The organism is Rhizobium sp. P1_E1 (genome assembly GCF_056406015.1).
Window position 1 is genome coordinate 1 of record NZ_JBFUAY010000017.1, and the last position, 55,624, is coordinate 55,624.

55 protein-coding genes and 2 pseudogenes (1 of these 57 cut by a window edge) are annotated in these 55,624 nt (G+C 61.9%); 24 read left to right on the forward strand and 33 right to left on the reverse strand.

Annotated features, from left to right (window positions below):
• Positions 1-34 precede the first annotated feature (34 nt).
• The 4 genes from AC1D1Z_RS09255 (at position 35) to AC1D1Z_RS09270 (ending at position 4,518) form a co-directional block, all read left to right on the forward strand.
• The gene (locus AC1D1Z_RS09255; RefSeq protein ID WP_168277709.1) at positions 35-1,312 is read left to right on the forward strand and encodes an alpha/beta hydrolase; all 1,278 of its coding nucleotides are present in this window, start codon (positions 35-37) and stop codon (positions 1,310-1,312) included.
• A gap of 182 nt (positions 1,313-1,494) precedes the next feature.
• Complete coding sequence (locus tag AC1D1Z_RS09260) at positions 1,495-2,745, forward strand: NAD(P)/FAD-dependent oxidoreductase (RefSeq protein WP_130715513.1); 1,251 nt, start codon at positions 1,495-1,497, stop codon at positions 2,743-2,745.
• Positions 2,746-2,754: 9 nt separating this feature from the next.
• Complete coding sequence (locus tag AC1D1Z_RS09265) at positions 2,755-3,465, forward strand: SDR family oxidoreductase (RefSeq protein ID WP_447011049.1); 711 nt, start codon at positions 2,755-2,757, stop codon at positions 3,463-3,465.
• Between the two features lie 15 nt (positions 3,466-3,480).
• Positions 3,481-4,518: a 4-hydroxyproline epimerase gene (locus tag AC1D1Z_RS09270; protein ID WP_447011050.1), complete on the forward strand. Its 1,038-nt coding sequence runs from the start codon at positions 3,481-3,483 to the stop codon at positions 4,516-4,518.
• Positions 4,519-4,768: 250 nt separating this feature from the next.
• Here the strand turns inward: AC1D1Z_RS09270 and AC1D1Z_RS09275 are convergent, their stop codons facing one another.
• The gene (locus AC1D1Z_RS09275) at positions 4,769-5,452 is read right to left on the reverse strand and encodes a TetR/AcrR family transcriptional regulator (RefSeq protein ID WP_028731614.1); all 684 of its coding nucleotides are present in this window, start codon (positions 5,450-5,452) and stop codon (positions 4,769-4,771) included.
• Between the two features lie 81 nt (positions 5,453-5,533).
• On the opposite strand from AC1D1Z_RS09275, the gene AC1D1Z_RS09280 reads away from it, so the two are divergent.
• The gene (locus AC1D1Z_RS09280; protein WP_210066808.1) at positions 5,534-6,274 is read left to right on the forward strand and encodes an SDR family NAD(P)-dependent oxidoreductase; all 741 of its coding nucleotides are present in this window, start codon (positions 5,534-5,536) and stop codon (positions 6,272-6,274) included.
• 75 nt (positions 6,275-6,349) lie between these two features.
• On the opposite strand, the gene AC1D1Z_RS09285 is transcribed toward AC1D1Z_RS09280, so the two are convergent.
• From AC1D1Z_RS09285 to AC1D1Z_RS09320, 8 genes and pseudogenes are all read right to left on the reverse strand, one after another.
• Positions 6,350-6,730 (reverse strand): TfoX/Sxy family protein, encoded by a 381-nt coding sequence (locus AC1D1Z_RS09285; protein ID WP_168331391.1) that lies wholly within the window; start codon positions 6,728-6,730, stop codon positions 6,350-6,352.
• Positions 6,723-7,085 (reverse strand): nuclear transport factor 2 family protein, encoded by a 363-nt coding sequence (locus tag AC1D1Z_RS09290; RefSeq protein ID WP_112905850.1) that lies wholly within the window; start codon positions 7,083-7,085, stop codon positions 6,723-6,725. The genes AC1D1Z_RS09285 and AC1D1Z_RS09290 overlap by 8 nt, the downstream gene beginning before the upstream one ends.
• Positions 7,082-7,663: a TetR/AcrR family transcriptional regulator gene (locus tag AC1D1Z_RS09295; protein WP_168331392.1), complete on the reverse strand. Its 582-nt coding sequence runs from the start codon at positions 7,661-7,663 to the stop codon at positions 7,082-7,084. Before AC1D1Z_RS09295 ends, AC1D1Z_RS09290 begins: the two co-directional genes overlap by 4 nt.
• A gap of 242 nt (positions 7,664-7,905) precedes the next feature.
• Complete coding sequence (locus tag AC1D1Z_RS09300; RefSeq protein ID WP_477850321.1) at positions 7,906-8,751, reverse strand: putative bifunctional diguanylate cyclase/phosphodiesterase; 846 nt, start codon at positions 8,749-8,751, stop codon at positions 7,906-7,908.
• A gap of 21 nt (positions 8,752-8,772) precedes the next feature.
• Positions 8,773-9,453 (reverse strand): annotated as a pseudogene (locus AC1D1Z_RS09305) (diguanylate cyclase domain-containing protein); the annotation flags it as partial.
• A gap of 338 nt (positions 9,454-9,791) precedes the next feature.
• Complete coding sequence (locus tag AC1D1Z_RS09310) at positions 9,792-10,466, reverse strand: hypothetical protein (RefSeq protein WP_130715521.1); 675 nt, start codon at positions 10,464-10,466, stop codon at positions 9,792-9,794.
• A 220-nt stretch (positions 10,467-10,686) separates the two neighbouring features.
• Positions 10,687-11,163: an RbsD/FucU family protein gene (locus tag AC1D1Z_RS09315; RefSeq protein WP_018485575.1), complete on the reverse strand. Its 477-nt coding sequence runs from the start codon at positions 11,161-11,163 to the stop codon at positions 10,687-10,689.
• Positions 11,147-12,394 (reverse strand): ROK family transcriptional regulator, encoded by a 1,248-nt coding sequence (locus tag AC1D1Z_RS09320; RefSeq protein WP_018447702.1) that lies wholly within the window; start codon positions 12,392-12,394, stop codon positions 11,147-11,149. Before AC1D1Z_RS09320 ends, AC1D1Z_RS09315 begins: the two co-directional genes overlap by 17 nt.
• 227 nt (positions 12,395-12,621) lie before the next feature.
• Between AC1D1Z_RS09320 and AC1D1Z_RS09325 the strand changes: the two genes are divergently transcribed.
• From AC1D1Z_RS09325 to AC1D1Z_RS09360, 8 genes and pseudogenes are all read left to right on the forward strand, one after another.
• A complete protein-coding gene (locus AC1D1Z_RS09325) occupies positions 12,622-13,641 on the forward strand; it encodes a sugar ABC transporter substrate-binding protein (protein WP_003556143.1) in 1,020 nt (339 codons plus the stop codon).
• A 155-nt stretch (positions 13,642-13,796) separates the two neighbouring features.
• Positions 13,797-14,861 (forward strand): ABC transporter permease, encoded by a 1,065-nt coding sequence (locus tag AC1D1Z_RS09330; RefSeq protein ID WP_065275864.1) that lies wholly within the window; start codon positions 13,797-13,799, stop codon positions 14,859-14,861.
• A 2-nt stretch (positions 14,862-14,863) separates the two neighbouring features.
• Complete coding sequence (locus AC1D1Z_RS09335) at positions 14,864-15,646, forward strand: ATP-binding cassette domain-containing protein (RefSeq protein WP_018244589.1); 783 nt, start codon at positions 14,864-14,866, stop codon at positions 15,644-15,646.
• A complete protein-coding gene (locus AC1D1Z_RS09340) occupies positions 15,643-16,275 on the forward strand; it encodes a nucleoside triphosphate hydrolase (RefSeq protein WP_447011051.1) in 633 nt (210 codons plus the stop codon). Before AC1D1Z_RS09335 ends, AC1D1Z_RS09340 begins: the two co-directional genes overlap by 4 nt.
• Before the next feature lie 112 nt (positions 16,276-16,387).
• The gene (gene pyrC, locus AC1D1Z_RS09345; RefSeq protein ID WP_447011052.1) at positions 16,388-17,434 is read left to right on the forward strand and encodes a dihydroorotase; all 1,047 of its coding nucleotides are present in this window, start codon (positions 16,388-16,390) and stop codon (positions 17,432-17,434) included.
• A gap of 177 nt (positions 17,435-17,611) precedes the next feature.
• Complete coding sequence (locus AC1D1Z_RS09350) at positions 17,612-18,790, forward strand: GGDEF domain-containing protein (RefSeq protein ID WP_026188602.1); 1,179 nt, start codon at positions 17,612-17,614, stop codon at positions 18,788-18,790.
• Between the two features lie 202 nt (positions 18,791-18,992).
• On the forward strand, positions 18,993-19,529 hold the full coding sequence (locus tag AC1D1Z_RS09355) for a glyoxalase superfamily protein (RefSeq protein ID WP_477850276.1): 537 nt from the start codon (positions 18,993-18,995) through the stop codon (positions 19,527-19,529).
• Between the two features lie 28 nt (positions 19,530-19,557).
• A pseudogene (locus AC1D1Z_RS09360) lies at positions 19,558-19,746 on the forward strand (diguanylate cyclase domain-containing protein); the annotation flags it as partial.
• A 7-nt stretch (positions 19,747-19,753) separates the two neighbouring features.
• Here the strand turns inward: AC1D1Z_RS09360 and AC1D1Z_RS09365 are convergent.
• The 3 genes from AC1D1Z_RS09365 to AC1D1Z_RS09375 form a co-directional block, all read right to left on the reverse strand.
• The gene (locus tag AC1D1Z_RS09365; RefSeq protein WP_477850278.1) at positions 19,754-20,314 is read right to left on the reverse strand and encodes a hypothetical protein; all 561 of its coding nucleotides are present in this window, start codon (positions 20,312-20,314) and stop codon (positions 19,754-19,756) included.
• A gap of 736 nt (positions 20,315-21,050) precedes the next feature.
• On the reverse strand, positions 21,051-21,548 hold the full coding sequence (locus AC1D1Z_RS09370) for an anthrone oxygenase family protein (RefSeq protein ID WP_196251380.1): 498 nt from the start codon (positions 21,546-21,548) through the stop codon (positions 21,051-21,053).
• Positions 21,536-22,360, reverse strand: a complete 825-nt coding sequence (locus AC1D1Z_RS09375) for an NmrA family NAD(P)-binding protein (RefSeq protein ID WP_447011055.1) — start codon at positions 22,358-22,360, stop codon at positions 21,536-21,538. The genes AC1D1Z_RS09370 and AC1D1Z_RS09375 overlap by 13 nt, the downstream gene beginning before the upstream one ends.
• Before the next feature lie 101 nt (positions 22,361-22,461).
• Between AC1D1Z_RS09375 and AC1D1Z_RS09380 the strand changes: the two genes are divergently transcribed.
• From AC1D1Z_RS09380 to AC1D1Z_RS09390, 3 genes are all read left to right on the forward strand, one after another.
• Positions 22,462-23,118 carry a TetR/AcrR family transcriptional regulator gene (locus AC1D1Z_RS09380; RefSeq protein WP_477850281.1) on the forward strand — a complete coding sequence of 219 codons (657 nt, stop codon included), beginning with the start codon at positions 22,462-22,464 and terminating at the stop codon, positions 23,116-23,118.
• Positions 23,119-23,190: 72 nt separating this feature from the next.
• Positions 23,191-23,880: an orotate phosphoribosyltransferase gene (locus tag AC1D1Z_RS09385; RefSeq protein WP_028731601.1), complete on the forward strand. Its 690-nt coding sequence runs from the start codon at positions 23,191-23,193 to the stop codon at positions 23,878-23,880.
• A 62-nt stretch (positions 23,881-23,942) separates the two neighbouring features.
• Positions 23,943-24,869: a carbohydrate kinase family protein gene (locus tag AC1D1Z_RS09390; protein ID WP_027681918.1), complete on the forward strand. Its 927-nt coding sequence runs from the start codon at positions 23,943-23,945 to the stop codon at positions 24,867-24,869.
• A gap of 202 nt (positions 24,870-25,071) precedes the next feature.
• On the opposite strand, the gene pgi is transcribed toward AC1D1Z_RS09390, so the two are convergent.
• Positions 25,072-26,697: a glucose-6-phosphate isomerase gene (gene pgi, locus AC1D1Z_RS09395; protein ID WP_477850284.1), complete on the reverse strand. Its 1,626-nt coding sequence runs from the start codon at positions 26,695-26,697 to the stop codon at positions 25,072-25,074.
• A 185-nt stretch (positions 26,698-26,882) separates the two neighbouring features.
• Positions 26,883-28,583 (reverse strand): long-chain fatty acid--CoA ligase, encoded by a 1,701-nt coding sequence (locus AC1D1Z_RS09400; RefSeq protein WP_131647375.1) that lies wholly within the window; start codon positions 28,581-28,583, stop codon positions 26,883-26,885.
• 247 nt (positions 28,584-28,830) lie between these two features.
• On the opposite strand from AC1D1Z_RS09400, the gene AC1D1Z_RS09405 reads away from it, so the two are divergent.
• Positions 28,831-29,223 (forward strand): PRC-barrel domain-containing protein, encoded by a 393-nt coding sequence (locus tag AC1D1Z_RS09405; protein ID WP_018244602.1) that lies wholly within the window; start codon positions 28,831-28,833, stop codon positions 29,221-29,223.
• 49 nt (positions 29,224-29,272) lie between these two features.
• Here AC1D1Z_RS09405 and AC1D1Z_RS09410 read toward each other — a convergent pair whose 3' ends face one another.
• The 7 genes from AC1D1Z_RS09410 to AC1D1Z_RS09440 form a co-directional block, all read right to left on the reverse strand.
• Positions 29,273-31,726 carry a glycoside hydrolase family 2 protein gene (locus AC1D1Z_RS09410; RefSeq protein ID WP_477850286.1) on the reverse strand — a complete coding sequence of 818 codons (2,454 nt, stop codon included), beginning with the start codon at positions 31,724-31,726 and terminating at the stop codon, positions 29,273-29,275.
• An 88-nt stretch (positions 31,727-31,814) separates the two neighbouring features.
• Positions 31,815-32,210: a VOC family protein gene (locus AC1D1Z_RS09415; RefSeq protein WP_018244604.1), complete on the reverse strand. Its 396-nt coding sequence runs from the start codon at positions 32,208-32,210 to the stop codon at positions 31,815-31,817.
• Between the two features lie 146 nt (positions 32,211-32,356).
• The gene (locus tag AC1D1Z_RS09420) at positions 32,357-33,106 is read right to left on the reverse strand and encodes an ABC transporter permease (RefSeq protein ID WP_047617124.1); all 750 of its coding nucleotides are present in this window, start codon (positions 33,104-33,106) and stop codon (positions 32,357-32,359) included.
• Positions 33,103-34,047: an ABC transporter ATP-binding protein gene (locus tag AC1D1Z_RS09425; RefSeq protein WP_018244606.1), complete on the reverse strand. Its 945-nt coding sequence runs from the start codon at positions 34,045-34,047 to the stop codon at positions 33,103-33,105. The genes AC1D1Z_RS09420 and AC1D1Z_RS09425 overlap by 4 nt, the downstream gene beginning before the upstream one ends.
• Positions 34,044-35,210: an ABC transporter permease gene (locus tag AC1D1Z_RS09430; protein ID WP_131647373.1), complete on the reverse strand. Its 1,167-nt coding sequence runs from the start codon at positions 35,208-35,210 to the stop codon at positions 34,044-34,046. Before AC1D1Z_RS09430 ends, AC1D1Z_RS09425 begins: the two co-directional genes overlap by 4 nt.
• A gap of 82 nt (positions 35,211-35,292) precedes the next feature.
• Positions 35,293-36,201, reverse strand: a complete 909-nt coding sequence (gene osmF / locus AC1D1Z_RS09435; protein WP_003545119.1) for a glycine betaine ABC transporter substrate-binding protein OsmF — start codon at positions 36,199-36,201, stop codon at positions 35,293-35,295.
• A 186-nt stretch (positions 36,202-36,387) separates the two neighbouring features.
• Positions 36,388-36,573: an acetyltransferase gene (locus tag AC1D1Z_RS09440; protein WP_245515900.1), complete on the reverse strand. Its 186-nt coding sequence runs from the start codon at positions 36,571-36,573 to the stop codon at positions 36,388-36,390.
• Between the two features lie 49 nt (positions 36,574-36,622).
• Between AC1D1Z_RS09440 and AC1D1Z_RS09445 the strand changes: the two genes are divergently transcribed.
• Together AC1D1Z_RS09445 and AC1D1Z_RS09450 are read left to right on the forward strand one after the other, a co-directional pair.
• Entirely contained in the window at positions 36,623-37,870 is a 1,248-nt protein-coding gene (locus AC1D1Z_RS09445) for a LysR family transcriptional regulator (RefSeq protein WP_131647388.1), read from the forward strand.
• On the forward strand, positions 37,867-38,595 hold the full coding sequence (locus tag AC1D1Z_RS09450) for a copper homeostasis protein CutC (protein ID WP_131647371.1): 729 nt from the start codon (positions 37,867-37,869) through the stop codon (positions 38,593-38,595). The genes AC1D1Z_RS09445 and AC1D1Z_RS09450 overlap by 4 nt, the downstream gene beginning before the upstream one ends.
• Before the next feature lie 261 nt (positions 38,596-38,856).
• On the opposite strand, the gene AC1D1Z_RS09455 is transcribed toward AC1D1Z_RS09450, so the two are convergent.
• The 8 genes from AC1D1Z_RS09455 to AC1D1Z_RS09490 form a co-directional block, all read right to left on the reverse strand.
• A complete protein-coding gene (locus AC1D1Z_RS09455) occupies positions 38,857-39,234 on the reverse strand; it encodes a hypothetical protein (RefSeq protein WP_018447681.1) in 378 nt (125 codons plus the stop codon).
• Between the two features lie 267 nt (positions 39,235-39,501).
• Positions 39,502-40,521, reverse strand: coding sequence for a zinc-binding alcohol dehydrogenase family protein (locus AC1D1Z_RS09460; protein WP_131647370.1), 1,020 nt, complete (start codon positions 40,519-40,521; stop codon positions 39,502-39,504).
• 67 nt (positions 40,522-40,588) lie between these two features.
• Positions 40,589-41,563: an ABC transporter permease gene (locus tag AC1D1Z_RS09465; RefSeq protein WP_018244613.1), complete on the reverse strand. Its 975-nt coding sequence runs from the start codon at positions 41,561-41,563 to the stop codon at positions 40,589-40,591.
• A 27-nt stretch (positions 41,564-41,590) separates the two neighbouring features.
• On the reverse strand, positions 41,591-43,144 hold the full coding sequence (locus AC1D1Z_RS09470) for a sugar ABC transporter ATP-binding protein (RefSeq protein WP_047617113.1): 1,554 nt from the start codon (positions 43,142-43,144) through the stop codon (positions 41,591-41,593).
• 107 nt (positions 43,145-43,251) lie between these two features.
• Complete coding sequence (locus AC1D1Z_RS09475) at positions 43,252-44,241, reverse strand: ABC transporter substrate-binding protein (protein WP_028731590.1); 990 nt, start codon at positions 44,239-44,241, stop codon at positions 43,252-43,254.
• A 208-nt stretch (positions 44,242-44,449) separates the two neighbouring features.
• Positions 44,450-44,896: an RbsD/FucU family protein gene (locus AC1D1Z_RS09480; RefSeq protein WP_018244616.1), complete on the reverse strand. Its 447-nt coding sequence runs from the start codon at positions 44,894-44,896 to the stop codon at positions 44,450-44,452.
• A gap of 9 nt (positions 44,897-44,905) precedes the next feature.
• Positions 44,906-45,925: an aldo/keto reductase gene (locus AC1D1Z_RS09485; RefSeq protein WP_130728783.1), complete on the reverse strand. Its 1,020-nt coding sequence runs from the start codon at positions 45,923-45,925 to the stop codon at positions 44,906-44,908.
• Between the two features lie 146 nt (positions 45,926-46,071).
• Positions 46,072-47,574, reverse strand: a complete 1,503-nt coding sequence (locus tag AC1D1Z_RS09490; protein ID WP_477850294.1) for a UxaA family hydrolase — start codon at positions 47,572-47,574, stop codon at positions 46,072-46,074.
• A gap of 227 nt (positions 47,575-47,801) precedes the next feature.
• On the opposite strand from AC1D1Z_RS09490, the gene AC1D1Z_RS09495 reads away from it, so the two are divergent.
• From AC1D1Z_RS09495 to AC1D1Z_RS09505, 3 genes are all read left to right on the forward strand, one after another.
• Complete coding sequence (locus tag AC1D1Z_RS09495; RefSeq protein ID WP_130651651.1) at positions 47,802-48,701, forward strand: GntR family transcriptional regulator; 900 nt, start codon at positions 47,802-47,804, stop codon at positions 48,699-48,701.
• Between the two features lie 229 nt (positions 48,702-48,930).
• Positions 48,931-50,055 carry an MFS transporter gene (locus AC1D1Z_RS09500; protein WP_131647369.1) on the forward strand — a complete coding sequence of 375 codons (1,125 nt, stop codon included), beginning with the start codon at positions 48,931-48,933 and terminating at the stop codon, positions 50,053-50,055.
• Between the two features lie 117 nt (positions 50,056-50,172).
• Entirely contained in the window at positions 50,173-52,170 is a 1,998-nt protein-coding gene (locus tag AC1D1Z_RS09505; RefSeq protein ID WP_131647368.1) for an ABC transporter ATP-binding protein/permease, read from the forward strand.
• A 126-nt stretch (positions 52,171-52,296) separates the two neighbouring features.
• On the opposite strand, the gene AC1D1Z_RS09510 is transcribed toward AC1D1Z_RS09505, so the two are convergent.
• Both AC1D1Z_RS09510 and AC1D1Z_RS09515 read right to left on the reverse strand, forming a co-directional pair.
• Positions 52,297-52,677 carry a GFA family protein gene (locus AC1D1Z_RS09510; protein WP_131647367.1) on the reverse strand — a complete coding sequence of 127 codons (381 nt, stop codon included), beginning with the start codon at positions 52,675-52,677 and terminating at the stop codon, positions 52,297-52,299.
• Positions 52,678-52,765: 88 nt separating this feature from the next.
• Positions 52,766-53,224, reverse strand: a complete 459-nt coding sequence (locus tag AC1D1Z_RS09515) for a MarR family winged helix-turn-helix transcriptional regulator (protein ID WP_131647366.1) — start codon at positions 53,222-53,224, stop codon at positions 52,766-52,768.
• 126 nt (positions 53,225-53,350) lie between these two features.
• Here AC1D1Z_RS09515 and AC1D1Z_RS09520 point away from each other — a divergent pair, with 126 nt between their 5' ends.
• Positions 53,351-53,728: a nuclear transport factor 2 family protein gene (locus tag AC1D1Z_RS09520; RefSeq protein ID WP_477850298.1), complete on the forward strand. Its 378-nt coding sequence runs from the start codon at positions 53,351-53,353 to the stop codon at positions 53,726-53,728.
• A gap of 139 nt (positions 53,729-53,867) precedes the next feature.
• On the opposite strand, the gene AC1D1Z_RS09525 is transcribed toward AC1D1Z_RS09520, so the two are convergent.
• On the reverse strand, positions 53,868-54,119 hold the full coding sequence (locus tag AC1D1Z_RS09525; RefSeq protein WP_196251379.1) for a hypothetical protein: 252 nt from the start codon (positions 54,117-54,119) through the stop codon (positions 53,868-53,870).
• A 277-nt stretch (positions 54,120-54,396) separates the two neighbouring features.
• Here AC1D1Z_RS09525 and AC1D1Z_RS09530 point away from each other — a divergent pair, with 277 nt between their 5' ends.
• Positions 54,397-55,242, forward strand: coding sequence for a class I SAM-dependent methyltransferase (locus tag AC1D1Z_RS09530; RefSeq protein ID WP_047617099.1), 846 nt, complete (start codon positions 54,397-54,399; stop codon positions 55,240-55,242).
• A 98-nt stretch (positions 55,243-55,340) separates the two neighbouring features.
• On the opposite strand, the gene AC1D1Z_RS09535 is transcribed toward AC1D1Z_RS09530, so the two are convergent.
• Positions 55,341-55,624: the final stretch of an AAA family ATPase gene (locus tag AC1D1Z_RS09535; RefSeq protein ID WP_130715540.1), read on the reverse strand. 292 nt of this gene lie beyond the right edge of the window; 284 of the gene's 576 nt are visible here — the last part of the coding sequence; the start codon falls outside the window, past its right edge; the stop codon is at positions 55,341-55,343.

Sequence of the window (55,624 nt, forward strand, 5' to 3'; positions counted from 1 at the left end):
CCTGTCCGGTGCGTGAACCGATTGGAGTTTGGTCATGATCGGCAAAAGGCGCGCCCCGCGCGCGGCTCTGACAGGTCTTCTGGTTGCAACGATGGTGCTCGCCGGCTGCGGCGGCAGGCCGGTCGGTGTCATGCAGGCGGCCGGCACCGTCGCTCCGGGCACCTCGAAGGTCGATCTTCTCGTCGCCACGACACGCGCTGCCGACGACAATCCCGCCGTGCTTTTCTCCGGTGAGCGCGGCACTGGCCTCGCCGTCAATGCCGTCGATGTCTCCATTCCGCCGGAAGCCAATCGCAAGGTCGGCCAGGTGCAATGGCCAAGCCGCCTGCCGGCCGATCCGTTGCGCGACTTCGTCACCATTTCCGTCGATCCGCTGGACGGCGAGCGGGCCGGCGAGACCTGGCTGAAGACCCATATGCCGAAGAGCCGCCGGGTGCTGGTCTTCGTCCACGGCTTCAACAATCGCTATGAGGATGCCGTCTACCGCTTCGCGCAGATCGTCCATGATTCGCATGCCGACGTCGCACCCGTCGTCTTCACCTGGCCGTCGCGCGGCAGCATCTTCGATTATAATTACGACAAGGAAAGCACCAACTATTCCCGCGACGCGCTGGAGGAGCTGCTCACCCGTACCGCCGCCAATCCCGCCGTCAGCGACGTCACCATCATGGCCCATTCGATGGGCACCTGGCTCACCGTCGAAGCGCTGCGGCAGATGGCGATCCGCAATGGTCATGTCGCCGCCAAGATCAACAATGTCATCCTCGCTTCGCCGGACCTCGATGTCGACGTCTTCGGCCGCCAGTTCGCGAGCCTCGGCAAGGAAAGGCCGCACTTCACCATCTTCGTCTCGCAGGACGACCGGGCTCTGGCGCTGTCGCGGCGCATCTCCGGCAATGTCGACCGGCTCGGCCAGATCGATCCCTCGGTCGAACCCTATCGCAGCAAGCTCGAGGCGGCCGGCATCACCGTGCTTGACCTCACCAAGCTCAAGGGCGGCGACCGGCTGAACCACGGCAAGTTCGCCGAAAGCCCCGAGGTGGTGAAGCTGATCGGCGACCGGCTGATTGCCGGCCAGGCGATCACCGATTCCAATGTCGGGCTCGGCGAGGCCGTCGGCGCGGTGGCGATGGGCGCTGCCCAGACTGCAGGAAGTGCCGTCAGCGTCGCCGTCAGCACGCCGATTGCGATCTTCGATCCGCGCACCCGGCGCAACTACGACGCCCAGCTGAAGCGTCTCGGCCAGTCGATGAACAACACCGTCGGTTCGGTCGGCGACAGCGTCGGTGCCAGCCTGCCGGAAAGCCAGTAAAAATTCCACAGAGCAATTCCAGCAAAAGTGCACAGCGGTTTTGCGTTTCGGAATTGCGAAAACCAAAGAGATAGGGAATTTCCCGTAATTCGGAGAAAACGGAAATTCTCTAGGCATCGCATCTTGATGTGATATATCAGGCTACGACGGCAATTCTGTCTGCCGTGCGATGGGTTGATGGCATGGCGGATGAGATGAAGAAGAAGGTAGCGGTCGTCGGCGCGGGCGTGATCGGCGCCTCGATCGCTTTCGAACTGCAGCGGCGCGGCCTTGAGGTGACGCTGATCGACAAGGGCGAGCCGGGACGCGGCACCTCGTTCGGCAATATGGCGAGCATCGCGCTGGATTTTGCCGCCGGCTCCGGCCCTTCGACCTGGAAGAAGATCCCCGGCTGGCTGCTCGATCCGGAAGGCCCGGTCTGGCTGCGGCCCTCCTATGCCGCCAGGATGCTGCCCTGGTTCCTGCGCTTCCTCGCCGCCGGCCGGCCCTCGCGTCTCCGAGAGATCGAGGATGCCGGCATGAGCCTGTCCAACCGCGCGCTCGGCGATTTCAGGCAGATGCTCCAGGCGATCGGCGCACCCGAATTGATGACCGAGGAAGGTTGCCTGGCGATCTACGAGACGGAGGCGGAATTTGCCGCCGATCGCGGCCATCTCGCCATGATGCAGCGCTACGGCCTCGAATTCGAGGTTTTGAGCAACGGCGCCATCCAATATTACGAACCCACCCTGTCACCGGCGATCGCCAAAGCCGTGCTGCTTCCCGACAACAAGTCGATCCGCGACCCCTACAAGCTGGTGGTGAAACTCGCCGACGCCGCCAAGGCTGCGGGCACGACCTTCGTCTCCGGCACTGTGCGGAATATCGAGCGCAGGGGCGATGGCACGGCCGTCGTTCTCCTCGAGGATGGCAGGCGGATCGAGGCCGGTTCGGTGGTGCTTGCCGCCGGCGTCCACACCCGTTTCCTTGCCGAAAAGCTCGGCGAGCCGATCCCGCTCGAAACCGAGCGCGGCTATCACACGCAGATCATGAAGCCCGGCATCTCCATGCGTTATTCGGTGATCTGGCCGCATCGCGCCTTCATGGTGACGCCGACGGCGGGCGGCATCCGTGTCGGCGGCAATGTCGAGCTCGCCGGTCTCGATGCCGCGCCGGATTTCCGCCGTCCGCGGGTGCTGGTGCGCCATGCCCAGCGCGCGCTGCCCGGCCTGAAGGTCGAGGAGACGACGGAATGGATGGGTCATCGTCCGGCGCTGCCCGATACGATCCCGATCATTTCGCCGTCGTCGAAACTGCCGGGCGTCTTTTATGCGACCGGCCACGGCCATCTCGGCCTGACCTTTTCGGCAACGACAGCGCTCGTGATCGCCGATATGGTGACCGGGCTCAAACCATCCCTCGATATGACCCCGTTCCGCATAGACCGCTATTAGGAGGCCCCGATGTCCGATACCAGCAAACCCGTAGCGCTGATCACCGGCGGCGGCCGCGGCATGGGCGAGGCGATCGCCCGGGAGCTCTCCGCCCAGGGCTATCAGCTGGCGTTGATGTCGCCGTCGGAAAGCTGTGAGAAGCTGGCGGCCGAACTCGGCGGCGTCGCCTCGCGCGGCGTTGCCGAAAAGGCCGAGGATCTCGAGGCGATCTTCGATCTGACGATGAAGACCTATGGCCGCATCGACGCCGTCGTCAACCTGAGCGGTCATCCGCCGAAGGGCGACCTGCTCGATATTTCAGACGAGAACTGGACGCTCGGTTCCGACATGATGATCCTGTCGCTGGTGCGCATGGCCCGCCTGGTGACGCCGGTCATGCTGAAACAGGGCAAGGGCGCCTTCGTCAACATCACCACCTTCGCGGCCTACGAGCCGTCGCTGGTCTTCCCGGTTTCCTGCACCTATCGTGCCGCTGCAGGCGCCTTTACCAAGCTTTATTCCGATCGTTATGCGGCCGACAATATCCGCATGAACTGCATACTGCCGGGCTATATCGACAGCCTGAACCACAAGCCCGAGACCGCCGAGAAGGTTCCGATGAAGCGCATCGGCCATGTGGAGGAGATCGCCAAGACCGCGGCCTTCCTGCTCTCCGATGGCGCCGGATATATCACCGGCCAGAATATCCGCGTCGATGGCGGCGTCACCCGTCACGTCTGATCTGGAGTTTTCGATATGAGATGGAAGCGCACAATCCAGTTGCTGGATGTCCACGCCGAAGGTGAGATCGGCCGCGTCGCGATCGGCGGCGTGCCGAAAATCCCGGGCGATACCATCGCCGCCCAGCTGCACTGGCTGAACACCGATCCGAAGGGTGACGAATTGCGCCGCTTCCTTTGCCTGGAGCCGCGCGGCGCGCCCATCGGCTCGGTCAACCTGCTGCTGCCGGCACGGCACCCGGAGGCCGACGCCGCCTTCATCATCCTGCAGCCCGACCAGGCGCATGCGAGTTCCGGCTCGAACTCGATCTGCGTCACCACGGCCTTGCTCGAATCCGGCATCGTCGACATGAAAGAGCCGGAGACGATCGTCACCCTCGAAACCGCCGCCGGCCTGGTCAAGGCGACGGCGACCTGCCGCGACGGGCGCTGCGAAAAGGTCAGGCTGACCATGGTGCCCTCCTTCGTGCATGAGCTCGATGTCAGGATCGACACGCCGCATTGGGGAAAGATCAAGGCCGACATCAGCTACGGCGGCATCTTCTATGCGCTGGTCGATGTCGGCCAGATCGGTCTGACGATCGAGAAGGCCAATGCCGCCGGCCTCGTCCAGGCCGGCATGATGCTCAAGGAGCTGATCAACCGCGGCATCAAGGTCGTCCATCCCGAGATCCCGGCGATCTCGGGCGTCGCCTATGTCATGTTCCGCGATACCGAAGCCGACGGCACGGTGCGCACCTGCACCACCATGTGGCCGGGCCGCGCCGACCGCTCGCCCTGCGGCACCGGCAACTCCGCCAATCTCGCCACCCTTTATGCGCGCGGCAAGGCCAAGATCGGCGACGTCTTCACCTCGAAATCGATCATCGGTTCCGAATTCGAGGTCGGCCTCCAGGCAGTGACCGAGGTGGCCGGCCGCCCCGCCGTCATCCCCACCATCACCGGCCGCGGCTTCACCTTCGGCCTGACCCAGGTAGCGCTCGACCCCTTTGACCCGCATCCGAACGGTTTTGCACTGACGGATGTCTGGGGACCGTCGGCGGGAGAGATTTGAGCGTTCAGGGCGGGATGCCGGAACTGTGAGGCGGGTTCCTGACGGTTCGCGCCGATGGCTGCCCCTCACCCTAACCCTCTCCCCGTAAACGGGGCGAGGGGACGTACCCTGCGACAGGCCAGTGGGGAACGGAGAGGTCGCGACATGTCCCCTTCGCCCCGTTTACGGGGAGAAGGTGGCGGCAGCCGGATGAGGGGCAGCGGTGCGCTCCAACGATCCTGCGAAGCCTCCGCGACCGACTGCCTAGAGGTTATGCATGATCGGCGTAAGTCTGCCTGCGCGCAGCATCCCCGGTTCGAGTGTCCCAACCCAGCATGGCCAGCTCGGCCACGGCCTCCAGTTCGCCACGCGTCGCGCCGTCGCGGGCCAGGATCGACATGCCATTCTGAACGGTCTGCACGAAGCGGGCAAGCGCGTGGACGTCGGTCGAGACCGGAATTTCGCCTGCTGATATCGCCTGGTTCAGGCGCTGCTTCAGGCGGTCGAGCGTGACGGCGCGGGCGGCTCGCACGAGTTCGCCGAGTTCCACATGGCCCTCGCTGCCGACCGAAGAGAGCGCCACCATGCAGCCGCGGGGAATATCCACGACACAGCCGGTCAGGGCAGCGGCCGAATCCATCAGGAGCGACATCACCGCTTCACGGGCCGTGCCCGCGGAGAGGAAGCCTGCCCAGACGAGCGCCTCGTTGTTGTCGCGATAGTGGCGCAACGCCTCGGCATAGAGCGCCTCCTTCGAGCCGAATGCCGCGTAGAGACTCGGCGATCCGATCCCCATCGCCTCGGTGAGATCGGCGATCGAGGTCGCCTCGAAGCCCTTGATCCAGAACAGGCGGGTTGCCCGCGCCAAGGCTGTTTCCCGATCGAACGCCCGCGGCCGCCCGCGACTGCGGGCAGGGGTTTTATCGACTTCCGAGATCTCATCCGATTTTTGCATCGATCATTATATAAACCCATTGACACCCCATCGCAACGTGCCTAGCTATTTATGTGTCGATCACTACAGAAAGAGAAGATCATGACAGAACTGGCTGGAAAGCGTGCCCTGGTAACAGGCGGCTCGCGCGGCATTGGCGCCGCCATCGCATTGGCGCTTGCCGACAAAGGCGCTGATGTCGCCATCACTTATGAGCGTTCGGCCGATCGCGCCGCCGAAGTCGTCCGGGCGATCGAGCGCAAGGGCCGCAGAGCGCTTGCCATCCAGGCCGACAGCGCCGATCCGGCAGCCGTGAAGCGCTCGGTCGACGAGGCGGCCCAGGCACTTGGCGGTCTCGACATTCTCGTCAACAATGCTGCAATCGCGCTTTACGGTGCGATCGCCGACGTCAGCGTCGAGCAGATCGATGCGCTGCTGGATGTCAACGTGCGGTCGCCCTTGCTCGCTTCGCAGGCCGCGATCCCCTATCTGCAGGCGGGCGGCCGCGTCATCACGATCGGCTCGGTCGGCGCCGAACGCATCGTCGGTGACACCGGTACGGTCTATTTCATGACAAAATCCGCGCTCCACTCGTTTACCCGCGGCCTCGCGCGGGAACTCGGATCTCGCGATATCACCGTAAACCTCGTCCAGCCGGGTTCGACCGACACCGATATGAATCCCGCCGACGGCGACTTCGCCGACTTCCAGCGTGCCCTCATCCCACTTGGCCGTTATGGCGAACCGGAAGATGTGGCGGCCGCTGTGGCGTTCCTCGCAAGCCCTGCTGCAAGGCACATCACCGGAACCATTCTCACAGTGGATGGCGGCCTGAACACCTGAATCGGGAGGTGTTGCTTCCGGCCCTCAAAAGACAGGGGGACCGACAGATGTCGGCCCTTCTTTCTCACTTATGCGTTAGCCAAACGAGGTGACGGCCAGCATCGTGTCGGAGAGCCTGTGGCCGGGCGTGGGGGTCGCGTGCAATGCGCGCTCCGCGTAGCTGTACAGCAGCGCGGGATCGTCGATCACATGTGCCGGAACGGCGTAGTAGCGGCGAACCGTCACCTCCCTGCCGGCGGCGCAGTAGCTGAACGGTTCGGAGCCATCTGCCTCGAACTCCGCGCGCATCGCTTCGTCGACGCGGAGATACAGCGTGCCCTTCATGACGAACCCGAACTGCGCGCCGTTTCGGACCAGGGCGGATCCGCCGAAGAAGCGCCTGATATCGATGCAGCCGGCTGGGGCGATCTGGCCGGCAAAGTCGAGCGCCAGCCCGCGTGTCGCCTCGCTAGTCATGCTGCTGCTCCGCCAGAAGATCGAAGAAGCCGGTGATCGCGCCGAACCGGCCATCGGAAATCACCCCGAAACTCGTGCCGGTCTGCAAGACCCTCTCGTCTTCGTGGCGCAGTGCCCAGCGCGCCAGAGAACGGTCATTATGGTGGAGAACGCTCAATATCTTGAACCGGCCTCCCGGCATGCTCTCCTTGAAGCCGGCCATATAAGCCGAGAGACCGGCGCGCCCCGCGATCGCTCCATTCGGGTCGCAATAGGTCACCTCGTCAGCGAGGCAAGCCAGCATTTCCGGCTCACGAGCGTCAGCGTCCAGCGACCAGATGGCTGCATATCGATTCCACAGGGCCTCAGGTGTCATGACATCGTCTCCAGTTGATTGAATTCATCTTCTATTGCCTGCCGCAGGCCGGCCTTGTCATCACCGCCGCGAATGAGCACGAGGAGTCCCTGATAGAAGGCCAGAAGGCGGGTGGCTGTCCTGTTCGCCTTGGCTCCGTCACCGTCTCGAACGATGGTCGGCACTTCGGTCAGCCTCGCGCGGAATGTGGTACGAAGGAGGCCGAGCGCCGCTTCGACACGGGGATGCGGATTGACGCCGCCGCCGAATTCCACCGCCATATTGGTGATCAGGCAGCCAAGGGAGCCATCGTCGGGCTCATGCAGGAGCGTGAGGAACAATTCGCGCAACCCTTGAAGCCCGCTTCCTGGCGGCGCAAACCGCGCGATGCGTCCCTCCAGCACCGTTCGGTGGTAATGTTCGAACGCTGCGTCGAAGAGGCCGGCCTTGTCGCCGAAGGCGTGATAGATGCTTCCACCCTTGAGCCCCGTCGCCTCCTCGAGGTCTCGGATTGATGCAGCTTGATAGCCCTGCTTGCGAAAGATGTGCATCGCCCCCGTCAGCACCGCCTCCTCATCGAATTCCCGCGTTCGGCCCATTGTCGCCCCGATTCTTTATCAATTGTTCTAGAATGACTGATAAAGAATCCAAACGCAACGGCCTCAGTGACTTTCGGCGAAATTCTCGCCGGCCGACCTCGGTCATCCCAAGCGCGTGGGTATCCATCGCTTAAGGTTTAGGATGATGTTTCGGTGGAATGGCCGGTCGGCCAGGTGGACGGCGCTTGTTCGACGACAGACTCCAGCATCTCCAGGCTGAACCCGACATACCGCGGCCCCCATCAACCGCGCTGCAAAACTCTGGCGCTGACCTGACCTGTGGCAAGATTCTCGGCCGGCGCTGGCCTGCCAAGCAGATACCCTTGGCCGATGTCGCAACCCAGATCCTGAAGCCGCTGAAGCTGGCTCTCCTCTTCGATACCCTCGGCCGTTATCGTCACGCCAAGTCCCACACCGAGAGCGATGATTGCCTTGATGACCTTGTCTTGCTTGTCATTGGTCTCGAATGAAGAGACGAAACTCCTGTCGATCTTGATCTTGTCGAACCGGTAGTTGGATAGTTGTGAGAGGCTGGAATATCCTGTTCCAAAGTCGTCGAGAGCAATCCTGACCCCCGCATTCACCAGATCGTCGAGGACGATTCGTGCCGTGACAGCGTCCTGGATGATGGCGCTCTCCGTCACCTCCAGCTCGACCCTGTGCGCGGGCAGACCGACATCGCCCAATATCTTGAGAATTCGCAGGCCCAGCAACCGATCGCTCAGTTGGATCGGAGAAAGGTTGAATGACAGGACGAGCTCATTTGGCCAGGAAAGCGCATCGGTGCAGGCGTGGCGAAGCAGTTGGTCTGTCAATTCGACGATCAGACCGGCTTCCTCTGCCACAGGAATGAATTCGTTCGGTGGGATGAATTCGCCGGAGGCCGTCTTCCAGCGCGCCAGCGCCTCGAAGCCGATAATCCYATTCGTCTTCAGGTCTACGAGAGGTTGATAGTAGGGAACGATCTCAGCCTTCTTGATGGCTGCTCTCAGATCCGCTTCCACTCGAATCCGTTTCGCCAACTCGTCCTGCATCGAAGCCACGAAGGGCTTCACCAGATTGCGCCCCTGCTTTTTCGCCACATACATCGCACAGTCGGAATGTCGAATGACTTGACTGAGGTCATCGCCGTTCTCCGGAAAAAGCGCGAAGCCGACACTGGCGCCGAGGTCGACGGCGACACCATTGAATGTGAACGGCTTGCCGATCACGGTCACTATGCGGTTCCCCAACGCGACAAGATCGGGATTTCCAGTGCGCCGCGCCAGAACAACGAACTCGTCTCCGCCAAGGCGGAAAACGTGCTCGCGGGGAAAGAGGGAAGAGAGCCGCTGGGCAACAGTCTTCAGCACCGCATCCCCGTGATCGTGCCCGAGGAGATCATTGATCTTCTTGAAGCCGTCGAGATCGATGCTGAACACGGCGTAGGTTTCTTGTGCCCTTTGATCGGTCATCGCCTGTGCGCATACGGAATCCAGAAACCTGCGGTTAGGCAGTTCGGTCAGCGTGTCGTGACAGGCGATCCAGTCAACGTTCTTTTCGGCCTGCAGCCTGCGATTGACCTCCCTCGAAAGATCCCGGATCCTCAGCGCGGAATAAATCAACCCGAGAAACCCGGAGATATTGAGGGCGAGGAGCGCATGGTCCAGCGGATAGTCATGATGCTTTTCGATGAATCCATCCAGCCCTTCATGCCATTGGAAGAGCCAAGACAGGCAGAAGAGAAGCAGGAAGATCGCGAGCCAGGCGACGATCTCCATCTGCGGTCTGGTTGGTTGGATGCGAGGCATATGAACAGGCTCCTGTTGTGTGAAGAGCCGTCATGGCCAGTTTGCTACGCTCGTATCAGCGAATGCCGACGACGGATGGCGCAACTTCACGGCATCGGCGATCCTACGCCGTGATCGAAGACCGCCTCAATTCATTCGGGCGGAATTAAGAGGGCCGGTATCGCAATGGCTGATGAAGCCGCGCAGCACCGACAAATCCCAAAGATCGTGCGCTTGGTAGGTTAATGGTGGGTTGCCTTTACGAAGGCACGGGAGTTTCGCTGCGCACAATGGATATCTTTGCCGTAAATCGGATGAGGATTCGGTTCCTGTCCATCGGTCGCGCATCCCGGAGCCGATCAACCTGCCAGCATCGTATCCGCCAGGCTGTAGCAGTGGCTCGCCTGATAGGCGTTCCGGCCCCGGTTCATGTGCGTCACATTGAAAGTCCGAATGGCGCGCAAGATGCGGCGCTCCGCGAGGAATTTGCGGATCGAGGCCGAGCCCCGCACGTTGATGCCGAAAATGTCCTCGCCGCGCGGAAAAAAGTAACCGACGTCTTCGGGCGTCGTGACGCAGTGCTCGAGAAAAGCCTCGTCCACATCGCCCTGCGCGGGTGAATGGTCGGTGGTGAAATGCGAAAGATGCACCAGGAATCGTGCACGCAGCCCTTCGCCATCGGCGTAGAGCGTGAAAAGCTCCATCCAGCTCGCATTAACGCGGACGAGCGGCTTGTCGGAAGTCGAGGGCAGACAGGAAACTGACCAGTAGTGACGCTCGGTCTTGCGCGGGATGGGGATGCAGGTCTGCCCGTATACCCCGAGAATTTCCAGAACGTCTTGCGCCTGCGGGCGACGAAGCAGCTTCTGGAACCGCGCGACGTACTTGAACCGCTGTTCCAGGGACTCCAGACGCTCTTCGGCGTCGATCAAGTCTGCCTCGCCTTCTATCCACGCCTGCTGCTGCTCAGGATCCAGAAACTTGCGCAGACCGGTGGTGCTGCGACGAGGGGTCGTGCTCATGTCAGGTGCCATGCGAGATCCGTCTTCTCATCGCTTCACCGGCCTGATCCCGCGACGTCGGCTCCTGGTGGTGAGGCGCCGTTCGCAGCCGAGCGGTTTGCCGGCGCGGTGGACCAACGCACCGGCCGCACAATAACATCCATCGAACGAATGGCGAAGACTGCCCTTCAGCCGGCCCGAAAGCCAAAGTCTGCCAACGACCAAACCGCTGCGCACTTTTGCCGGAATTGTTCTAGTAAACGAACGGATCGACCCCGGCCGCAGCATGGGTGCCCGGCTCTTTCGGATAAATCACACCCTTGCGCAGGATGATGTTGGCATAGAGCCTGGGCTCGCCGGTCTGGATCACCGCATGGGCGGTCTTCACCCTTCCGTAGAAATCCTGGCCGATCAGCGGCACCACCTGCCGGTGCGGCTCGTGGCGGGCGCAGCAGTCGATCATCTCCTCATGCACGGGATCGAGCTTGTCGCGCTCGGCCTTGACGGTCGAGCGGAAGATCGCCTCCGCCACGAAATCGTCGATCGGCAGCACGCTGAGCACGGCATTGAGGACCGGGATGAGGTGGTGGCCGTCGAGCCGGATCAGCCGGCGGGCATGTTCGACGCCCGGATAATTGCCGTCGACGATGGCGATCTCGTCGCCGTGGCCCATGGCGCGAAGCGTAAAAAGCAGCTCCGGGCTCAACAGCGGATCAAGTCCTTTCAGCATGGTCTACCTCCTTGAAGAGTACGTTCTGGTCGGTGAGGTAACGCGCGAAGATCGGCAGGCTGGCGCCGCCGATGGCGCGCGCCTGGGCGCCGACCGCGCCCTCGATGATTTCGGGCATGACGACGCCCTGCAGGTCGAGCTTGGCGGCTTCGTCGATGGTCGCCTGCACGACGCGGCTGCGCACCCAATCGGGAAAGCCGCCGTCGATGACAGCCGCGCTGAAATCGACGATCGAGGCGGCGGCAACGATCGCCTGCGCCAGCGCCTTGGCGCTATCCTGGATCCAGGCTTCCATCGGCTCGCCGAAATCCACCCAGCCGTCGGCGGAATACCACAGCGGCTCGGGATCGATGCCCCGCTCGCGCAGCATGTTCTCGAGCACGAAAATCGAGGCGATTTCAAGCAGCTGCATCGTCTCGCCGTTCTTGCCGCGCACAGGCAGCGGCCCGATCGCGCCTGCCGTGCCGGTGCGGCCGGAAAAGATCGCCGAATTCAGGACGATGCCGCCGCCGATGAAGGAGCCGATGAAGAAATAGACGAAATCCGGATAGGACGGTCCGACGCCGAAGACGAGCTCGGCGCCGCAGGCGCTGGTCGCATCGTTCTGCATGAAGACCGGATGGGAGACGCGCGCGGCGATGTCGGCCTGCAGGTCGACGTCGCGCCAGACCTCCATGGCGCCTGGCGGCGCACCCACCTCTTCAGCCCAGTTCCAGAGCTCGAAGGGGGCGGCGATGCCGAGGCCGGCGATGCGGCCGCGCTGCTTGTCGTCGAGCCGGTCTTCGAGCTCCCGGATGCCCGAGGTGACGAAGGCGAGGATTTCATCCGGCAGCGGATAGGCATAGGTTCGGTGCAGCTGCATACGGATGCGGCCGACGAAATCCATCAGCACCAGATCGGCGCTGCGCCGGCCCATCTTCAAGCCGAAGGAATAGACGGCATCCGGATTGATATGCATCGGGATCGACGGCTGGCCGACACGGCCGCGCACCGGTTCCCCGCGCGACAGCAGCCCTTCCTTCTCCAGCACCCGCATGATGACGGAGACGGTCTGCGCCGACAGCCCGCTGCGGCGCGCGATATCGGCCTTCGACAGCGCGCCGTAGAGACGCACCAGCGACAGCACGAGCCGTTCGTTATAGGCGCGCACCCTGACCTGGTTCGCACCTCCGGCCGGATTCAGAATTGGTGGCGGGACCGGTGTGTGTTCCGGTCCTTCCAAGGACGACATGGCCGCTCCTCCCGATTGTTGGCCTATGCCCTAATTCGATTGAGCATGCCACATCGAATTAATAATTCAATTGGATTTATTTATTGACAAGCCGATTTCTTTTCGCTCTTAATTGCCGTCGTCAAGGGCACGGGACCGCTGGGAGGCGTTAGCGATCCACGGCGAAGTGCTATATCTTAAATTCCGGCCCCGCAGGGGCGGCGCCGGCAAACTCTGGGAGGAGTTCCATGAAGAAATCTGTTCTCGCTTTCGGCGCGCTCGCGCTTGGTGTCACCTTTTCCGCTCCGGTCATGGCGGCTGATGTTGCTGCCTGCCTCATCACCAAGACCGACACCAACCCCTTCTTCGTCAAGATGAAGGAAGGTGCGACCGCCAAGGCCAAGGAACTCGGCGTCTCGCTGAAGTCCTATGCCGGCAAGGTCGACGGTGACAGCGAAAGCCAGGTGGCCGCGATCGAAAGCTGCATTGCCGACGGCGCAAAGGGCATCCTGATTGCTGCTTCCGACACCAAGGGCATCGTGTCTTCGGTCAAGAAGGCCCGTGATGCCGGCCTGCTGGTCATCGCTCTCGACACACCGCTCGAGCCGGCCGATGCCGCCGACGCCACCTTCGCCACCGACAACCTGCTCGCCGGCAAGCTGATCGGCCAGTGGGCCAAGGAAACGATGGGCGACAAGGCCAAGGATGCCAAGGTCGGCTTCCTCGACCTGACCCCGTCGCAGCCGACGGTCGACGTTCTGCGCGACCAGGGCTTCATGATGGGCTTCGGCATCGATCCGAAGGATCCGAACAAGATCGGCGACGAGGACGATGCTCGTATCGTCGGTCATGACGTGACCAACGGCAATGAAGAAGGCGGCCGCAAGGCCATGGAAAACCTTCTGCAGAAGGATCCGAGCATCAACGTCATCCACACGATCAATGAGCCGGCCGCTGTCGGCGCCTATCAGGCGCTGAAGGCCGTCGGCATGGAAAAGAACGTGCTGATCGTCTCGGTCGACGGCGGTTGCCCGGGCGTGAAGTCGGTCAAGGAAGGCGTCATCGGCGCCACCTCGCAGCAATATCCGCTGATGATGGCAGCCCTTGGCGTCGAAGCGATCAAGAAGTTCGCCGACAGCGGTGAAAAGCCGAAGCCGACCGAAGGCAAGTCCTTCTACGACACCGGCGTCTCGCTCGTCACCGACAAGCCGGTCTCCGGCGTCAAGTCGATCGACACCAAGGAAGGCACGGACAAGTGCTGGGGCTGAGCCCCGATTGCTGAAAGCAGAGCGGCCGGGGCTTGATCCCCGGCCGTTTTCGACGGACGATGTGCCGTCGCCTCACGAACCGGCTAATCAAAGACCGGATGGATATCGGTGACGGCCCCCGCGCGAGTTCGGCGCGCGGATGCGGAGGAGGAACCATGACCGGAACACAGGAATTCGAACGTGTCCTCGACGGCAGCGACAAGAGCGTTGCCTCCTTCGAGCACGAGAAAGTCTCGCTGATCAAGCGCGCGCAGCATTTTCTGCACTCGACGCCGGCCGCCGTGCCGCTGATCGTGCTGGTGCTGGCGATCATCATCTTCGGGATCACCATCGGCGGACGGTTCTTCTCGTCCTATACGCTGACGCTGATCCTGCAGCAGATCGCCATCGTCGGTATTCTCGGCGCCGCCCAGACGCTGGTCATCCTGACCGCCGGCATCGATCTTTCGATCGGCGTCATCATGGTGATCTCGGCGGTCATCATGGGCAATGTCGCGATCACCTACGGCATACCGACGCCGATCGCGGTCGCAGCCGGCATGCTTGTCGGCGGCCTTTGCGGATTGCTGAACGGCTTCCTCGTCGCCTACATGAAACTGCCGCCCTTCATCGTCACGCTCGGCACCTGGAATATCGTCATGGCGACGAATTTCATCTATTCCGCCAATGAGACGATCCGCGATACCGACGTCGACGAAAAGGCGCCGCTGCTGCATCTTTTCGCCGTGAGCTTCAAGCTCGGCAGCGCCGTGCTCACCCTCGGCGTCATCGCCATGGTGCTGCTCGTCTTGGTGCTCTGGTATGTCCTCAATCACACCGCCTGGGGCCGGCATGTCTATGCCGTCGGCGACGATCCGGAGGCAGCCAAGCTCTCGGGCATTCAGACCAAGAAGGTGCTGCTGACCGTTTATGCCATATCAGGCGTCATTGCCGGCTTGGCCGCCTGGGTCTCGATCGGACGCAACGGCTCGATCTCTCCGTCTTCGGCCGTCACCGATTTTAACCTCCAGGCGATCACCGCGACTGTGATCGGCGGCATCTCGCTGTTCGGCGGCCGCGGCTCCATTCTCGGCACGCTCTTCGGTGCCATGATCGTCGGCGTCGTCTCGATGGGCCTCAACATGCTCGGCGCCGACCCGCAATGGAAAGTCCTTTTGACAGGCGTGCTGATCATCGCCGCCGTCGCCATCGATCAGTGGATCAGAAAGGTTTCGGTGTAATCATGGCTCGCGAACCCCTTCTCACCGCCCGCGGTCTCGTCAAGCGTTATGGCCGCGTGACCGCGCTCGACAATGCCGATTTCGACCTCTATCCGGGTGAAATTCTCGCCGTGATCGGCGATAACGGCGCCGGCAAGTCCTCGCTGATCAAGGCGATATCGGGAGCCGTCACCCCGGACGAGGGGGTGATTACCCTCGAAGGCCGGCAGGTGCAGTTCCGCTCGCCGATGGAAGCGCGCGAGGCCGGCATCGAGACTGTCTATCAGAACCTCGCTTTGTCGCCGGCGCTGTCGATCGCCGACAACATGTTCCTCGGCCGCGAGATCCGCAAACCGGGCGTGCTCGGCTCCATGTTCCGCATGCTCGACCGGCCGGCCATGGAAAAGCTGGCGCGCAACAAGCTGTCCGAACTCGGCCTGATGACCATCCAGAACATCAACCAGGCGGTGGAAACGCTCTCCGGCGGTCAGCGCCAGGGTGTCGCGGTTGCCCGCGCCGCCGCCTTCGGCTCGAAGGTCATCATCATGGACGAACCGACGGCAGCCCTTGGCGTCAAGGAAAGCCGCCGCGTGCTGGAACTGATCCTCGATGTCAGGGCCCGCGGCCTGCCGATCGTGCTGATCTCCCACAACATGCCGCATGTCTTCGAAGTGGCCGACCGGATCCATATCCACCGTCTCGGCCGGCGGCTGACGGTGATCGATCCCAAGGAATACACCATGTCCGACGCCGTCGCCTTCATGACCGGCGCCAAGGCGGTGCCGACGGAGCCCGTCGCGGCATGACGGCACGCATCGACGAAATCGCCGGCGCAGTTCTTGACCGCGCCGGCCATTCCAAACGTTTCCTGGTCGCCATCGCCGGACCGCCGGGTGCCGGCAAATCGACCATGGCCGACAACCTGGCGGAAGCGCTGAAAGCCAAGGGCGAAAGTGCCGAAGTCCTGCCGATGGATGGCTTCCACATGGACAACGCCATCCTGATCGAACGCGGCCTGCTGGCGCGCAAGGGTATCCCGGAGACCTTCGACGTTCGTGGTTTCCTCGATATCATCCGCGCCGTCAGGTTGGCCGATCAGGAGGTTCTGGTGCCGGTCTTCGACCGCTCGCGTGAACTCGCCATTGCGTCGGCCCGCCCTGTTTCCCCCGATCACCGCTTCATCATCGTCGAGGGCAATTACCTGCTCTTTTCGCTCGGCAAATGGGCCGAACTCGAAGGCGTCTTCGACTTTTCGATCATGCTGGCGCCGCCCATCGAGGTGCTCGAGGAGAGACTCTGGGCGCGCTGGCGCGGTTATAAGCTCACCGAAGAGGCCGCCAGCGCCAAGGTCTACGGCAACGACCTGCCGAACGGCCGGCTGATCCTCGAAAACCGCCGCCCGGCCGATGTGACGCTGGAGATCGCGCTGGCGTGATGCCGCGCGACATTCACGAAAAAAAGAGCTAAAGCGCGTCGCATGATTCAATTTCAATGCGACGCGCTTTAGTGTTATCGAGGCCGCAGACGCATCGCTTCGGAGGCCTGCCATGCAATCGATCACCATCCGCCGTCCTGATGACTGGCACCTGCATCTGCGCGATGGCGCCATGCTGGAGGGCGTGATCGCCGATACGAGCCGCACCTTCGCCCGCGCCATCATCATGCCCAATCTCGTGCCGCCCGTCGTCACCACCACCGACGCCAAGGCCTATCGCGAGCGTATCCTCAAGGCCTTGCCGGACGGCCATCGCTTCCAGCCGCTGATGACGCTTTATCTCACCGAACATACCAGCCCCGATGACGTGGAGGAGGGTAAGAACAGCGGCCTCATCACCGCCGTGAAGCTTTATCCCGCCGGCGCCACGACCAATTCGCATGGCGGCGTGCGCGACATGGAAAAGGCGATGCCGGTGCTGGAGCGCATGGCAAAGATCGGCCTGCCGCTCTGCGTTCATGGCGAGGTGACGACGCCTGATGTCGATATCTTCGACCGCGAGGCCGTCTTCATCGACACCGTGCTCGATCCGCTGCGCCAGCGTCTGCCGGAGCTGAAGGTGACGATGGAGCACGTGACGACATCAGATGGCGTCGATTACATCAAGGCGGCCAAGGGCAATCTCGCCGGCTCGATCACCACCCACCATCTGATCATCAACCGCAACGCCATCCTCGTCGGCGGCATCCGCCCGCATTATTACTGCCTGCCGGTCGCCAAGCGCGAAAACCACCGGCTGGCTCTGCGTGCGGCCGCCGTCAGCGGTGACGCCCGCTTCTTCCTCGGCACGGATTCCGCCCCGCATGTCGATCCGCTGAAGGAATGCGCCTGCGGCTGCGCCGGCATCTATACCTCGGTCAATACGATGAGCTGCCTCGCCCATGTCTTCGAACAGGAGGGCGCCCTGGAGCGGCTCGAAGCCTTCGTGTCGCTGAACGGGCCGGCCTGGTACGGGCTCCAGCCGAACGAGGAGCGCATCACCCTGTCAAAGCAGGCCCATCCGGTCGTCTTTCCCGCGAGGATTGAAACCGGAGCCGGTCCGGTGACGGTGTTCGATCCGATGTTTCCCCTGCATTGGCAGGTGGTGCAGCAGGCGTAAGCTTTCGGAATTCAATTTTAAATAGAATATTCATCTTAAACTTCGGCGCGACGTTAAACGCGTAACATTTGCATTGTGCAGTGCATCATTTGTTAACGGATGCATAAGACATTCCTCGTCGCGGAGCCCATAAGCTGCCAACATCTGGCGCGGCAACAGCTGCGGAGACTGAAAAGCATGACGCTTGACTATAACTCTCTCTTGCTGGCGCTCGGCGTCTCCGCGGCATGCCTTGCCGTCACGCTGATGGGCAGTTGGATTGTCCGCCGGGCGGAAACGGTGCTGCTCACCGCCACCATCGGCCTGGTCCTCGTCGTCAGCGGCATTTTCGTCTACAGCGCCTACGTCAATACGCCGGAGACATGGCTGGGCGTTGCCAATTTCGTGCTGTTTCATGCCGGCTTTGCCACCATATGGGGGGCAGGCAGACAGTTCCTCACCGGCCGCCTGTCTATCCCGGCCATCGCGATCCGCGCGCTTGCCGCGATGGTCTTTTCCATCGTGCCGATGCTATCAGGGTATGACGGCCTGGCCTTCATCGCCGACAATCTCGCTATCGCCCTTTTGCTCTTTGCCACCGCCCGGCAATATTGGCTCGCCCGTGCCGAAGCACCCGCGCCGCTCCTCGGCATTACCGCGCTCTATACGCTGACGGCGATCTCCTTCGTTCTCTGCGCCGCCGTGCTGATCTCCGACGGCAAGCTGGTGCTCGGCAAGGCCCCCAGCAACTGGGCGGAAGATCTCAGCCTCGCTGTCTGCATTGCCGGCATGACCGGGATCGGCGCGCTGTCGTTGGCGCTGCATCAATGGCGGCTCGCTGCCCGCCACCGTCTCGATGCGATCACCGATCCGCTGACCGGCCTGCTCAACCGCCGCGCCCTGTTCGACGAGTACGGCACGCGCCCGATGGGCACGACCACCGCCGTCATCGTCTTCGACATCGACCATTTCAAATCCGTCAACGACCGCTTCGGCCATGCTGCCGGCGATCGCGTGCTCAAGGTCTTCGCCGGCGAACTCGCGGCCAGCTGCCGCACCGGCGACACCGCCGCCCGGCTCGGCGGCGAGGAATTTGCGCTGGTGCTGAAGGAGATCATGCCCGGCCGGGCGGAACTGACGGCCGAGCGCATCCGCCGGGCTTTCGAGGCGCGCGAGATCCATATCGATGACGAAGTGCTGACATGCACGGTCAGCGTCGGCGTCGCGCCCGGCCGCTCGAAGCCGCAGGATTTCGACGCCATGCTGAGCGCCGCCGACAAGGCGCTCTACGTCGCCAAGCGCGCCGGCCGCAACCGGGTCGAGCTTGCCGGCCATCTGCAGGCCGTTCCCGTCGAGGCAGCGCGCACCGCGTCTTGATCGCCGATCGATCCTCTCATACTATCGCCATCGGCCGGATGCGGCCAGCCGCCCCGCGACGCTCGAGTTTGATGCTCTGGCGTTATGGTGAATGCATCCAGACAACATCCTTCACATCCTTGCCGTTTGGCGATCGATGGCGAACGGGTCAGCAGACGCGGGCACTGATCTTCCTGTTTGCCGTCAACGGAAGGATGACTTCATGCGCGATTTTCGCGATGCCAAGCTCATGGCAAAAACATTGCGGCAGGCCCTGGCCGACCGCGACATTTCGCTCACCCACAGCGAAACGCTCGAAATCGTTGCCCGGCAGTTCGGGCTCGATCAATGGAATATTCTCTCGGCCAAGATAGAGGAGGCGGGCGCCTCCCGCTCGATCATCGGCATCGAGCCGCCAATGCCGATCTTCCGCATCTTCTCGGTCGAAAAAGCCATGGAATTCTATTGCGGCTTCCTGGGCTTCCGTCTCGATTGGGAGCACCGTTTCGGCGAAAATTTTCCGCTCTATTGCCAGGTCTCGCGTGACGGCATGGMGTTGCACCTGAGCGAACATTCCGGCGACGCCAGCCCCGGCGCCAAGGCCTTCGTCCGCGTCGCCAATGTCCGGGCCTATCACGCCGAACTCTCAGGCAAGGACTACCGCTACATGAAGCCCGGTGTCGAGGAAGAGCCGTGGGGGCTGGAGATGACCGTCATCGACCCCTTCAGCAACCGCATCGTCTTTTGCGAGCAGACGTAGTCGTCAGCGCAGCTTGGCTTTAGGTGACAAATCGGTCCACGACCGCTATGGCCGGCCGCCGGCGACCGCGTGCTTCAGGTCTTCGCCGATGAACTGACGGCCCGGCGATACCGCGGCCCGGCTCGGCGGCGAAGAGTTTGCGCTGGTGCTGACGGAGATCATGCCCCGCCGGGCCGAGCTCGCCGCCGAGCTCATCCGGAAAGCCTTCGAGGCGCGGCGCTTCTTCAATCTACCCGGCRCAGACTTTCCACAAAGACACCCCGACTGGTGCCTCGGCCCGAAACGGCGATCCGCTGTCCCGGTCCAAGTTCTCGCCTGATGTTCTCAGGGACACGGCAAATTTCGTCGAATAGCATCGGAACCCCTTCGACCTGAACCGGTGACCGGCATTTTTTGCTACCCCATTCATGCGCGTCGACGACGGTGAAAGAAAGCTCCACCCGATGGCCAGCGATAAAGGCGAATAGCATCGGCACTGCGATGATGACGAGATGCTTTCCGAAGAAATAACCAGCGATCGGAGCGATTATCAGGCCGAAACCTTTCCTCACGCCGACGATCTCGGGACTGCTCTTCAAAATGAGCCAAAACGACAATGCCGCCGAGACCACGCTGACAGCGAGAGTAGGAAGGGCCGCCTTGGAGATCCACTCGTTTGACGGCAGAAAATTACAGCCGGGTATCTGGACGAAAATGGCAAGTACACCCGGCAAAAGCAACATGGTCAGAAGAATCCCGCCCGGTTTACCGAGCGGCCATTTGACACTCTCTTCCTTCCACCCCATGGACAACGCACCGCTCTTTACATCGCAACCTGTCAATCACTCTGTGACACATTTCGGCTGGCGGCTTCAAGGGGGCACGATCAGGGCAGCAGAAACGATTTTGGCTGCGTCTAAGAGGTCGCGGAACCCCTTTATACACCAACGACAAACTCCAAGGATGGCGCTCCCTTGGATGTCGGCGCTTGCATCTCCGTCCTTGGAATCTACAGTCACACCATCGACGTTGTTTCAATGGAAATGACTCCTGGTCGGCAGGGTGGGAACCAGATGAAATGTGTTTCGGTCCTGATTTTAGCGCTTCTGTCGATTTTTTTCGGATGGTTATTTTATGAAAGGTACTGGAAGTTCCGAGATTGCATATCGCAGGCCCTGTCCAGTTGCCTCACTCCCGACGGTGACAATCTAACGCAAGGCGGCTCTCTGTGGGCTGGTTTGGCAGGGCTGTTCTTGTTGGTCGCTGTGATCTCAGCCCGGCGCGTTTTCCGAAGCCGGGATGCTGGCAAATAGCTGGGTAGGCTGCTCCTCCGCTCGCGGATGAAGGCAAACCGGAGCCGGAAGCAAAGCCGCGGCACTCTCCAGCGTTCCTCATCGTGAGGCGGGTAGCCCGCAGGGCGAAGCCTCGAAGGACACGCTGCAACGCTGCTTCTTGCATGCATCTGATGTCAGCGCACCCGCCTCGTCCTTCGAGGCTCCTGGGACCTCAGGATGAGGCTCTCTTGAAGGCCCCGCTCGCTTCTCAGACGATCATCAGCGCCCGCACGAAGGCGACCGAGGCGAGCAGCGAGGCGATGGTCCGCACATGGTTCCACCATGTCCAGTCCCTGACATAGCTGGTCCAGAGCTGAACCGCTTCCGGCCCATTGCCGCCGACCTTCGCCAGTGCATCGTTCATCGGCACGTTGAAGACGATGGTCGAGACGAAAGAGGCAAAGACATAGAGGGCCGCTCCGGCCAGCATCAGAAAAGATGCCCCGCCGCGCCAGTCGATCAGGGCGAGCACGGCGATGACGATGCAGAGGATCGCCGTCGGCACGAAGAGGCCCATGAAGGGCGAGCGGACGATCGTCACGTTGATCGAGTTCATCGCCGCGATGCCTTGCTCTGCCGGAATCCGCGAGAAGGCGGTCATGATGAAGGTCGAGAAGGCGAAGAAGATGCCGGCGACAAGGCCGCTGCCGATCGCCGCCGCCACGAGGGAGAGGATGAGAATGATCTGCATGGTCAGGCGCTCCATATTCCGGTTGCCGCAGTCCGGCGGACATATTCGCTGAAATCGGTGGCGGGGCGGCCAAGAATTTCGGCGACACCGCCCATCACATTGGAGTTGCGCCCATCGAGCACCTGGCCGAAGAGCTCCTCCAGAAGATCGATCAGGCCCTGCGGCAGGCCGGCAGCCGCAAGCCCGCCGGTGAAATCCGCCATCGAGACCTGCTGATATTCGATCGGCCGCCCAGTGGCTGCGGCGATTTCGCCGACCGCCTGCCGGAAGGTCAGCGCTCGAGGGCCGGTCAACTCGTAGGTCTGGTTGCGGTGGCGCGGGTCGGTCAAGACGGCGACGGCGGCATCGGCGATGTCGTCGGCATCGATGAAAGGTTCACCGATCTCGCCCGTCGGCAATTGCAGCCTGCCGCCAATGATTTGCTCGACAAAGGCGCCCTCGCTGAAGTTCTGGCAGAACCAGGAGGCGCGCAGGATGGTGGTATCGATGCCGGAAGCGGTCAGCGCCGCTTCGCTGCGCTGCGCGCTCTCTTCGCCCCGGCCGGAGAGCAGCACGATATGCTCAAGGCCGCATTCCACGGCGACCTTGGCGAGCGCTTCGATCGCCTCCGCCGCCCAGGCGACGGCAAGGTCCGGCTGGAAGGCGACATAGGCGCTCGATGCGCCCTGAAGTGCGCCGCGCCAGGTCGACCTGTCCTCCCAGTCGAAGGGACGGGCGCTGGAGCGTGATGCCGCGCGGACGGTCAGGCCGCGCGCTTCCAGACGCCTGATGATGCGGCCGCCGGTCTTTCCCGATCCACCGACGAGGACGATTTCGGAAGTCTGCATGTCAAAACTCCTTCCAAATGTTGCAAACAAGAGAAACTCTCTCATTTGCAAAATGAGATAATCTCTCTTATTTTGTTTGTCAACGTGGAAAAGGAGAGATCATGTCGGAACAGCCGGTCGCAACGCGCAGGCGCCAGCAGGAGTCTACCGGCCAGCCGCGCCGCATCCCCAGCCAGCAGCGCGGCCGCGAGCGCTTCGAAAAGATCCTCGCGGTTGCCTCGCAGCTGATCGAAAGCCATGGCAGCGACGGTTTGAAGATGAGCGAGATCGTCGAAAAGGCCRGTCTTTCCTTCGGCGCCCTCTACCAATATTTCCCCGACAAGACCTCGATCATCCGCACATTGGCCGAGCGCTTCAACGAGCAGGGCAGGCGGTGCGTCGAAGAGGAACTGGCGAAGGTGACCGACGCTGCGGCCCTGGAGCGCGCGCTCGCCAATATCGCTGATGAATATTATGCCTTCTTCCGCCGTGAGCCCGTCATGCGCGACATCTGGCATGCGACCCATACCGACAAGCTGCTGCAGCAGGTCGATGCCCAGGACATGGAATTTCATGCCCAGGCATTTCTCGCCGTGCTGATCCGTCTATGGCCGGATCGCGACCGCAAGGAGCTGTTGGCGATCGCGCGTCTGACGATGCAGCTGCTTGCCGCCGGCGTACGTTATGCCGTTTCGCTGGATGCGGAGGAGGGCGCTCAGGCGATTGCCCTGTTCAAGAAGATGCAGATCGCCGATATCGGCCGTCTGCTGCTGTCATGAGCGCGCCTTTCGTCTGGAAACGTCGGGCTCTTGCTGCTATTCCCGCAAGGATCCAAGCCGAAGGAGAGCCGCATGATCCAGACCACATTTCCCGACCGCGCCGTGATGGCCGAATTGTTGGCCAAGATGCTCTGGGAGATCAAGGCGGTGCATTTCAATGCCGCTCAGCCCTATAAACTCTCCTCCGGCATGGCGAGCCCGGTCTATATCGATTGCCGCAAGCTGCTCTCCTTTCCGCGCATCCGCTCGACGGTGATGGATTTCGCCGCCAGCACCCTGCTGCGCGATGCCGGTTTCGAGCAGTTCGATTGCATCGCCGGCGGCGAGACCGCCGGCATCCCCTTCGCCGCCCTGCTGGCAGATCGTCTCGGCCTGCCGATGATCTATGTCCGCAAGCAGCCGAAGGGCCATGGCCGCAATGCCCAGATCGAAGGCAATATGCCGGAAGGCTCGCGCGTGCTCGTCATCGAAGACCTGACGACAGCAGGCGGCAGCATGTTCAAGTTCATCGATGCGGTCCGTGCCGCCGGCGGCGTCGTCGATCATGGCATCGCGCTGTTCTTCTACGGCATATTCGGTGAACAGCGCTTTGCCGACGGCAAGGTCAGGCTGCATCACATCGCCACCTGGCGGAATGTTCTGGCCGTCGCCAAGGAGCAGAAGCTCTTCGACGACAAGACGCTGTCGGAAGTCGAGGCCTTCCTCGATGCGCCGCTGGCCTGGTCGGGAAGGAATGGTGGGGTTAGTGAGCTTTCGCTCTAGCCAGTTGACAAAAGCTCGCTTAATCGGTTGATGAACGTATAGATGCTGTTGGGAGGAATACGATGATTTTGTGCTGCGGCGAAGCCTTGATCGACATGCTGCCGAGGGACACGACCCTGGGCGAAAAGGGCTTCGCGCCCTATGCCGGCGGCGCTATCTTCAACACCGCAATCGCGCTCGGCCGCCTCGGCATCCCCACGGCCTTCTTCACCGGCATCGCCGATGACATGATGGGCGAAATCCTGCTGGAGACGCTGAAGGCGAGCAATGTCGATTACAGCCCATGCGCCATTACGCCGCGTCCTTCGACCATCGCCTTCGTCAAGCTGGTCAACGGCCAGGCGACCTATGCCTTCTACGACGAGGGTACGGCCGGCCGCATGATCACCACGGCCGACCTGCCTGTTCTCGGCTATGATTGCGAGGCGCTGCATTTCGGCGCAATCAGCCTGATCCCGAGCCCATGCGGCGAAACCTACGAGGCGCTTCTCGACCGCGAAGCCGCAAGCCGCGTCATCTCGCTCGATCCGAATATTCGTCCGGGTTTCATCAAGGACAAGCCGTCGCATATGGCCCGCATCAAGCGCATGGCCGGCAAGTCCGACATTGTCAAATTCTCCGACGAGGACCTCGAATGGTTCGGCCTGCAGGGAGACCATGATGCGCTCGCCGCCCACTGGCTGAACCACGGCGCCAAGCTCGTCGTCATCACCAAGGGCGCAGAAGGCGCCTCCGGTTATACCAAGGAGCGCAAGGTGACGGTCCCGAGCGAACGGGTCACCGTCGTCGACACGGTCGGCGCCGGCGATACTTTCGATGCCGGCATCCTGGCGTCGCTGAAGATGGATAATCTGCTGACCAAGGCGCAAGTCGCCTCGCTCGACGAAAAGGCGCTGCGCAACGCCCTGACCCTCGGCGCCAAAGCCGCCGCCGTCACCGTCTCCCGCGCCGGCGCCAACCCGCCCTGGGCACGCGAGATTGGGCTTTAGGGCTCAAGCCCAGCTTCGCCCCTCATCCGCCTGCCGGCACCAACCGGGGTCGAGCCACGTGTCTCGCCCCGTCCTTCGGACCCCCGTAAACGGGGCGAAGGGACAATGCCGCGGCCTCTCGATTCCCATTGACGTCTCGCGTGGCACGTCCCCTCTCCCCGCGCGCGGGAAGAGGGTTAGGTGAGGGGCAAATCTTGAACGGTTACTTCGCAAGCTTCGCCAGCGCCGCAACCAGGCCCTGCGTCGACGAATCATGCGATGCGGCACTCTCCTTGCCTTCGACGACAGGCAGCAGGCCCGTCGCCAGTTCCTTGCCGAGCTCGACGCCCCACTGGTCGAAGGAATTGATGYGAAAGAGCACGCCTTCGACGAAGACGCGGTGTTCGTAGAGCGCGATCAGGCGGCCGAGCGCGTAAGGGGTCAGCTTGTCGTAGACGAAGGTGATCGACGGCCGGTTGCCGTTGAAGACGCGGTGCGGCGCGATGAAATCTGCCTTTTTGTCGTCCATGCCCTTGTCGGTCAGCTGCTTCTTGGCTTCTTCGAAACTGCGTCCCTTCATCAGCGCTTCCGACTGGGCGAGAACGTTGGAGATCAGCAGCTGGTGCTGGTGGCGCAGCTCCGGCTCGAAGGCGTTGGCGGCGATCATGAATTCGGCCGGGATGATGCTCGTGCCCTGATGGATGAGCTGATAGAAGGCGTGCTGGCCGTTGGTGCCGGGCTCGCCCCAGACGACAGGGCCGGAATTGCCCTCGACCGGCGTGCCGTCAATGGTGACGCCCTTGCCGTTCGATTCCATGTCGAGCTGCTGCAGATAGGCCGGGAAACGCGACAGGCGCTGGTCGTAGGGCAGGATGGCGCGGGTGGGGTAGCCCAGCACATTGCGATGGTAGAAGCCGATCAGGCCGAGCAGCATCGGCAGGTTCTCGGTAATCGGCGCCTTACGGAAATGATTGTCGACGGCATGCGCGCCGTCGAGGAACTTGCCGAAATTCTCCGGGCCGACGGCGATCATCAGCGGCAGGCCGATCGCCGACCAGATCGAGTAGCGGCCGCCGACCCAGTCCCAGAAGCCGAAGACGCGGCCGCTGTCGATGCCGAAGGCGGCGACCTTGTCGAGTGCCGTCGAGACGGCGGCGAAGTGGTGCTGCACGGCCGCTTCGCCGAGCGCCTTGGCGATGAAGTTGCGCGCCGTCTGCGCATTGGTCATCGTCTCCACCGTCGTGAAGGTCTTCGAGGCAACGATGAACAGCGTCGTTTCCGGCTGCACCAGCTTCAGGATGTCGGCGATATGGGCGCCGTCGATATTGGAGACGAAATGCGCGCGCGGACCGTCATGGAAGGGGGCAAGCGCCAGCGTCGCCATGACAGGGCCGAGATCCGAGCCGCCGATGCCGATATTGACGACATCGGTGATCGCCTTGCCGGTGGCGCCCTTCAGCGTGCCGGAGCGGACGTCGTCGGCAAACTTGCCCATGGCGGCAAGCACCGCATTGACGTCGGGCATGACGTCCTTGCCGTCGACCAGAACCGGTGTGTTGGAGCGGTTGCGCAGCGCGGTGTGCAGAACGGCGCGGTCCTCGGTGAAATTGATCGCCTTGCCGGAGAACATTTCCTCGCGCTTCTTCTCGACGCCGCCGTCTTCGGCGAGCTTCACCAAGAGCTTGAGGATGTCGTCATTCACCGCCGTCTTGGAAAAATCCATCAACAGGTCGTCAAGCGAGACGGAAAAGCGCGAAAAGCGCTGCGAATCGGCGGCGAAGGCGGCACGGATATCGGTCGCCTTGGTGGCATCAGCGGTGCTTTTCAGCTGTTCGACGATGGCGTTCATGGGAGGCTCCTTTGGAGGCGGAAAGGTTGCGGAAACTATTCGCTTTATCACTCGCAAATCAAGTTCAGCCACCTGCCGAAATGGAAAAAAGCCACCCGCGGCAGGCGGATGGCTTTAATTTCATTACAGCGCCGCGCGTCCGAAAGACGCGCAAAGGACGCTGTAACACTTTAAATTCGTCAAATTCAGCCGCGCAGGTCCTTGCGCAGGATCTTACCAACAGGCGACTTCGGCAGCTCGGTGCGGAACTCGATGAAGCGCGGCCGCTTGTAGTTGGTGAGGTTGGCGATGCAGTGGGCTTTGACCTCGGCTTCCGTCAGGTTCGGATCCTTCCTGACCACGAACAGTTTTACCGCCTCGCCCGAATGTCCGTCCGGCACGCCAATGGCTGCGGCCTCGAGGATGCCGGCATGCATGGCGGCGACTTCCTCGATCTCGTTCGGATAGACGTTGAAGCCGGAGACGAGGATCATGTCCTTCTTGCGGTCGACGATCTTGGTGTAGCCGCGGTCGTCCATGAAGCCCATGTCACCCGAGCGGAAGTAGCCGTCATCGGTCATCACCCGCGCCGTTTCCTCAGGCTTCTGCCAGTAGCCGGCCATCACCTGCGGTCCGCGAATGCAGATCTCGCCGACGTCGCCGAGCGGCAGCGAATTGCCGACCTCGTCGCGGATATCGAGGTCGGTGGAGGGAAGCGGCAGGCCGATCGTGCCGGTGAACTCAGCCGAATCGAAGCGGTTGGCGGTGGCAACCGGCGATGTCTCGGAAAGGCCGTAGCCCTCTGTGACTGCCGTGCCTGTCATCTTCAGCCAGCGGTCGGCGACCGGGCGCTGCACAGCCATGCCGCCGCCGAGCGACATGATCAGCGAGGAGAAGTCGAGCTTGGCGAAATCCGCATTGTTCATCAGCGCATTGAACAGCGTGTTGAGGCCGGGGAAGATATGGACCTTCGACTTTTCGAATTCCTTGACGAGACCGGGAATGTCGCGCGGATTGGCGATCAGGATATTGTGGGCGCCGAGCGACATGCCCATCAGCGAATTCACCGTCAGCGCGAAGATGTGGTAGAGCGGCAGGGCGCAGAGGAAATTCAGCACCTCCGGCTCTTTCTTGCGCTCGAAGGCGGATCGAAGCCAGAGCGAAAGCTGCACCTTGTTGGCGAGCAGGTTCTGATGCGTCAGCACCGCGCCCTTGGCAACGCCCGTCGTGCCGCCGGTATATTGCAGGAAGGCGATGTCGCTGCCTGTCAGCGTGACCGGCTGGAGCTTTTTTCCGGCACCTTCGCGGAGCACCTGGCCGAAGCTCTTGTGCTGAGGGATCGACCAGGAGGGAACGAGCTTCTTCACCTTGCGCACGACGAAATTGACGATCAGCCCCTTCGGCCCGAGCATTTCCCCGAGCGAGGTGACGACGACATGGCGAAGGTCGGTCTTGTTGAGAACCTGCTCCACCGTGCGGGCGAAATTCTCCAGCACGAAGATCGCCTTGGCGCCGGAATCCTTCAACTGGTGTTCGAGTTCGCGCGGCGTATAGAGCGGGTTGACGTTCACGACGACGAGGCCGGCGCGCAGGATGGCATAGGTGGCGATCGGGTTCTGCAGCACGTTCGGCATCATCACGGCGACGCGGTCGCCCTTCTGAAGGCCGGTGCTCTGCAGCCAGGCGGCGACCTTGCGCGTCTGGCTCTCCAGTTCGCGGTAGCGCATCCCCTTGCCCATGCTGGAAAAGGCGGTCCGGTCGGCGTAACGGGCGCAGGATTTTTCCAGCAGTTCGGCAAGCGAGGCATATTCCAGCGGCGGAATCTCTGCCGGAACAATATCGGGATAGGCGGCAAGCCAGGGCTTGTCCGGCCTGGCGCCGTTTGGATGGACGGAAATGCTGTTCATCTGTCTCTCTCCCCTGCGGCCGCCGCGCCGACATCATTCGGCAGATAACCGGAAAGATCCTCCATCTTCCAGTCCGGCAGCTTATGCGATTGCCTGAATGGTTCAAGCCGAATGAAGCTATACTAACCTTGACGTAAACGTCAACATTCCGCCCGCGCACGATCATGGAAAGGATGGGGAACTTTGAGTCCGCCATGACGTTGATCTTGCATACTCACCATGAGGAAACACCAAAAGGAGGTGCACAATGTTGAACCAGGATACTGACGCCACCCGCCGTGACCCGAATGTCAAGGTCACGCACTCGCTGATCGCCAGCGACCGCGTCGAAGGCACCCGTGTCTATGGGCCCGATGGCAGGCATATCGGCTCGATCGAACGGCTGATCATCGGAAAGCTCGACGGCCGTGTCGCCTATGCCGTGTTGAGCTTCGGCGGCTTCCTGGGCATCGGTCACGACCATTATCCGCTTCCCTGGGAAAAGCTGAACTACGACACCCAGCTGGATGGCTATCGCATCGACCTGACCAAGGAGCAGATCGAAGGCGCCCCGAGCTATTCGGACGATGACGACACCTGGTACAACGACAATGGCCGCCGGGTCTATGATTACTACGGCGTGCCGCCTTACTGGATGTAACGTCGTCCGATAGGCCGAGCTGGAAGGGCCCCGCGGATGCGGGGCCTTTTTAGTGTTTGGCGACGAGATCGTTGGCCGATCGGAGCACGGTGCCGATGGTAATGTCATCGGCCCTGATCGWCTTTGCCGTCTTAACCGCAAAGACATGGCTCTCGCCCGGCAGCAGCGTCACCAGCATCGAATCGACAACGGCATCCGGATGCAGCCGATCCGCCATCAGGCAGAGATCCTTGAGGAAGTTTTGCGCCGTCACCTTGACCTCATACCCACCGTCGATCCCGACGACATCGACCGTCAGCCGCGGTGCCGGCAGGGCAAGCTCGATATCCTCGACGAAATAATGGAAGGCCCGCCGGTCGAGCATCTGCACGACGATGAGCTCGTCCTTCGGTAAGCCGGGGGTGACGATAGCCTCGGGCAGCGGGAATTCCTTTGCCTCGAAACGATCGCAGAGCAGGCGCCAGAATTCGAATTCGGCCAGCACGGTGCCGTCGAGCGTCACGCGTTTGCCGCTGATCTTCGCCCGCCAGAACARCGTCCGTTCATTGACGGCCACCGCCGCAAGTCCGCCGCCGCGCGGCTGGATCGTCAGCAGGCGCGGATCATAGGCTGCCTTCAGCGCATACCAGAGCGGCTTGCGGCGTCCGGCCGAATCGAGCGCGGCCCATGAGGTCACCGGCCAGCAATCGTTGAACTGCCAGACCACCGCACCCTTGCAGATATTCCGATGCGAGCGCATGTGCTCGACGCCGAAGCGGATGGCGCGCGCCTGGTTGAGCTGGGTGGCGAAGTGCCAGTCATCCATTGTCCGCGGCTCCGGCAAATGGCCGGACAGGCCGCAGATCAGCTTGTCATTGCCTTGGGTGGCCTTCTGATGGTGGAAGACGCCGTTCGATTGCGGCGTCAGCGGCGCGTCGTGCACGCTTTCTTCGATCGTTGCCCAGGCCGGAGGCGCTTGCCAGCCGAATTCGGAGCAGAAGCGCGGGATATAATTGCGGTAGACCTCGTAGCCGACATCGTTCCACACGTCCCAAATATGTTTGCAGCCATGTGCGTCGGCATTGGGTTCGATCTCCATCGAGCCGGAATAGGGGCTGCCGGGATAATAGGGCCGGTCCGGATCGAGTTCGACGCAGAGTTTCGGCAGCAGGTCGAGATAATAACCGAGGCCCCAGCTTTCGCCCGCCTTGATGATCGGCCGCCAGCCCCATTCGTCGAAGCCCCAGATGTTCTCGTTATTGCCGTTCCAGAGGACCAGCGAGGCATGCGGCATCAGCCGCACGACATTGTCGCGCACCTCCGCCTCGACCTCGTTTCTGAGCGGCTCCTCCTCCGGATAGGCGGCGCAGGCAAAGAGGAAATCCTGCCAGACCAGCATGCCGGCGCGGTCGCAGGCCTCATAGAATTCGTCGGCCTCGAAAATGCCGCCGCCCCAGACGCGCAGCATGTGGATATTGGCGGCCTTTGCCTCCTCGATCCGAGCGGCATAACGCTCAGCCGTCACCCGCGGGGGAAAACAATCGTCCGGAATCCAGTTCGCCCCGCAGATGAAAAGCGGCACGTCGTTGATGACGAAGGTAAAGGCCGAGCCGTGCTCGTCGGCCGAGGTGTCGAGCCGCAGTGAGCGGAATCCGAGTTCGCGCTCATGAGCGTCGAGCAGATCGTCGCTCCCGTCGCCGATCAGCCGGAGAGTCAGGGGATAAAGTGGCTGCGCGCCGAGATGGTGCGGCCACCAGAGCTGCGGCGAGGGGAGGGTAAGCTCGAAGGCGATCTCGTCTTCGTCAGCGGCAATCGCCAGCGTTTTGGTTACGCCGCCGATTTCGGCGACAAGCCTCAACGGCGTTGTGCCGCCATGCCGCGCCAGCCTGGCATGCACTTTTACCAGCCCATCGCCGCCGGCAAGTGTCGCCGACACCCGCGTTTCGTCAAGCCGCGCCCGGTCCCAGCTTTCCAGCCGGACGGGCTTCCAGACGCCGGCCGTCACCAGCGTCGGCCCCCAGTCCCAGCCGAAATTGCAGGCCATCTTGCGCATCAGATTGCCCGGTCCCGGATAGTTGTTGGGACGGTAGCCGTAATGTTTTTCCATCTCCGCACCATAGGCGTAAGCCGAGCGGAAGGTGACGGTGAGTTCGTTCTGGCCAGCCTTCAGCAGCCGGGAAACATCGAAACGATAGGTGCGGTGCATGTTGAAGGTGCGGCCGATCTCTTCGCCGTTGAGGGATATCACCGCGATCGTATCGAGCCCGTCGAAGACGAGCTCCTGCACCCTGCCATCGTCAGGCATCGCCTCGAACGTGCAGCGATAGGTCCAGTCGGTCTTGCCGATCCAGTCACTGCTGATTTCGTTCACGTCGATATAGGGATCGGGGATCAGCCGGTTGGCGATCAGGTCGAGATGCACGCAGCCCGGCACCGTTCCGGGGATTGCGGCGGGCAGTCTGGATCTTCCTGTATCGTTACAGGAGAGCGTCCAGCCGGAATTGAGCTCGGTCTTCTCGATCATGGGCGGGCTCCTAGTTCATGCCGCTCGAAGCTGTGGGATTATCGGGAGATTGGATGTGTGCCGCCGCAATCCGGCTCGGCACGATGCGTCAGAGAAACCGGCCGTGGCGCTGCAGCACCTCGATCTTGTAGCCATCGGGATCGCTGATGAAGAAGAACAGGCCGAAGAGCTTGCCGTCGCGGTTGAGCTCTACCAGTTCACCCGGATTGAGCCCGAGCTTCGACAGCCGCTCCCGCTCGACCGCCACCTCCTCGACCGAGACGGCGAGATGGCCATAGGCATTGCCGAGGTCATAGGGCGCGGTCCGGCCCTTGTTGACGGTCAGTTCCAGCTCGAAGCCGGTCTCGGCATTGCTCATATAGATCAGCGTGAAGGTTTCGAAATCGACGCGGTCGGCCACCGAAAGGCCGAAGGCCCTCTCGTAGAATTCGACGGAGCGCGCCTCATCGAGAACGCGGATCATGGAGTGGATCATCTTCGCCAATTCTGCCTCCCATTGCACTACAGCGCCGCGCGTCTTTTTAGACGCGCAAAGGACGCTGTAGCACTTTGAATTGCTGCATAATTCCTTAAATCGGAATCGATTTAAGGAATTATGCAGTAGTCACGGCAGTCTTGGTACTCGTCCTCCTACGCCGCGCGCAAGCCGATTCTTCGGGTGATCGCCGCTTCGACCATACCCATGGCGTCATAGATCAGCACCGCCATCAGGCCGACGATCAGGCCGCCCTGCAGGATGAAGGCGGTATTGTCGGAAATCAACCCGGCGATGATGACCTCGCCGAGGCCCTTGGCCGCAACCGTCGAGCCGATCGTCGCCGTGCCGATATTGATGACGGTCGCCACCTTCAGCCCTTCGAGGATCAGCGGCAGGGCCAGCGGCAGCTCGACCCGCAATAGCCGCTGCGTGCCGTTCATGCCCATGCCGTCGGCGGCATCGAGAACTTGCGGCGAAACCTGCTTCAAGCCGGCGACGGTGTTTTCGAAGATCGGCAGCAGGCCGTAGAGAAAGAGCGCGATCAGCGTCGGCATGGCGCCGAAGCCGGTGGCGGGAACCGCGAGCGCCAGCACCGCGACCGGCGGAAAGGTCTGCCCCGCATTGGCGATGGCGCGCGACAGCGGCAGGAAGTCAGCACCGCTTTCCCGCGTCACGAAGATGCCGCCGACAACGGCAAGCACGGCGCTGCAGACAATCGATCCGATCACCAGCTGCAGATGCCCGGCGGCCAGCGAGGCAAGGCTGTTCTGCGTATAGACGGCAGGCGCATTGTTGCTGGTCAGCGGCACCAGCAGGAAGGAAAGCCACTCCGTCCTGAACAGCAGGATGAGCAGCAAAGCCAGCGCCGCCAGGCGGAAGAGATTGGCGACGACGAGCTTCATGCCTTGCGGCCCAGTTCGAGAAGCCGCGTCATCGAGATCGAGCCAACCGGCGCCTTTTCGCCGTCCTGCACGGCCGCCTCGTCGACCCCCTGCCAGATCATTTCGGCCAGCGCATCACGCAGGCTGAGCGACTGCGGCAGGGCATAGGCGAGACCGTTCTTGGCCGGCTCCATGCTCTCCTTCAGCGGCAGCAGCGACATCAGCTTCAAGGCCCGGTCGGACGTGCCGGTCAATTGCTGCACGAAGGGATCGGCGGGTTCGGTGAGGATCTTTTCCGGCGTCGAGCATTGCAGCAACCTGCCCTGGCTCATCACTGCAATCTGGTTGCCGAGATGGAAGGCCTCGTCCATGTCGTGGGTGACGAGAATAACTGTCGTACCGAACTGTTTCTGGATCGCCAGCAGGTCGTCCTGCGCCTTGCCGCGGATGACGGGATCGAGCGCGCCGAAGGGTTCGTCCATCAACAGCAGTTCCGGCTCGGCCGCCAGCGCCCGGGCCACACCGACGCGCTGCTGTTGGCCGCCCGAGAGCTGGTGCGGATATTTGTCGGCAAAGGTTGCCGGATCGAGGTTGAAAAGCCCGAGCAGTTCTTCGACGCGTTTGGCGATGCGGGCGGAATCCCAATCGAGAAGCTGCGGCACGGTGGCGATATTCTGCGCCACCGTCCGGTGCGGAAACAGGCCGTGTCCCTGGATGGCATAGCCGATCTTGCGGCGAAGCTCCGTCACTGGAACGTCCATCACATTCTGTCCGCCGACTGATATTTCGCCTTCGGTGATCGGCACCAGTCGGTTGATCATCCGCATCAGCGTCGATTTGCCCGAGCCCGACGTGCCGACGATGACGGTGATCTCACCCTTCTCGACGCTCATCGAGACGTTGTCGACGACGGTGGCCGGGCCGTAGCGCTTGGTGACGTTCCTGATCTCGATCATGGTCATGCGGCGGTTCCCCGGATGCTGTCGATGACCGCATCGAGGATGACGGCCGATGAGAAGGCGAAGAAGACGGTCGGCACGGCGCCGAGCAGGACGAGATCCATGGCCGTCTGGCCGAGCCCCTGGAAGATGAAGATGCCGAAGCCGCCGCCGCCGATCAGCGCGGCGATCGTCACCATGCCGATCGCCTGCACCAGTACGATGCGGATGCCGGTGAGGATGACGGGAAAGGCGAGCGGCATGTCGATGCCGGTCAGAATCTGCAAGCGCGTCAGCCCCATGCCGGCCGCAGCATCGCGCACCGAGGGGTCGACGCCCTGAAGGCCGACGACGGTGTTGGCGACGATCGGCAGCAGCGAATAGAGCACCAGCGCAATCAAGGCAGGCGCCGTGCCGATGCCGCGGATGCCGATCGCGGCGGCGAGCGGCACATGGGTGGCGAGATAGCCGAGCGGCAGCATCAATAGGCCGAAGAGTGCCAGGCTCGGGATCGTCTGGATGAGGCTCAGCCCCTGCAGCACGATGGCCCGCAGCTTCGGCACCCAGAAGCAGAGGATGCCAAGCGGCAGGCCGAGAATAATGGCGATGGCAAGCGAGCCGAACGCCAGCAGCAGATGCGAGAGCGCTTCGGTCTCGAATTGCGGGGCCCGCGTCGAGAATTCCTTCATGATCGAAAGGCTGTCGAGCAGGCCGGAGGAGAGCGAGATGAAGAGCAGCGCCGTATAGGCTGCAAGGGCTGCCACCCGCATCCATGGCGCCAGCCGGATTTTGACAAGCGCATCAGATATGACGAGCCCGATCACCGCAAACAGCGCCCAGAAGCCGCCGCCGGGCGTCATGCGCGCCACTGTGCTGCCGGGGGGCGTTGCCGCCGTCGAGACGAGGCCGATCGCAACGATCAGCGCCGCAAGGCAGAGTGTGGCGATGACAAGCCGCGCGATCGCATTGGTGAGGAACAGCGTGGCGAAGGCGGTGAGAAGGAGAAGCACGGTCAGGATGACGATGGAAGGCTGGGGAAGAAGCTGCATCAGCAGCATCGGCTTGCCGGCGGCGATGCGGTTCGCCTTCACGTAGATGAAGGGCATCAGTGCAGTCGCCGCGATGCCGCCGGCCACCAGAACCACGCCGAGCCGGTCCAGCTTGCGGACCGCTAAGGTTTCTTCCATCAAATCAACCCTGTCTGGCCAACATCAGCCCACCCTATCAGCAAAGGGGGCTCCGCCCGCAATCGGGCGGAGCGAGCGATGATTACTTCAGGAAGCCCTTTTCCTTGAGATAGGCTTCGGCGACGGATTTTGCCGGCTCGCCGTCGACCTGGATCTTGGCGTTGAGCTTACGCAACTCGTCGGCGGTCAGGCTCTTGAAGATCGGCGAGAGCACTTCCTCGATCTTCGGATTGGCCTTCAACACCTCTTCGCGGATGATCGGCGTCGGGGCATAGACCTGCTGGACGTTCTTGTCGTCTTCGAGAACGGTGAGTTCAGCCGCTTCGATGGCGCCGTCGGTGCCGTAGACCATGGCGGTGTTGACGCCGTTCGTCTGGTCGGCGGCCGCCTTGATCGTCGCCGCCGTGTCGCCGCCGGAGAGAACGACCATCTGGTCGGGCTTCAACTGGAAGCCGTAGGTCGTCTGGAAGGCGGGGAGCGCGCCGGCCGAATTGACGAATTCGGCCGAGGCGGCAAGCTTGGCGGCACCGCCGCCGGCAACCCATTTGCCGAAGTCCGTAAGGCTCTTCAGCTTGTTCGGGCCGGCAACATCGCTGCGCACGGCGAGCGCCCAGGTGTTGTTGGCGGGCGACGGCGTCAGCCAAACGATCTTGTTGGCGTCGTAATCGAGCTTCTTCGCCAGCTCATAGCCTTGGTCGATGTTCTTCCAGGCGGCGTCATCGGCCTTGTTGAAGAAGAAGCCAGCATTGCCGGTGTATTCGGGATAGATGTCGATTTCGCCGGCGGTGATCGCCTTGCGCACGACGGGTGTTGCGCCAAGCGCGATGCGGTCCTGCGTCTTGATGCCGTTCGCTTCGAGAGCGAGCGCAATGACGTTGCCGAGCAGCGTGCCTTCGGTGTCGATCTTCGACGAAACGACGACGTCGGCGGCATGGGCCGCACCCACCGCGAAGGCGGAGAGCGAGACGGCAAGTGCGAGTTTCTTCAGCATGGAAAGTCCCCTTTTTCAAAACCATTGAATGTGGCCCAAGCCTCGGGCGGGAGGCCTGCGCATAGGAAATCCGCCGGCGAAGGCGACCAAGCCGCCATCATGCCGGAATTGCGTGCGTCATGGAAATAGCGTTCATGCCCGAAAAATCGATGCAAGCCCCCTCCAGTATTTGCGGTCGCAGCACGATTATGGCGGCGAATGCGGCTCCGCGCGCGGAAACGCATTCCCTTTTCCAAGGCCGGCGCGATTTGTTTTTGTTCCCTTGCGTGTTTCCACGATATTCCCCGGCTCTTTCGCGGTTTCCCGCCGCCCGGTTTTTTTATGACGGGAACGATAGCCCGCCTCTCCGGAGGCAGGGATATCTTTTTTCATGAACACATCATATCGTCCGGTTTTTCCAGCGCTTTCCGGAGGTGGCCGTTTGCATCTTGGTGCCCTGTTCATCGCAAGCCATGTTCTGACCTCCGGTTCGGTCCGCGAGACCGCGCGGCGCTTCCAGCTGTCGCCCTCCACCGTCTCGACGGCAATCCATAATCTCGAGACCGAACTGGCGATGAAGCTGACGGAACGCGCTTCCGGCGAGTTGGCGACGCTGATTGCGAGCGGCAGGGTGCTGGAAGGCCTGGAGCCGATCATGGCTGCAATCGCTGAACTCGGCCAATGGGCCGGTCACGACGGCGCCGCCGCCGGGATCGACGAGGCCTGGGCATCCCGCATTCCCGTCAAGATCGTCACGATGGAGCGTTTTCTCGAAGTTGCCGACCAGGGCAGCATCAACCGGGCCGCCCGCCGCCTCCGCCTCGGTCAGCCGCAGCTTTCGCTTCAGCTTGCCAATCTTGAGAAATTTTTACGCCATCGCCTGTTCGAGCGGCAGGCGCAGGGCTCGGTGCTGACGGAAGAGGGCAGGCGCGCCTACCAGATCTTCATGGCGATCAGCCAGGCGTGGAACGATCTCAAATCGTCGGCCGACGAGCGTTATCGGCGCACCGCCCGGTCGCTGCGCATCGGCTCGATCATCCCGACCGGCTCGGAAAGCTGGGTGGCGCGCTGCCTGGGCACGCTGGTCTCGGAATGGAATGCACGCCGCAACAACAATGCGATCTCGCTGGTCTCGATGACCGCCGACGATCTGCGCGAGGCGCTGAAGAGCGGCCGCATCGATGTTGCGATTCTGGATTCGGTCTTCGGGCTGGAAAACTTCCGCCATCGCGAATTGCTGCAGACCGACATGGTGGTGATCGCGCCGCCGGATAGTACCGAGACCAGCGTCGCCGATCTCGTTGCCGGCCACCCGATCTGCATGCCGAGCCCGCGCACCGGCCTCGGTCATGCGGCCATGGCCTTCAGCTACGAGCGTGCGCCCAACTGGCGCCTGCGCGGCCAGGATATCACCGCGGCGGATTCGCTGCCGGTCATCGTCGACCTCGTCGCCAATCACGGTTACGTCTCTTTCCTCGGCCGCGTCAGCGCCATGCCGATTGCCGACAAGGTGCGCATCGTCGATCTCGACGAGCATCTGCCGATGTCCTATCACGTCGCCTTCAATCATCGAAAAGCCGCCGCCGATGCCTGCACAGTCATCATCGAGGTGGCGGCGAGAATTACATCGGAATCCGTGGCGCGCACCAAAAGGCCGACGGACGCCGGAGCCAGGGAGACTGCAACGTGACAATCTTGCTCGAAGTGTGCGTGGACAGCGCCGAAGGCCTTGCCGCCGCGATTGAAGGCGGCGCCGGGCGCATCGAGCTCTGCTCGGCGCTGGAGCTCGGCGGCCTGACGCCGCTGCCGAGCCTGATGAAGATCGCCGCGCGGGCGCCCATTCCGGTCTACGCGATGATCCGCCCTCACGCCGGACCTTTCATCTTCGACGCGGCAGACGAGGAAGCGATGATGATCGATATCGATGCCGTGCGCGCCGCTGGCCTTGCCGGCGTCGTCATCGGCGCCAACCGGCCGGATGGTACGCTCGACATGCCGTTGATTCACCGTTTGAAGGCGCATGCCGCCGGCCTCGGCTCGACGCTGCATCGCGCTTTCGATCTGGTGCCGGATGCCGATCAGGCGCTGGAGCAGGCGGTCGAGCTCGGCTGCGAACGCATCTTGACCTCCGGCTGCGCCCTGAAGGCCACCGACGGCCTCGACACGCTGAAGCGCATTTCGGCAAAGGCGGCCGGCCGGATCGCCATCATGCCCGGCAGCGGCATCCGCCCGGCAAATGTCGGCGAGATCCTGCAGGCGACCGGCGCCCGCGAGGTCCACGGTTCCTGCAGTTCGCCGGTCGAAAGCGCCGATCCACGCGCGGTCGCCTTCGGCTTCGAGGCGAAAAGCACGAACAAGACCGATGTCGCCGTTGTCAGGCAGATGCGCAGGGCGATTGAGGCGGTGGCAGGATAACGGAGCGTGAGGACAAGGGAGCATTCGTTTGTCGATGCACCCGTCATCCTCGACCTTGAGCCGAGGATCCATGCCTTGCTGGTGACGGAGGCCAACATGGATCCTCGGGTCGAGCCCGAGGATGACGGAGTGTGTGGGAAACTACGCAGCAGGTACCGCGAACATGACAAGATAGGCGCCTAACGCCGTAGGACTTTTCCGGCGCTGCCTAGCCGCCAATACTGATGACAGCCTTGATCACCCATTCTTCTCATGCGCTCATCACTCGCGGTCGTGCACGACGCCCATGATCTCACCCCTGCGGGAGACACTCACGAGGAGATCGTCCCCGTCTCGCCATGCTCTGATCAGATATCGTTCACCCACGTCCCTCACATCTCTGACGCGATAACCACGCCGTTCGAGGAGGCGAACCGCATCGTCTGGCCCGAAATTGTCCCGACCCGAACGCCATCCGCTTCGCTGGTCGTGGTGGCGATTCCATCGCTGCAGAAAATCCGTTTCCGTCTGGTTATCGTCAGGATCAGCATAGAATTCCGATCCCTGGCCTTCCTGGATGACCACCTGCGCACGGGCAGGCACCACAAGCGGCATTGTCAGCGCAATAGCCATTGCCAAGGAAGCAATTCGCATTTTCATCGCCCGACCCTTTCCATCACTCAATTGATGAACATCTGCCGAGTATCCGGCGGGCCTCACTTATGGACACTTCCGTTTTCTTCTGTGTGCTTTTTGATTGAGAAATGTTGCGCGAAATCGCGGGCGCCGGTCTGAGTCGGAACCGCGTTGTTTCCGGGCGCATCCATCAGAACGTCTTGTGGAAAGACCAAGGGCCAACGGCTCCCGGCGGGATTTGCCGGAAGCGTTCAAGGCAATCGCTATGCGACTTCGTACCTTGGGATTGCCCTAGGCACCGATGCGGATCACCGCCTTGATCAGCCCATTCTTCTCATGCGCCCAGCGCGCCAGATCGCGCGGCGCATCGGCAAGCGTCGTGCGGTGGGTGATGAGCTTGTCCACCGGCACCAGCCCTTTGGCGATCGAATCCGCCACATGCTCGAAATCGACGCGGGTGGCGTTGCGGCTGCCGATCACCATCATCTCGCGCTTGTGGAATTCGGGATCGGAGAAGCGAATATCGTCCTTGACGACGCTGACCAGCACCAGCGCGCCGCCATGGGCGACGAAGGAGAAGGCCTTTTCCATCGAAGGGCCGTACCCCGTCGCGTCGAAGACCACGTCGAAACCGTCGCCATTGGTCTTTTCCCGTACAGCTTCCGCTGTCGCCTCGTTGGCAACGATGCCGGACGTGAAGCCGAAGCGCTCGGCTGCCATCTGCAGCCGCTCGGTGCTGGTATCGAGCAGCGTCACCTCATGGCCGGCGATGCGCGAGAAGATCGCCGCCCCGAGGCCGATCGGCCCGGCGCCGATGACGAGCGCCCGCGCTCCGGCGCCGGTCATCGATCGGCGCACCGCATGGGCGCCGATCGCCAGGAACTCGGTCGTTGCCGCCGCTTCGAGGCTTACACCTTCGGCGGCATAGAGGTTCTCGGCCGGAACCGAAATCTCCTCGCAGAAGGCGCCGTCGGTATGGACGCCGAGCACCTTGATATTGGTGCAGCAATTCGGCTTGCCCTGACGGCAGGCGATACATTGCCCGCAGGAGAGATAGGGATTGACGATGACGGGCGTGCCGACCGCCATGGCAACGCCGTCGCCCGCTTCCAGCACCGTCGCCGAGATCTCGTGCCCCATTACCCGGGGATATTCGAGGAAGGGATGTTTGCCCTCGAAGATGTGGTAGTCGGTGCCGCAGATGCCGACATGGCTGACGGCAAGCCGCACCCAGCCGGCGGCGGGAGCCGCTGGCGAAGGACGCTCGACGATATCGAGCACGCCGGGCTCCCGGCAAAGAACTGCTTTCATGACGGGTCTCGCATTCCTGAAATGGAAGAAGCCGGCTGGTTCAGGCCGGCTGTCTCTTGCTCGCCTCTTAATTGCTCTTGCGGCGGCGCAGCTGGTCGAAGAACACGATCACGATGATCAAGAGACCGGTGATGATACGCTGCCAGAAGGAGTTGACGTTCAGAAGGTTCGCGCCGTTGTTGATGGTGGCGAGAATGAACGCGCCGATCAGCGGGCCGTGCACAGAGCCGACCGCGCCGAACAGGCTGGTGCCGCCGATAACGGAGGAGGCGATCGCCTGCAGTTCCCAGCCGTCGGCCTGTGTCGCATTGCCGATGGCGATGCGCGAGGCCAGCAGCACGCCGACGAAGGCGGCGAAGGAGGCCGAGAGGATATAGGCAAGGTAGATCATGCCCTTGACGTTGACGCCGGAAAGGCGCGCCGCCTCGGCATTCGAACCGACCGCGAAGAGATAGCGGCCCCAACGGCTCAGATGCAGGAAGATGAAGGAGGGGACCGCCACCAGGATGACCATCCAGAACAGGCTCGGAATACTGAGCAAATCGGCGCGGGCGAAATTGCTGAAGCCCTCATTGGTAATGTTGATCGTCGAACCGTTGGTGATCAGCAGGCCGATGCCGCGCAGCGATGTCAGGGTTGCCAGCGTGATGATGAACGGCGGCAGGCCCATATGCACGATGCCGAAGCCATGGAAGGCGCCGATCGCCACACCCATGAGCAGCGTCAGCGCGATCGCACCCCATACCGGTACGCCCGCCTGCAGCAGCCAGGCGATGATCACGGTGCAGAAGCCGACAATGGCGCCGACCGAAAGGTCGATGCCGGCGGTGATGATGACGAAGGTTTGGCCGAGTGCGAGGATCGCCGTCATCGCGCCCTGACGCAGCAGGTTCGAGATGTTGAGCGGCGTCCAGAAGCTCGGGGTGACAACGGCGAGCACGATCCAGAGGAAGATCAGCAGGCCGATCAGCGTCAGGCCGAACAGGATGTTCATTTTCCGACGCGGCGGCGGTGCGACGATTTCTGTGGGGGTGGCAGTCATGAATTTTCTCCCTCTTATTCTTTTGGCTCAGACGCCGATCGCTTCGCTGAGCACTTGTTCATGCGTCGCCGCGTGGAAATCATGGCTCGCGACGATTTTGCCGGCGCGGAAGACGTGCAGCCGGTCGGCCAGTTCGTAGACCTCGGGCAGGTAGGAGGAGATCAGGATGATGCCCGCGCCGTCCTTCAGAAGCTTGGCGAAGAGCCGGTAGATTTCCGCCTTGGTACCGACGTCGACGCCGACGGTCGGCTCGTCAAAGATGAAGAGCCGGGCGCCGTGGCTCAGCCACTTGCCGATGACGATCTTCTGCTGGTTGCCGCCCGACATGCTGGAGGCCGGAACGCGCCGGCTCGGCGTCTTGATGCTGAGATCGCGGATCTGCTTGTCGGCATTGGCCGATTCGCGTGCGTGATTGATGACGGGGCCGTGGCTGAGGCGCCCGAACACCGGCAGGTTGATGTTGAGGCCGATCGGCAGGTTGAGGCAAAGCCCCTGGTCGCGCCGGCTTTCGGGCGCGAGCGCAATGCCGAGTTCCATGGCGGTGCGTTCGTTGCGGATATCGACACGTTTGCCCCTCCACTGGATTTCGCCGGCGCTGATCGGCTGGCGTCCGTAGAGGCCGAGCGCGAATTCGCTGCGGCCGGCGCCGATCAGCCCGTAGAGGCCGACGATCTGTCCTGCCTTGACGCTGAGCGACACGTCTTCGAAGCCCGGACCGGAGAGGCCCTTGACCTCGACGATCGTCTCGCCGATCGCAATCTCTTCCTTGTGGTAGATCTGCTCGATCGAGCGGTTGATCATCAAAGCGATCAGTTCGGCATCGTTGGTCTCGCCGATCAGCCGCGTGCCGACATGCGTGCCGTCGCGCAGCACCGAGACACGGTCGGCCAGCTCGAACACTTCCTCCATACGGTGGCTGATATAGACGATCGTGACGCCTTCGCCCTGCAGGCGGCGGATCAGCTTGAAGAGCTGCGCCGATTCCTGGCGCGTCAGATAGGCCGTGGGTTCGTCGAAGATCAGGAACTGCGTGCCGCGCATCGCCGCGCGCGCCGTCGCCACCAGCTGCTGCTGGCCGATCGTCAGCGAGCTCAACAGCGCACCGGCCGGCAGGCCGAAGCCGAGATCGTCGAGGACGGCCTGCGCCATCTTCTCCATCTGCTTCTTGCGCATCAGGCCGTAGCGGTTGACCTCGTCGCCGAGGAAAAGATTGGCGGCAACCGTCAGGTGCCGGCAGAGCACGACTTCCTGGTGGACGGCGTTGATGCCGCGGGCGATCGCCTCGTTCGGCGTCGACAGCCCCACCGGCTGGCCGCACCACAGCACTTCGCCCGCCGTGCGGGTAATGACGCCGGTCAGCAATTTGATGAGGGTGGATTTGCCGGCGCCGTTTTCCCCGACGATGGCGTGGATTTCACCGGCAAGGAAGGTCAGCGTCGCTGGCTTCAGCGCCTGCACATGACCATAATTCTTCTGCAGGCCCTTGAGTTCGAGGATAGGCGATCCGGCGGGAATTCGATTGGCTTCTTTCAGCGTCGCGCTGTCATCATGGCGATGACTGACCTCTTCCAGTCCGATCATGGACCTCTCCTCCTTGTGTCGCCTCTGCTCTCCATCCCGCACAAAACATACCACGGATGGGAAAGGCCGCGCCGGTTTTTGAAGCCGGCGCGGCCTGTCTGTTTTTGTTACTTGATCTTCGGGTTCAGTAGCGCGTCGATCTTCGGATCGGCCATGTTCGCCTTGGTGACGAGATTGGCACCGGTATCGACATTTTCCGGAACCTTCTCGCCCTTGGAGACGGCAAGCGCGGTCTTCACGCCGTCATAGCCCATGCGATAGGGGTCCTGAACGACGAGGCCGGCGATCGCGCCATCCTTGAGGAAGCCCACCGTCTTGTCGTCGCTGTCGAAGCCGATGACCTTGATCTTGTCGCCGAGCTTGTTTTCGGCRATCGCCTGGCCAACGCCCTGCGCCAGGATGAGGTTCGAGGCGAAGACGCCGACGAGGTTCGGGTTGGCCGTGATCAGGTCGGTCATCATGTTGAGGCCGGTCGTCGCCTGGCCGTCGCCATACTTGTCGGCGATGACCTTCAGGCCGGGATGCTTGGTCTTGATCTGATCCAGGAAGCCTTCGCGGCGCTGCTCTAGCGAGCCGACGCCGGGAAGATTGGTGAGGATGACGATATCGCCTTCTTCCTTGCCGGTCATCTCCTTGATGGCGGCGGCCAGACCGTCGGCGGCGATGCGGCCGCCCTGGACGTTGTCGGTCGTCAGGAACGACTTGAACGCCTTGGAGTCGGCGCCTGAGTCGATGCCGATGATCGGAACCGACTTGGCGGCTTCATCGATCGGCTTGCCGAGCGCCTTGAATTCGGTCGGCGAAATGACGACGGCGGCCGGCTTGCCGGCAACGGCGTTCTCCAGAATGCTGATCTGGCCGTTGACGTCGGATTCGGCCTGTGCGCCGAGTTCCGGCACGTTGACGCCGAGATCCTTGCCGGCCTTGCGGGCGCCGGCCAGAACGATCTGCCAGTAGAAGGACGTCGTGTCCTTGACGATGATCGGGATCGTCACGTCGGCGGCAAACGACGTTGCCGGCATCGCCGTGGCGATGACTGCGGCACCTGCAAGCGCGGTAAAGGCGCGGCGGGACAGAAGGGATTTCACGATACTCATAAGGGTTCTCCTCTCAGGGTGCGTTCTCCTCCAAATAAATCGGCCGCTGAACGCAGGCGGACGATTTTTATCGATAAAAAACATTTGCCGGGTGAAGCTAGCCGAGGCGCAATCAAATTGCAAGAGCGCCAAACCGGCTTTTTTTCTTTGGCAAACTCCCGCCAAGCAACTGATTTTATTCCAATACCACGATACCCTAAAATAGGGATCAGGCCATGTCGACCTCATCAGGATGGACTACGCCTTTTTTCAAAATCAGGTTGCCGTACAGCCGGAATTCCGTCGTCGCGACGATGTAGGTGGCCTTGCGAGCCATCGCGTAGAAAGCAAAACGCTCTACCGGCACGATGCGGAAATCGCCGGCGTGCTTGGAAACGATCTGCTGGAATTCGGTGCAGACCTCCGGCATCGCATCGGGATCGCCGACCACCTCCATCCGCCACGCCGCTTCCGGCACGAAAGTGTCGAGCGGCATATGCGTCAGGATAGCCTCGGCCATCGCAGTGGCGCTGACGCCGTCGGCGCGGATGACCGGCGGGCCCATCGAGCCCGAGGGAAAATTGGCGTCTGATATGACGATGTCGTCGCCATGCCCCATGGTCTTCAGCGCATGAAGCAGGTCGGGTCCAAGCAGCGGATGAATACCCTTGAGCATAGTCTCTCCTCAGACTCGGACGGCTTCGGCGCCGAGCGGCGGCGCGACCAGCGTATAGGGTTCGAATTCGGCATAGATCTCGTCGGCAAGCCGCGGCTCGACGATCTCCATATTGCGCGTCAGGCTGGACGGCTTGGCCGTGCCGATCAGCACCGAGGCGACGATCGCCTCGCGTAGCGGAAACTGCAGGGCGGGCGCTGCCAGCGGTACGCCGTGGCTTTTGGCGATCGCCTCCATGGCGCCGACCTTGGCAAGCACGTCGTCATCAGCCGGCATATAGTCGAAATGCGAACCCGGCACCGGGCCGGTGGCGAGGATGCCGGAGTTGAAGACGCCGCCGACGACGAGCGACGTGCCCTTCTGCCGGCAGAGCGGCAGCAGTTCGGCGACGGCCGAGCGGTCGAGCAGCGTGTAGCGGCCGGCGAGCAGGATGCAGTCGAGATCGGAATGGCGCATGACGTCGAGGCAGACGGGCACCTCGTTGACGCCGAGGCCGAAGGCGGAGATCGCGCCGGACGACTTGAGTTCCTCCAGCGCCTTCACGCCGGAATCGAGAAACTGCTTCTGGTGGACCGCGTTTTTCGCCGCGCCATGTGTGTAGACGCCGAGATCGTGCACATACAGAATATCGATGCGGTTGAGGCCGAGGCGCGCATAGCTGAACTCGACCGAGCGCATGATGCCGTCATAGGAATAGTCGTAATCGGCGTCGAAGGAGAGCGGGTCGACATAGCTGTAATCAGGCACGGTGCCGGTCGGCACCGGCCGAAGCAGCCGGCCGACCTTGGTGGAAAGCACGTAACTACGGTCCGGCTGGTCGCGCAGGAAATCGCCGACCCGCCGCTCGGCAAGGCCGAGCCCATACCAGGGTGCCACGTCGAAATAGCGAATGCCGCTGTCCCAGGCCGCCTGCAGCGTGTCGATCGCCTGCTCGCGCGGGCAGGCGCGGTAGAGGCCGCCGAGAGCGGCGGCACCGAAACTGATTTCGGTCACCTCCAGCTTGGTCTTGCCGATCCGTCTCGTCTTCATCATGCCTCCTCGCGAAGAACTTGAGCTTGGTCTATGGAGCAATCCCAGGAAAAGTGTGAAGCGGTTTTCCGTCCGGGATTGCGTACTTCAAATCAATCCCAGGAAAAGTGTGAAGCGGTTTTCCTGGGGTTGCGTCAAAGCAAAGGTTAGAGCGTCGCGCCCAGATGCCAGGGCACGAATTCATTGTCGCCGTAGCCGAAGAGCTCGCTCTTGGTCTTCTTGCCTGATGCCGTATCGACGATCAGATCGAAGATTTCGCGGCCCTTGCCGCTGATCGTCGCATCGCCGGTGGCGATCGTGCCGCAATCGATGTCCATGTCCTCTTCCATCGACGCATAGAGCGCCGAATTGCTGGAAAGCTTCAGCGACGGCGCCGGCCGGCAACCGAAGCAGCTGCCGCGGCCTGTCGTAAAGGCGATCATGTTTGCCCCACCGGCCACCTGGCCGGTCGCCGAGACCGGGTCGTAGCCGGGCGTGTCCATGAAGACGAGACCGGGGGCCGTGACCCGCTCGGCATAACCATAGACCGCCGTCAGCGGCGAGCGGCCGCCCTTGGCAACCGCGCCGAGCGACTTTTCAAGGATGGTCGTCAGCCCGCCGCGCTTGTTGCCGGGCGACGGATTGTTGTCGAGCGAGGCGCCGTGCAGCGCGACGTAATCCTCCCACCAGGCGATCTTGTCGTCGAGCTTCTTTGCCACCTCGTCGCTGACGGCGCGGCTGCGCAAAAGGTGCTCCGCACCGTAGATTTCCGAAGTCTCTGACAGGATCGCCGTACCGCCGGCCGCCGCCAGCAGGTCGGCCGCGACACCGAGCGCCGGATTGGCGGTGATGCCGGAAAAGCCGTCCGAGCCGCCGCATTGCAGGCCGATGATGATCTCACCGATCGACATCGGCACGCGCTTTTCCTTGCCGACATCGGCAGCGATCTCGCGCAGCATGCCCATGGCGCGCTCGACTGCGCGGCGCGAACCGCCGGCATCCTGGATGTTGAAATGCCGCTTCGAGGCGCCGGCGCCGCTCTGGCCGTACAGCGTCAGCTGGTTGACCTCGCAGCCGAGGCCGATCATCAGCACGCCGCCGAAATTCACATGTCTGGTGTAGCCGGCGAGCGTCCTATGCAGCACGTTCATGCCGTCGCCGGTCGAGCTCATGCCGCAGCCCTGGTCGTGCACGATCGGCACGAAACCGTCGATGCCCTCGTAATGCGGCAGGATCGTCCGGTTCGCCTCGTYGGCGATCGCCCGGCAGACCGTGGTGGAACAGTTCACGCTGGCGATGATGCCGATATAGTTGCGCGTCGCCGCCCGCCCGTCGGCGCGGCGATAGCCCATGAAGGTGCGCGCCTTGTCATCGGTGGTCGCCGTTTCCGGCGCCGAATTGGCGGTCGCCGCCAGCCGGTCGTTTTCGAAATGCAGGTTGTGGCTGTGCACATGGTCGCCGGCCTTGACCTCGGCCGTCGTGCGGCCGATCGCCTGTCCGTATTTGACCACGGGTGATCCGAGCGGAATATCCGCAATCGCCACTTTGTGGCCGGGGTCGATCTTCTCACGGGTCTGAATGCCGGCAACCGTCGAACCCGGCGCAATTGCCGCCGTTGCGACCGCGACATTGTCGCCGGCCGAAAGGATGATCCAAGGCAGTTTGTCCAAGTCTCTATCTCCCTGGGAAAGGCTCGCTACATCGGCGAAAGCGCATTGATTTTGTTTTTTATCTACAATAAACATTTTCAAGTCAACGGGAATATTGATCCTGTGGACGAGGGAGGCAATGAGCCGCAGGCGACCGGAATTAAGCTAAAGGTCGTTTGAACAAGCCCCGGTCCGCTCCGTCCTGCTTTGAAGCGGGCGACGGTCACGAGGGCGGAAAGCGGGGTCTGGTGGCAAGGCAGAATACGGTCTTCAAGGAAGCGTACAACAGGTATGCGGCAGCCCTGCGTACGGATACGGCGCTGCCCTCGGAACCGGAGATCGCCGCCCAGCTCGGCGTCAGCCGCTCGACGGCGCGCGCCATCCTGACGCGGCTGAGCGAAGAGGGCATCATCCGCTGGAACAAGCGCCAGAAGATCGTGCTGCGCCAACCCACAGACCGCGACCTCTTTCCCTCCGAAGAAACCGATTCCCTGCACGATATTATCGAGCGCAGCTTCATGCAGCGCATCCTTGCCGATGATGCAGCACCCGGCATGCAGATCAACGAATTGGAGCTTGCCCGCGAGATCGGCACCGGCACGACCAGCGTGCGCGAATTCCTGATCCGTTTCTCCCGCTTCGGCCTCATCGAGAAACGCCCGAACAGCCACTGGACGCTCAAAGGGTTCACCCGCGAATTCGCGCTTGAGCTTGCCGATGTGCGCGAGATGTTCGAGCTGCATTCCGCCGCCGAATTCGGCCGACTTTCGAGGGATAATCAGAGTTGGGCCGATCTTGCCGCCATTCGCGACGAACATCACGCCATGCTTGCCGACATCAACCAACGCTTCAAGGATTTCTCCGTCCTCGACGAGCGCTTCCACTTGCTGATCCACCGCGCCTCGAAGAACCGCTTCATCGCCGATTTCTACGACGCGATCGCCATCGTCTTCCACTATCACTACCAGTGGAACAAGACCGCCGCCCGCCAGCGCAACGAGCGCGCCATCCACGAACATCTGGATTATATCGCAGCCCTCGAATCCCGCGACCAGGCGGCAATCGAAACCGCCTGCCGCGCGCATCTGCACTCCGCCCGCCAGACCCTCCTGCAATCCCTGCCGCAGATCGCCACCGAATCCGCTTGAGGTGGGGAGGGCAACGCCAGGAAAGCGTTGTCTTACGGAGCGGATGCCAGCCCTGGCACGTTTCGGCGCGGCGGGGACATTTATAAATCCGTCACGATATGTCGGCAAAACCTCTGGGCTGGTCCGGATGCCGCGTCAAAGCTATTGAAATAACCTCCTCGATGCGCATGGTCGACGTATCCACCGTTTGCGATGCGCGATGATCATGAATGGAGAGCAAGTTTCACCGATGGAAAACACCTCTGCCCCCTCCAGCAATATCGAATGGACGCTGGCTGATTTCCTGAGCACCTATCGCTATTGGGCTGTGTTTTTTTCCTCACTTCTTTTGGCAATCGGCGGACAAGGTTTCAGCACGGTCTTTCCCTTGATCTCGCAAATGGCCGGCAGCAGCGCTCAGACGATCGGGATCTTCTATTTCGGCTCCACTCTTGGCTGGGTTGCCGGTGCCTTCCTGGGGTTTATCGTCGCGAGCCGCCATGGTCGGTCGGCTTTGATTTCGCCCATTCTCGTCTGTGCCATTGTCGCCATCAGTTTTCTGCCGGCGCCTGCATTGTGGGGATCGCCGGCGTTTCTGTTTTTGTTTGGTGTGGTGTTCGGCACGGTTCGGGCCGTTTTCCCCCTCGCGATCGCGATATTCCTGGTGGGCGGGCGACCGGGCAAAATCGACTTCGGCTGCGCCCTCACTCTCCTGTCAACGACGATCCTGATCTCAGCCTTTGCTCCGATCGGCGCGTCGTGGTTATACGGCCTCGATCTAGGCGCCGTGCCTGTCGTTTCGGCTTTCCTGGCCTGCCTGCTTCTTGCTGTCATATTGCTGGTGCCGGCCGGAAACCTGGCCTTCGATGAAGCTCCGCGTCCGCGACACACGCCGCTTGCGCCGCGCCGGCGATCCCCTCTCCTGGTCGCTGTCATCCTGGTCATGCCGCCGATCCTGATTTTTCTGATGGCGATTGGCGTCCATCTGTTTCAAGCGAATGATGCCGACGTCACCTCTTCCCCCGTCACGCTGCTTTTAGCACTTCTGGTCTTCGGCATTGCCGTGGCCGCCTTTATCTATCTGGCCTATTGGGTCTATCGCATCCATGGGGAACTGGCGGGCGCCGCACGGTCGCAGCGCCTGCTAACGCCGCTTGCTGGCATGCTGATCGCCATCCTCGTGCCGCTCGGATTGCCGGTTCTTGTCATGACCCTTGGTGATCTCCTCAATGATCGCGCACGCGACAGAGGCCACGGAAGTTTGATTTCGATTGCCTGGCTCGGGATCTGGAGCTTCATCTTGCCGCCGATCGCGATCGGAATGATCCAGAACGCGGCAAACGAAAGCTATGGCATGGGCTCAGACGCGGCGTAATAGCGACAGCACGGTCGCGGTCTTCCGGTGATTGCCTGATTTTCTCACAAGCCCTCCGATGCGATGTTCGCCACCGGCATCATGAAACATTTCGATGTGTAAGCCGTTATCGCGCTTATGGCCGACGCTAAACTCAAACCGAAATCGGTCGACGGCACCGAACCGCACGGTGCCGGGAACTCGCCCCAGGAGACGGCATCGACTGTCGAGGTCATGCCGCCGCCAGATGCCATCGAACCCGATCCGGAGCTGACGCCTGAAGAGGCCGAGCAGGCGCGCAAGCGGTATTTGCTGAAGCGTTTCTGGATCAGCGCGCGCTGCTACTGGGGTCGTGGCGGTGATAAGCTCGCCTGGCCGTGCACCATCGGGTTATTGACCCTGATCGGCATGAATGTCGGCTTCCAGTACGGAATCAATCTCTGGAACCGCGCGATTTTTGACGCCCTGGAGCAACATAATGCCCGCACCGTGTATTTCCTGAGCGTCGTATTCCTCCCACTTGCGCTCGGAACTGCAGCCCTTGTCACCACACAAGTCGCCCTTCGCATGATGATCCAGCGCCGCTGGCGTTCCTGGCTGACGACCGCCGTCATCGCGCGCTGGCTCGCAAGCGGTCGTTACTATCAATTGAACCTCATCGGCGGCGACCACAAGAACCCCGAAGCGCGCATCGCGGAGGATTTACGGATTGCCACCGAAGCACCTGTCGATTTCATCTCTGGCGTCATTGCCGCCTTTCTGTCGGCCTCGACCTTCATCCTGGTGCTCTGGACGATCGGCGGGGCTCTGACTCTGACGATCGCCGGTTGGACCGTCACCATTCCCGGCTTTCTCGTCGTCACTGCGGTCCTCTACGCCGCGATCACCTCCAGTTCGATGACGGTCATCGGCCGCCATTTCGTCCGCGTCTCCGAGGCGAAAAACCAAGCGGAAGCCGAATTTCGCTACACGCTGACGCATGTGCGGGAAAACGGCGAGAGCATCGCCTTGCTCGGCGGCGAGGAGGAGGAGCGGAACGACCTCGGCAAGACCTTCGCCAACGTGCTCAGGCAATGGGCGCTCCTTGCACGCCAGCACATGCGCACAGCCCTTGTGTCGCAGGGATCGAGCCTGTTTGCGCCGGTCGTCCCGGTTCTGCTGTGCGCTCCAAAATTTCTCGAAGGCAGCATGACGCTTGGGCAGGTTATGCAGGCTGCCTCTGCCTTCGCCATCGTTCAGAGCGCGTTCGGATGGCTGGTCGACAATTACCCTCGTCTCGCCGATTGGAACGCCTGTGCCCGGCGTATTGCTTCGCTGATGATGTCGCTCGACGGGCTGGAGCGCGCCGAACAGAGCAACGCGCTCGGACGCATCAAGCGCGGTGAAACGGAAGGCGATGCGATGCTCAGCCTGAACGATCTCTCCGTGTCGCTCGACGATGGCACCGCCGTGGTCAAGGAAACCCAGGTCGTGATCGAGCCAGGCGAGCGGGTGCTCGTCGCCGGCGAATCCGGTTCGGGCAAGAGCACGCTGGTGCGAGCCATCGCAGGTCTTTGGCCGTGGGGTGAGGGCAGCGTCAATTTCCACGCCGACAGACGATTGTTCATGCTGCCGCAACGGCCCTATATTCCGTCCGGGACGCTTCGCCGTGCCGTCGCCTATCCCGGCGCCGCCGATAGCTGGACGCCGGATGAGATCAAGGCGGCGCTCGACAAGGTGGGGCTCGATTATCTGAACGACAAGATCGAGGAAGACGCGCCCTGGGACCAGACCTTGTCGGGCGGTGAAAAGCAGCGGCTCGCCTTTGCGCGTCTGCTGCTCCACCATCCCGATATCATCGTACTGGATGAAGCAACCTCAGCACTCGATGAGAAGAGCCAGGATAAGATGATGCAAATGGTGATCGATGAATTGCCTGAAGTGACGATCGTCAGCGTCGCGCATCGGGCTGAGCTCGAAGCCTTCCATAGCCGCAAGATCACGCTGGAGCGGCGCGAGGGCGGCGCAAAACTTGTCAGCGATATCGATCTTGTCCCACGCAAGAGAAAACGGAACTTGCTGTCACGCGTTTTGAAGAACCCCTCCCTGCCGAAAAACAGCACGACCTCGAATAAAGATAGCGCAGTCCCAGAATAGAATTGTCCGCTTGGTCGGGAGCCGGAAGGACTTCGGCGAGCCTGCGCTGGGCGGAGGGTCGCCTCGCTTGTCACAGGGGCGGCTTCGCGCTGGCTAGGCCGAAGCGGACTTCGCTGCAACAGTTACCTATTGCTCATTCTGGGGCAGGTTGTCGGTGATGTCGTAGTAGTCGCCCTTGTCAGCGACAAAAATATGCATTTTCAGCTTGGTTTCGGTCGGGCTATCAAATGCACCCATCGCGACAGCAATCCAGTCGTGATGGGGCGGATCCCAAAACAGCGATGATCCACATACCCCGCAAAATCCTCGCCTCACCTTTTCTGAGGATTGATACCAGATAACACTTTCGCCCCCCTGGATGATGATCTGATCTTTAGGCACGTCGGTTGAAGCGAAAAAGTGGCCGGATTGTTTTCGACATTTGGAGCAATGGCATGCGTCCGGCGCTCGCAGATCGCCTTCGATTTCAAAAGTTACTGCACCACACAGACAGGATCCTTTATGCATAAGCGTTCCTCCAATAGGCCCAATCGTGCCTCTAAGGTTGCGCCGAGGATTCCGCGGGTCGGGCCGCGGAGTTCTCGGACGCTCTGCATCAATCGCGCAACGAAGACTCTGCGCTTGCAATCTGATCCAGATTCTCGATCAGCCGCGCAAGCAAATCGACAAGTTGTCTCACATCCGCATCCGTGAACCCATTCAAGGCCTCTTCATTCCCCTGGAACAAGGCCGTAATTGCCTCCGGCATGCGTTCCTGTGCGGTTCTTGTCAGCACGATGCGGCTGCTACGGCCGTCAGCCGGGTCACGTGTCCGCTCGATCAAGCCATCCCTCTCCATGCGTGCGAGCATCTGCGCCATCGGTGGTTGCTCGATCCTGGCAAAGCGGGCGAGGTCACGCTGTGTGCTGGCCTTGCCATTTTGCAGCGCCACCAGGACAGGCAACTGGCCGACACCGAAGCCGAGCGGTTTAAGCCGTGACTCGCTGAGGCGGGCAAACCCCCGCGCCGCAAGACTGATGAGATGGCCAGGCGTAGAAAGCACGTCTTCATTCATTCGCTCACCTCTTGCCTGCGCTTGATCGCGAGATATATATGTACATATGTATCTTGACGCTCGGCAGGAGGCAATGCCGCTTCGATGCCGCCAAGCGAATGTTTCAAGCTCCATTGAGGAAACGAAATGTCCAACAATGACGTCGACATGATCAAGCGCATCTATGCCAGCTTCAATGCCAGGGACATCGACGCTGTCCTGGCCGTCCTTTCCGATGATGTCGCCTGGGCCAACGGCATGGATGGCGGCCACATCAATGGTCGCGAGGCTGTACGCGACTATTGGACACGTCAATGGGCTATGATCAGTCCACACGTCGAGCCGGTCGCATTTGAGGAAACCGAAGACGGCGCTGTCGCTGTCGAGGTGATCCAATCGGTCTTTGACCTCGATGGCCGGCCGCTGGAGGGGCAGGCCCATGGCCTGAAGGACAAGACCGTGRCGCACATCTTCCGCATGGAAGGCGATAAGATCGTTCGCTTCGATATCCAGGATGCCCTGTAAGCCCAGCGTGCTCTGTAAGCTGGTACTCGCTATTCACGGATGACCGCTCCTGTTGCAAAGCGCCATTGTCAGACCCGCCTTTCGCCCGTCGGGCCGCTTGGCTTGTGCGTTCAGTTCGCGCTTAGCCGGCGGTATCGGTTCAGAGCCTGCGAGCTTCCAGACGCCGCTTGTCGCGCTCGACATGGTCGGAGCCCAGCTCTGTCAGACGAAATTGCCGTTTCTGGAATTCCCCGCGGATCAAGATGAAACCTTGCTCTTCGGCTTCGCTCAATGTCTTCAGGCTGGTGCCTTTAGGGGGAGACTGCCAAGCCATGCCATCGGCGCTGTGCAGTAAGACCATGATCTTTATAATTTTGTTTCTCCATGGCTGATGCATGCAGCCGGGCTGCATCGCATCAGCAATCCGCTGGTTCCGTATTCTTGATTTGGCACCATCCAGGAGAAGCCCATTGATTTAAAAGGATTATTTTTGGCTAGTCCGGAGTTTCGCAAAAGCTATCGTATAAAAGCTCCAATAGGCTTGGTCAATTCAATCACTCCGTCCCAACGGGTTTGGTCGCGCCTGGCGATTGGCCCGATGGCGTTTATTTCCATTGAATCCCGACATCAGCGGCGCATAGTGCCGACGTTCCCGGCTTTGCCGGTTGAAAGGATGGGGGAGCCGGTGCATGTCAGCAAATCTCGACGATATCCGTAACCAGCAACGTGAGACATGGGACAAGTTTTCGGCCGGCTGGAAGAAATGGGACAGCTTGGTTCTCGGTTGGCTCGCCCCGTTTGGTGACGCCATGCTTCGGCGCGCCAATCTCTCCAACGGCTTTAGCGTGCTTGACATAGCCGCCGGCACTGGCGAACCCGGCCTGACGGCGGCGGCGGCAATCCCCGAGGGTCAGGTTGTCGTCACCGATCTCTCGGAAAATATGCTGACTGCTGCCGCCGAAAATGCGGCCAGACGTGGCCTCAAAAACTTCGAAACTCGCCTATGCGATGCGGGAGCGTTGCCTTTTGCCGATGCCAGTTTCGACGCCGTCCTATGCCGGTTCGGGTTTATGTTCTTCCCGGATATCGCTGCCGCCGCCAGGGAGATGGCGCGCGTCGCAAAGCCCGGGGCGCGGGTCTGTGCCGCAGTCTGGAGCGCGCCTGCCAAAAATCCATGGGCGACCACGATCATGGGCACGATCGCCCGCCACGTGGACATGCCCCCGCCGCCACCCGGTTCTCCGGGCCTGTTCCGCTGCGCGGGGGAAGGCATGATGGTCGAGACCTTCAGAGAGGCGGGCCTTCTCGACATCGCCGAGGAAGAGGTGTCGGCGATGATGGTGCACGATGCCCCGGCGAGCTACTGGGACTTCATGACCGAGATCGCCGCGCCTGTCGTCGCCGGACTATCCAGGGCCGACGCAGCAACACGGGAGAAGATCCGTCGCGAGGTTCTGGAGCTCGCGCTACAATCCGTCAGCGACGGCAAGGTTCACCTTCTCTCAACGGCAACTGTGATCACAGGCACGCGATAGCCTCAGAATCTCGTCGACAACGACGGCGAGCGGGAGCGTGGCGTCGATGACGACACCACACTTCGGAATATCCTCTTTCGCTGCATGCAATCGCACAATCAGCTCCCGTTCGGCAGGCATGTCACAACATGATCCCGTATTGCCGCAGCACTTTCCAAAGGCGACGTGAACGTCACATCTAGGGTCAGCGCGTGCTGGTGCGGGATATCAAGAACCACGGCCTGTTGGCTTCGGTTTCTTGAAGTCTTGACGTCGGTCGTTTTCAAATGGTCGTGCCGTGCGGGGGAGGAAACGCGACGCGCCAATTCTTCTTCGGCACAAAGCAATCTCACCGGAACGAAGACGGCGGCGCGCTGTCTGGCGGCGTCAACAAACTGTTGGT

Bases quoted from the DNA above. Each gene is read 5' to 3' on its own strand.
- AC1D1Z_RS09425 (WP_018244606.1), bottom strand. From the start codon at position 34,047: ATGACCATGATCGAGATCAGGAACGTCACCAAGCGCTACGGCCCGGCC.
- AC1D1Z_RS09330 (WP_065275864.1), top strand. From the start codon at position 13,797: ATGACCGGAACACAGGAATTCGAACGTGTCCTCGACGGCAGCGACAAG.
- AC1D1Z_RS09430 (WP_131647373.1), bottom strand. From the start codon at position 35,210: ATGGAAGAAACCTTAGCGGTCCGCAAGCTGGACCGGCTCGGCGTGGTT.
- AC1D1Z_RS09285 (WP_168331391.1), bottom strand. From the start codon at position 6,730: ATGACTAGCGAGGCGACACGCGGGCTGGCGCTCGACTTTGCCGGCCAG.
- AC1D1Z_RS09280 (WP_210066808.1), top strand. From the start codon at position 5,534: ATGACAGAACTGGCTGGAAAGCGTGCCCTGGTAACAGGCGGCTCGCGC.
- osmF (WP_003545119.1), bottom strand. From the start codon at position 36,201: ATGCTGAAGAAACTCGCACTTGCCGTCTCGCTCTCCGCCTTCGCGGTG.
- pyrC (WP_447011052.1), top strand. From the start codon at position 16,388: ATGCAATCGATCACCATCCGCCGTCCTGATGACTGGCACCTGCATCTG.
- AC1D1Z_RS09420 (WP_047617124.1), bottom strand. From the start codon at position 33,106: ATGAAGCTCGTCGTCGCCAATCTCTTCCGCCTGGCGGCGCTGGCTTTG.
- AC1D1Z_RS09260 (WP_130715513.1), top strand. From the start codon at position 1,495: ATGGCGGATGAGATGAAGAAGAAGGTAGCGGTCGTCGGCGCGGGCGTG.
- AC1D1Z_RS09390 (WP_027681918.1), top strand. From the start codon at position 23,943: ATGATTTTGTGCTGCGGCGAAGCCTTGATCGACATGCTGCCGAGGGAC.
- AC1D1Z_RS09485 (WP_130728783.1), bottom strand. From the start codon at position 45,925: ATGAAGACGAGACGGATCGGCAAGACCAAGCTGGAGGTGACCGAAATC.
- AC1D1Z_RS09290 (WP_112905850.1), bottom strand. From the start codon at position 7,085: ATGACACCTGAGGCCCTGTGGAATCGATATGCAGCCATCTGGTCGCTG.
- AC1D1Z_RS09500 (WP_131647369.1), top strand. From the start codon at position 48,931: ATGGAAAACACCTCTGCCCCCTCCAGCAATATCGAATGGACGCTGGCT.
- AC1D1Z_RS09265 (WP_447011049.1), top strand. From the start codon at position 2,755: ATGTCCGATACCAGCAAACCCGTAGCGCTGATCACCGGCGGCGGCCGC.
- AC1D1Z_RS09315 (WP_018485575.1), bottom strand. From the start codon at position 11,163: ATGCTGAAAGGACTTGATCCGCTGTTGAGCCCGGAGCTGCTTTTTACG.
- AC1D1Z_RS09405 (WP_018244602.1), top strand. From the start codon at position 28,831: ATGTTGAACCAGGATACTGACGCCACCCGCCGTGACCCGAATGTCAAG.
- AC1D1Z_RS09470 (WP_047617113.1), bottom strand. From the start codon at position 43,144: ATGATCGGACTGGAAGAGGTCAGTCATCGCCATGATGACAGCGCGACG.
- AC1D1Z_RS09525 (WP_196251379.1), bottom strand. From the start codon at position 54,119: ATGCAGCCCGGCTGCATGCATCAGCCATGGAGAAACAAAATTATAAAG.
- AC1D1Z_RS09350 (WP_026188602.1), top strand. From the start codon at position 17,612: ATGACGCTTGACTATAACTCTCTCTTGCTGGCGCTCGGCGTCTCCGCG.
- AC1D1Z_RS09385 (WP_028731601.1), top strand. From the start codon at position 23,191: ATGATCCAGACCACATTTCCCGACCGCGCCGTGATGGCCGAATTGTTG.
- AC1D1Z_RS09375 (WP_447011055.1), bottom strand. From the start codon at position 22,360: ATGCAGACTTCCGAAATCGTCCTCGTCGGTGGATCGGGAAAGACCGGC.
- AC1D1Z_RS09510 (WP_131647367.1), bottom strand. From the start codon at position 52,677: ATGCATAAAGGATCCTGTCTGTGTGGTGCAGTAACTTTTGAAATCGAA.
- AC1D1Z_RS09505 (WP_131647368.1), top strand. From the start codon at position 50,173: ATGGCCGACGCTAAACTCAAACCGAAATCGGTCGACGGCACCGAACCG.
- AC1D1Z_RS09275 (WP_028731614.1), bottom strand. From the start codon at position 5,452: ATGCAAAAATCGGATGAGATCTCGGAAGTCGATAAAACCCCTGCCCGC.
- AC1D1Z_RS09340 (WP_447011051.1), top strand. From the start codon at position 15,643: ATGACGGCACGCATCGACGAAATCGCCGGCGCAGTTCTTGACCGCGCC.
- AC1D1Z_RS09325 (WP_003556143.1), top strand. From the start codon at position 12,622: ATGAAGAAATCTGTTCTCGCTTTCGGCGCGCTCGCGCTTGGTGTCACC.
- AC1D1Z_RS09440 (WP_245515900.1), bottom strand. From the start codon at position 36,573: ATGAAAAAAGATATCCCTGCCTCCGGAGAGGCGGGCTATCGTTCCCGT.
- AC1D1Z_RS09270 (WP_447011050.1), top strand. From the start codon at position 3,481: ATGAGATGGAAGCGCACAATCCAGTTGCTGGATGTCCACGCCGAAGGT.
- AC1D1Z_RS09320 (WP_018447702.1), bottom strand. From the start codon at position 12,394: ATGTCGTCCTTGGAAGGACCGGAACACACACCGGTCCCGCCACCAATT.
- AC1D1Z_RS09255 (WP_168277709.1), top strand. From the start codon at position 35: ATGATCGGCAAAAGGCGCGCCCCGCGCGCGGCTCTGACAGGTCTTCTG.
- AC1D1Z_RS09465 (WP_018244613.1), bottom strand. From the start codon at position 41,563: ATGACTGCCACCCCCACAGAAATCGTCGCACCGCCGCCGCGTCGGAAA.
- AC1D1Z_RS09295 (WP_168331392.1), bottom strand. From the start codon at position 7,663: ATGGGCCGAACGCGGGAATTCGATGAGGAGGCGGTGCTGACGGGGGCG.
- AC1D1Z_RS09335 (WP_018244589.1), top strand. From the start codon at position 14,864: ATGGCTCGCGAACCCCTTCTCACCGCCCGCGGTCTCGTCAAGCGTTAT.
- AC1D1Z_RS09400 (WP_131647375.1), bottom strand. From the start codon at position 28,583: ATGAACAGCATTTCCGTCCATCCAAACGGCGCCAGGCCGGACAAGCCC.
- AC1D1Z_RS09515 (WP_131647366.1), bottom strand. From the start codon at position 53,224: ATGAATGAAGACGTGCTTTCTACGCCTGGCCATCTCATCAGTCTTGCG.
- AC1D1Z_RS09460 (WP_131647370.1), bottom strand. From the start codon at position 40,521: ATGAAAGCAGTTCTTTGCCGGGAGCCCGGCGTGCTCGATATCGTCGAG.
- AC1D1Z_RS09310 (WP_130715521.1), bottom strand. From the start codon at position 10,466: ATGGCACCTGACATGAGCACGACCCCTCGTCGCAGCACCACCGGTCTG.
- AC1D1Z_RS09455 (WP_018447681.1), bottom strand. From the start codon at position 39,234: ATGAAAATGCGAATTGCTTCCTTGGCAATGGCTATTGCGCTGACAATG.
- AC1D1Z_RS09370 (WP_196251380.1), bottom strand. From the start codon at position 21,548: ATGGAGCGCCTGACCATGCAGATCATTCTCATCCTCTCCCTCGTGGCG.
- AC1D1Z_RS09530 (WP_047617099.1), top strand. From the start codon at position 54,397: ATGTCAGCAAATCTCGACGATATCCGTAACCAGCAACGTGAGACATGG.
- AC1D1Z_RS09480 (WP_018244616.1), bottom strand. From the start codon at position 44,896: ATGCTCAAGGGTATTCATCCGCTGCTTGGACCCGACCTGCTTCATGCG.